We start from the raw sequence: 54,979 nt of genomic DNA on the forward strand, positions 1-54,979 counted from the left end.
CGCCACCGCCAGCAGGGCCGTCGCGCACAGCAGCGTCAGGGCGGAGGCGCCCCTGCGCCGCCCCTTCGGCTCCTCGGTTCCCATGGTCCCCCCAGGCACCCGGGTCGGATCCGGTGCCGCACGGCGCACCCACGGCGCCCGCGGCGCACGGCATGCGCCGCACCCCACCGAATCTGACTATTCATCAGTAACTTGTGTTGCCCTTCGGGATGGTGCCACGACCCGGAGGATTCCAACACCCTCGCGGACCCCTCCCGGATCTTGTCCGCCCCCGCCGGTCGTGCGCACCACCGCCCGTGCCCGCTCAACGGGCCGCCCCGACCCCCGGTTCCCCACCGCGCGACGTTCACCCCAACGGGCGCAGCGCCTCCCAGCGCACCGTCAACTCCCCCTGCCGCCAACGCTTCGGACCGTCCGTCAGGGGCCAGCCCCCGGCCAGCGCCCGCGCCGTCCGGATCCACCGCTGCCGCGCCCCGTACGAGGCGTACGGCGCAGCCGCCGCCCACGCCCGGTCGAAGTCCCGCAGGAAGGCGTGCACCGGCTCGCCCGGCACGTTGCGGTGGATCAGCGCCTTCGGCAGCCGCTCCGCCAGGTCCGAGGGCCGCTCCAGCGACCCCAGCCGCGCCGCGAACGTCACCGTCCGCGGCCCCTCCGGCCCCAGCGCCACCCACACGTGCCGGCGCCCGATCTCGTCGCAGGTGCCCTCCACCAGCAGCCCGTCCGGGCCCAGCCGGCCGCACAGCCGCTCCCAGACCTCCGCGACCTGCTCCTCGCCGTACTGCCGCAGCACGTTCGCCGCCCGGATCAGCGCCGGCCGGGCCCCGCCCTCCAGGGGCACCTCGAAGCCGCCGTGCCGGAAGCGGAGCCCCTCCCGCTCGTACGGGCGCGCCGCCGCGACCCGCGCCGGCTCGATCTCGATGCCGACCACCCGCACCGCGGGCGCCGCCCGCCGCAGCCGCTCCAGCAGCTCCACCGCCGTCCACGGCGCCGCCCCGTAACCGAGGTCCACGGCCACCGGCGCCTCCGCGCGCCGCAGCGCCGGGCCGTGCACCTCGGCGATCCAGCGGTCCATGCGGCGCAGCCGGTTCGGGTTCGTCGTCCCCCGCGTCACCGTCCCCACCGGGCGCGCCGCCTGCGCACCCCGGCCGCCCCCGCGGGCCCGGGACCCGGCGCTGCCGGGGCCGGCGGCGGAGGGGCTGGTGGGCTGGGAGGCGTGCCGGGACATGCGCCGAGCGTAAGCGGAGGCCGCCCTCGGCGGGAAAAGCAGCCCGGCGCCCGGCGCCCCGCCGAGGAAGGGCCGGCGCCCCGCCGAGGAAAATCGGCCGCCCCGGAATGCGGGAGACGGCCATTCGGGTTGCACTCCTTGCGGGCGCCGGGCGCGCTCCGTCCGGCATGCCCGCCCGCCGGCGCGAGCAGCCCCGACGCCCCCGCCCGCATGTCGTCATGTCGCCCGAGCGAGAGGAACTGCTCCCTTGAGCCAGTACGTGTCCCGCATCGGCGGCACCATCGGCGGCCGCCTCGCCGCCGTCCGCGGCACCCGCCACGACCCGCCCCGGCTGCGCATCCCCTCCGTCGGCCACCACCGCAAGCCGCGCCGCGTCGCCATGCTCAGCGTCCACACCTCCCCGCTGCACCAGCCCGGCACCGGCGACGCCGGCGGCATGAACGTCTACATCGTGGAGCTCGCCCGGCGGCTCGCCGCCATCAACATCGAGGTCGAGATCTTCACCCGGGCCACCGAGGGCGGCCTCCCGCCCGCCGTCGAGCTCGCCCCCGGCGTCCTCGTCCGGCACGTCGACGCCGGCCCCTACGAGGGCCTCGCCAAGGAGGAGCTGCCCGCCCAGCTGTGCGCCTTCACCCACGGCGTCATGCAGGCCTGGGCCGGCCACCGCCCCGGCCACTACGACCTCGTCCACTCCCACTACTGGCTGTCCGGGCACGTCGGCTGGCTCGCCGCCGAGCGGTGGGGCGTCCCGCTCGTCCACGCCATGCACACCATGGCCAAGGTCAAGAACGCCTCCCTCGCCGAGGGCGACACCCCCGAGCCGGCCGGCCGCGTCATCGGCGAGACCCAGATCGTCTCCGCCGCCGACCGGCTCGTCGCCAACACCAGCGACGAGGCGGAGGAGCTCGTACGGCACTACGGCGCCGACCCCGGCAAGGTCGCCGTCGTCCACCCCGGCGTGAACCTCGACCGCTTCACCGTCGCCGACGGCCGGGCCGCCGCCCGCGCCCGCCTCGGCCTGCCGCAGGACGCCGTCATCCCGCTGTTCGCCGGGCGGATCCAGCCGCTGAAGGCCCCGGACGTGCTGCTGCGCGCCGTCGCCGTCCTCGTCGGGCATGACCCGGCGCTGCGCCGCAGGCTGTTCGTGCCCGTCGTCGGCGGGCCCAGCGGCAGCGGCCTCGCCAAGCCGGAGGGGCTCCAGAAGCTCGCCGCGCAGCTCGGCATCGCCGACCTCGTCCACTTCCACCCGCCGGTCGCCCAGGACCGGCTCGCCGACTGGTTCCGGGCGGCGTCCGTGCTGGTCATGCCCTCGTACAGCGAGTCCTTCGGGCTCGTCGCGATCGAGGCGCAGGCCACCGGGACGCCCGTCCTCGCCGCGGAGGTCGGCGGGCTGCCCGTCGCCGTCAACGACGGCGTCACCGGCATCCTCGTCCCCGGCCACGACCCGGCCGACTACGCCCGCGAGCTGCGGCGCTTCGTCGACAACCCCGGCCTCGCGGACCGCATGGGCGGCGAGGCCGCCCGGCACGCGCAGTTCTTCGGCTGGGACACCGCCGCGAGCGCCACGGCGGACGTGTACACCGCGGCCATGCACGACCACCGCCGTCGCGTACGCTCCCACCATGGCTGACACCGCGTCGATCATCGAGAACGCGCTGAACGGCGCCGAGCTGAGCTGGGAGAACCCCGCTCCCGGCACGTACGTCGTCCAGCTCCCCGGCACCCGCAAGCTCTCCACGACCTGCTCGCTCAAGGCCAGCCGGCACTCGCTGTCGGTCAACGCGTTCGTGATCCGCCACCCCGACGAGAACGAGGCCGGCGTCCACCGCTGGCTCCTGGAGCGCAACCTCAAGCTGTACGGGATGGCCTACGCGGTGGACCGCCTCGGCGACGTCTACCTCACGGCCCGGCTCCCGCTGTCGGTGGTCACCGCCGACGAGCTGGACCGGCTGCTCGGGACCGTCCTGGAGGCGGCGGACGGCGCGTTCAACACCCTCCTGGAGCTGGGCTTCGCCACGGCGATCAAGAAGGAGTACGAGTGGCGGGTCGCCCGGGGCGAGTCGACCCGCAACCTCGACGCCTTCCGCCACCTGACCCGCCCGGCGGACTGACCCCGGCCCACCGGGCCCGGGCCGCCTACGCGTCGGCGGCGGCCGCGGCCGGGGCGGGAGCCGCCTTCACCGGTGCGGCGGCGGACTCCGCCGCCGTGCCGCGGGCCGGAAGCCGCCGCATCAGCAGCCAGTAGCCGCCCGCCGCGACCGTGCCCAGCACGCCGGCCGACGCCCACAGCCACGCCGCGCCGAACCCGTCGACGACGTACCCCGCCATCAGCGGCGCGACCAGCGCGGCCACCGACCACGACATCGTGTACATGCCCTGGTAGCGGCCCCGGCCGTGCACCGGCGACAGCCGTACGACGAGCTCCATCTGCGTCGGCGAGTTCACGATCTCCGCCAGCGTCCACACCGCGACCGTCAGCGCGTACGCCCACAGCGGCCCGGCGAACGCCGTCAGCGCGAACCCCCAGCCCGCCAGCAGCGCGGAGAGCACCAGCAGCCGCCGCGGGTCGCGGTGCTCGATGAACCGCGTCACCGGGATCTGCAGCAGCACGATCATCAGCCCGTTCACGCAGATGACCAGGCCGTACTCGCCCGGCGAGAAGCCGGCGGACCCCATCGCCACCGGCAGGCCGACCGAGCCCTGCATGAACACCATCGACACCAGGAACGACAGCCCGACCACGCCCATGAACCGACCGTCCCGCAGCACCGTCCCCAGCGACACCTCCGGCCCGGCCGCCCCGGCGCCCGCCGCGCCGCCGCCCTCGCCGGCCCCGGCCTCCGCAGCGGGCCGCGACTCGGGCAGCTTCACGTACACGAGCACCGCGCACACCAGGGTCAGCGCCGCCTCCCCGAGGAAGCCCGCCAGGTAGCTGTACTCGGCGACGAACCCCGCGGCGACCGAGCTGATCGCGAAGCCCAGATTGATGGCCCAGTAGTTCAGGGCGAAGGCCCGCACCCGGTCCTCGGGCGGGACGATGTCCGCCATCATCGCCGACACCGCCGGCCGGGAGGCGTTCGAGGCCATGCCCACCAGCAGCGCCACCGCGGCGATCGCCGCCGGGTGCTCCATGAACCCGAGCAGGGCCACCGAGGCGGCCGTGGCCAGGTTCGCCGCGAGCATCGTGGGCCGCCGCCCCAGCCGGTCCGTCATCACCCCCGCCGCCAGCGACGACACCACGCCGCCCAGCCCGTGCAGCGCCGCCACGAGCCCCGCGAACGACGCCGAGTAGCCGCGCTCCAGCGTCAGGTACAGCGCCATGAACGTGGCGACGAACCCGCCCAGCCGGTTGACGAGCGTGCTCGCCCACAGCCACCAGAACGCCCGTGGCAGCCCGGACACGCTCTCGCGTGCGGCACGCATGAGACTTCCCGCGGACATGACCGCATCCCCCCGAACATGTAAGTGGCTCATCAGCAGTCCGCACCCTACGGTTCACGGACTTCCGGAAGCCACCGGATTGACGCGCACCGTCAATCCGCGAGGGCCCCGGCACCGCGTGCCGCCCGCCGGAGGCGTCCATTAGGCTCCTGTGCATGGCCGACGCACCGTACAAGCTGATCCTGCTCCGCCACGGCGAGAGCGAGTGGAACGCGAAGAACCTGTTCACCGGCTGGGTGGACGTCAACCTCAACGAGAAGGGCGAGAAGGAGGCGGTCCGCGGCGGTGAGCTGCTCAAGGACGCCGGCCTGCTCCCCGACGTCGTGCACACCTCCCTCCAGAAGCGCGCCATCCGCACCGCGCAGCTGGCCCTGGAGGCCGCCGACCGCCACTGGATCCCGGTCCACCGCTCCTGGCGCCTGAACGAGCGCCACTACGGCGCCCTCCAGGGCAAGGACAAGGCGCAGACCCTCGCCGAGTTCGGCGAGGAGCAGTTCATGCTGTGGCGCCGCTCCTACGACACCCCGCCGCCGCCGCTCGAGGACGGCACCGAGTTCTCCCAGTCGGACGACGCGCGCTACGCGACGATCCCGCCGGAGCTGCGCCCGCGCACGGAGTGCCTCAAGGACGTCGTCGGCCGCATGCTGCCGTACTGGTACGACGGCATCGTCCCGGACCTGCTGGCCGGCCGCACCGTCCTGGTCGCCGCGCACGGCAACTCCCTGCGCGCCCTGGTCAAGCACCTCGACGGCATCTCCGACGCCGACATCGCGGGCCTGAACATCCCGACCGGCATCCCGCTCGCGTACGAGCTCGACGCCGACTTCAAGCCCCTCAACCCGGGCGGCACCTACCTCGACCCGGAGGCCGCCGCGGCCGCCATCGAGGCCGTCAAGAACCAGGGCAAGAAGAAGTAAGAGGCCCCGAAGGAGCCCCCTGGCCGCGGCATGTGCGGGCCGGGGGGCTCCCGGGTGTTCGGTGGGGCCGGGGTGGGCGGTGTCAGCCGCCGCACTGGCAGGGGGCTCCGGACTGGCAGCCGCAGCCGCAGCCCGAGCCGCAGCCGCAGGCCGCGAGCAGCGGGAGCCGCAGGGGCTCCGGAGCCGGCTCCCGCTCGGACTCCGGAGTGACGGGGACGGGGGAATCGGGCATGGTTCCTCCTCGCAGGCGGTGTACGCGTGGGCCTACTGCCTTCCGCCTCATTCATGCCCAGCCGCACGGGCGCGTCAACGGCGCACAGGGGCTCGAAGGCGCCCGTACCGGGACCGACCCCGGCCGCCCGGCTGCCCGGTCAGACCTCCTCCGGCGGGACCGGCGCCTGCAGCTCGTCCGCGTGCTCGCCCGTCACCAGGTACACGACGCGCTTGGCCACCGACACCGCGTGGTCCGCGAACCGCTCGTAGTAGCGGCCCAGCAGCGTCACGTCCACCGCCGTCTCGATGCCGTGCTTCCAGCGGTCGTCCATCAGGTGCTGGAACAGCGTGCGGTGCAGCTGGTCCATCTCGTCGTCGTCCGTCTCCAGCTGGAGCGCGAGGTCCACGTCCTTCGTGATGATCACCTCGGCGGCCTTCGCCATCAGCCGCTGCGCCAGCTGGCCCATCTCCAGGATCGTCGCGTGCAGGTCCCGCGGGACCGCCGCGTCGGGGAACCGCAGCCGGGCCAGCTTGGCCACGTGCTGAGCGAGGTCGCCGGAGCGCTCCAGGTCGGCGCTCATGCGCAGCGAGGTCACCACGATCCGCAGGTCCGTCGCGACCGGCTGCTGCCGGGCGAGCAGCGCGATCGCCCGGGCCTCCAGGTCGTGCTGGAGGTCGTCGATCTTCTGGTCGGCCGCGATGACGCTCTCGGCGAGCTTCAGGTCGGCGTCGAGCATGGACGTCGTGGCCCGCCCGATGGCGGAGCCGACCAGCCGGGCCATCTCGACGAGGCTCTCGCCGATCGAGTCCAGTTCCTCGTGGTACGCGTCACGCATGGTGTCCCTCTCTTGGCCTACTGCGCGGTGCCCGGGGCCCGGGCCGGGTGCGGGCTCGAGCCCCACGGTGCCACGCTGGACGGCGAACGCGTCCGACTTCGGCACCGGAAGTGAATCGGCTCCGTCGCCGCGGTGAACTCTGGGCGACGACTGTTCGAGGCGGCCCCCGAACGGCTGGGGAACTGCCGTCGTGCCTGCTTAACCTGGACACATGGACGTGAACGCGGCGGTCGCCGCAGCTGCAGCGGTGGCCGGTGCATGCACCGGTGTCGTCGCCATGCTGGCGTTCCGCTGGAGTGAGCGCGACCAGGCCCGCCCCACCCGGAGCTCCATGCGCCCCGACATCAACGCGGTGCTCCCGCCCGGGGTCGACACCGTGCTGTCGGTGCTCCGCTCCTCCGCCGTCGTCCTCGACGAGAGCGACGCGGTGGTCAAGGCCAGCTCCGCCGCGTACGCCCTCGGGCTCGTCCGCGGCGGGCGGCTCGCCGTGGAGCCGATGCTGCACATGGCCCGGGACACGCGCCGCGACGGGGAGATACGCCAGGTCGAGCTGGACCTGCCGCGCCGCGGCACCGGCCGGGGGGAGGCCCTCGCGGTCTCGGCGCGGGTGGCGCCGCTGGGCTCCCGGCTGGTGCTGCTGCTGGTCGAGGACCTGACCGAGGCCCGCCGTATCGAGGCCGTGCGCCGCGACTTCGTCGCGAACGTCTCGCACGAGCTGAAGACGCCGGTGGGCGCGATCTCCCTGCTGTCCGAGGCCGTGATGGACGCCGCCGACGACCCCGAGGCGGTCAGCCGCTTCGCGGGCCGCATGCAGATCGAGGCGACCCGCCTGATCAACCTCGTCCAGGAGCTGATCGACCTGTCCCGGGTGCAGAACGACGACCCGCTGGACGACGCCGAGCCCGTCCGCGTGGACACGCTCGTGGAGGAGGCGGTCGACCGCTGCCGCCACACCGCGTCGGCGAAGCACATCACCATGGCGTCGGGCGGCACCGCCGACCTGCGTGTCTGGGGGCACCGCGGCCAGCTCGCGGCGGCCCTGGGCAACCTGGTGGAGAACGCCGTCAACTACAGCCCCGCCCGGACGCGCGTCGGGATCGCCGCCCGCCGCGTCACCGCGCCCGGCGGGGACCTGATCGAGATCTCCGTCACCGACCAGGGCATCGGCATCCCCGAGAAGGACCGCGAACGGATCTTCGAACGCTTCTACCGCGTCGACCCGGCCCGCTCCCGCGCCACCGGCGGAACGGGCCTCGGCCTCGCGATCGTCAAGCACGTGGCGGCCTCCCACGGCGGGGAGGTCTCCGTGTGGAGCTCGGAGGGCCAGGGCTCCACGTTCACGCTGCGGCTGCCCGAGGCGGCCGCGTCCACGGGCCCCTCCCGGGCCCCCGCGGGGGAGGCGGACCAGTCGCCCACCCCCGGCCACCCGACCCCCGCCTGATGCACAGAACGCCAGAACTGCCCAATCCTGCCCCGGAGGTCCTTCCGTGACCCGTGTGCTCGTCGTCGAGGACGAGGAATCCTTCAGCGACGCCCTCTCCTACATGCTCCGCAAGGAGGGATTCGAGGTCGCGGTCGCCGCGACCGGGCCCGACGGCCTCGACGAGTTCGAGCGCAACGGCGCCGACCTCGTCCTCCTCGACCTGATGCTCCCCGGCCTGCCCGGCACGGAGGTCTGCCGGCAGCTGCGCGGCCGCTCCAACGTCCCCGTGATCATGGTTACCGCGAAGGACAGCGAGATCGACAAGGTCGTGGGGCTGGAGATAGGGGCCGACGACTACGTCACCAAGCCGTTCTCCTCGCGCGAGCTGGTCGCCCGCATCCGCGCGGTGCTGCGCCGCCGCGGCGAGCCGGAGGAGGTCGCCCCGGCCGCCCTGGAGGCCGGCCCCGTCCGCATGGACGTCGACCGGCACGTGGTGACCGTCGGCGGGGCCAAGGTGGACCTGCCGCTGAAGGAGTTCGACCTGCTGGAGATGCTGCTGCGCAACGCCGGCCGGGTGCTGACGCGCATGCAGCTGATCGACCGGGTGTGGGGCGCGGACTACGTCGGCGACACCAAGACCCTCGACGTGCACGTCAAGCGCCTGCGCGCCAAGATCGAGCCGGACCCGGGGGCGCCGCGCTACCTCGTCACCGTCCGCGGCCTCGGCTACAAGTTCGAGCCGTAGGCCGCCGCCCGCGCCACCTGCGGGAAGGGCCCCGTCCGCGCGCTGCGGACGGGGCCCTTCCGTTGGCTCGGCGGGGACTGCCGGTGACTCAGTGGCCGGCGGCGTGCGAGGCGGAGCCCGAGGGCGACGCGGCGGGGGAGCCCGACGCCGCACCCGAGGGGGAGGCGGCCGGGGAGCCCGAGGGGCCGGCGGACGGCGAGGCGGCCGGGCTGCCGGAGGCGGAGGCGGAGGGGCTGCCGGAGGCGGACGGGCCGGCGGCGGGGGCCCCGGTCGGGCCGAAGCCCGCGTACATGCCGGTGTTCGGGAAGACGAACGCCTCCAGCTGGATGTCGCCGGTGGTGCTCAGCTTGAAGACGACGTTCTGGGCGTCGCCGTCCTTCACGGCCTCGCTGCCGCCCTCGATCACCGCGGAGGGGTTGCCCTTGCCGCCCAGGACGACGGAGCCCCCGGCCGGCACGGTGACCTTGCCGGCGGCGCCCTCGGCGCCCTTCAGGACGACCTTGCCCTGCGAGCCCGGCAGGGTGATCGCGTCGATCGTCTCCGGCTTGTCGCCCTCGTTGAAGAGCGTCGCGGAGACGACGGCCGAGCCCTTGCGGTCCTTGCCGGTGATCACCAGCGCGTTCTGGATCATGATGTCGCCCTTGGAGGCGGCGGCGTTGTCCGGCTTGATCTGCAGGGTCTGCGCGTCGTTGCCCGCACCGCAGGCGGCCAGCGAGGCGATCGAGAACACGACGGCGGTGGCGGCGAGGGCGCCGCGTCGAAGGCTGCGGCTCACGGCGGCGGCAACTCCTTGGACGTACGGAACGGAAGGTGGTCGGTCCCGCGGACGGCCGAGGTAAAGCCGCCCTAAGGGTGTGTCAGCGCGCTTAGGTTACCGAGCCGCCGCCCTGCCCCCGCACCCGACCCTCCGCAGCGGGCGGGCTCCGCTGCCCCGGCCCCGCGATCACGCATTCCGCGGGCCGGGGGCACCCGTTCCGCCGGCGAAGAGCGCCGGCACTTCCTGGTCCGTTCACGTGCCGGCCGCATATAGCGCTCCGGCGGCCCGGTGATCAATTCCGGGATTCCCTCGAACACCTCTCCGTGATCAATTCCGGGATTGGGCCGGAACCACTCCGTTCGGGTGGCCGGTAGTCGAACGGAGTAGTTCGGTTTCCCGACGCGGAACCCGGCAAAACGGGACGTACATCACACTGGAGGGGTCCCCCGGGAGGTGTAACGTGGCCGTTTCGCCCGGTCCGCACAGCGCCTCCGACCTGCGAATACCCCCCTTCCGGAGCCCTCCGCAGCACGTTCCCGCCGGAGTTGTCAAGCCCCGAGATGTGCCCTGACCTGCGAAAACGCCATTCATAACAGTCAGTTCTCGTGTTACCCTGGATAGCCACGGAAGGGGTACCTGTCACATGACGTTCAAGGTTGGCGACACCGTGGTCTATCCCCATCACGGGGCCGCGCTGATCGAGGCCATCGAAACTCGCCAGATCAAAGGCGTGGACAAGACCTACTTGGTGCTCAAGGTCGCCCAGGGCGACCTGACGGTTCGTGTGCCTGCCGACAATGCGGAGTTCGTCGGCGTTCGCGACGTAGTCGGCCAGGACGGGCTGGACCGGGTCTTCGAGGTGCTGCGGGCACCGCTCAACGAGGAGCCGACGAACTGGTCCCGTCGCTACAAGGCAAATCTGGAGAAGCTCGCCTCCGGCGACGTCATCAAGGTCGCCGAAGTGGTGCGCGACCTGTGGCGCCGCGAGCGCGAGCGCGGGCTGTCCGCCGGTGAGAAGCGGATGCTCGCCAAGGCGCGCCAGATCCTGGTCAGCGAGCTGGCGCTCGCGGAGAACACCAACGAGGACAAGGCCGAGGCCCTCCTCGACGAGGTCCTCGCGTCCTGACGACGCGCAGACCCGTACGCAGCCGTGCCGCGGTGCCCGACGATCGGCCTCCCCAACGGGGGGCCGTTGCCGGGCGCTGCGGCATGTCTGCACCCGCCCGCCGCACCTCGCCGCACGCCCGTACGCGTACACAAGCGCACCGCACCGTACGCGCGCGGCGCGATACGCACCTGATCCCGCGCAGCCCCCGGCGGCGCGCTCCCGCGCAGCCCGATCCCGCGCCGTCCTGAGCCGTACCCGGCGCACCCGCGCCCACGGCACCCGGCACGACGCGCGACCCGATCCGACCCGGTTCGATCCGACCCGACCTGCGTACCGGGTCCGGGCAGCCGGCTCGACCGGTCGTCACGGAAGGGGCGAGGGCGTCGCACCCGGCACTCCCCAGGGCCATACCCATGTCGGCCGAAGTCACAAACCTTGGCTCGGAGCTACTTCAATGTCTGACGAAACGCGCCCCCAGCGCACCGCCGCGGTGATCCCCGCCGCCGGCCGCGGGGTACGCCTCGGCCCGGGCGCCCCCAAGGCCCTGCGGGCCCTCGGCGGCACCCCGATGCTCATCCACGCCGTCCGCGCCATGGCCCGCTCGCGGGCCGTCCGCCTGGTCGTCGTCGTCGCACCGCCCGACGGCGCCGCCGAGGTGCGCCGGCTCCTCGACGAGCACCCGCTGCCCGACCGCACCGACCTGCTGGTCGTCCCCGGCGGCGACACCCGCCAGGAGTCCGTCGCCGCGGGCCTCGCCGCCCTCCCCGACGACATCACCTGCGTCCTCGTCCACGACGCCGCGCGCCCGCTCGTCCCTGTGGACACCGTCGACGCCGTCGTCGAGGCGGTCCGCGACGGCGCCCCCGCCGTCGTCCCCGCCCTGCCCCTCGCCGACACCGTCAAGGAGGTCGAGCCCGGCAGGCCGGGCGAGCCCGAGCCGGTCGTCGCCACCCCTGAGCGGGCGCGGCTGCGCGCCGTCCAGACCCCGCAGGGCTTCGACCTCGCCACCCTGCGCCGCGCCCACGAGGCCGTCGCCGTGTCCGGAGAGGGCGCCACCGACGACGCCGGCATGGTGGAGCGCCTCGGCACCACCGTCGTGGTGGTCCCCGGCCACGAAGAGGCCTTCAAGGTCACCCGTCCGCTCGACCTGGTCCTCGCCGAGGCCGTACTCGCCCGCAGGAGGGCCACCGATGCCTACTAGCCCCGCCCCCGCCCCGCTCCTCCCGCTCGTCGGGATCGGCACGGACGTCCACGCCTTCGAGGCGGGCCGTGAACTGTGGTGCGCCGGCCTGCTGTGGGAGGGCGAGGACGGCCTCGCCGGGCACTCCGACGGCGACGTCGCCGCCCACGCCGCCTGCGACGCCCTCTTCTCCGCCGCCGGCGCCGGCGACCTCGGCGCCCACTTCGGCACCTCCCGCCCGGAGTGGTCCGGCGCCTCCGGCACCACGCTCCTCGCGGAGGCCGCCCGCATCGTCCGCGCCGAGGGCTTCGAGATCGGCAACATCGCCGTCCAGGTGATCGGCGTACGCCCCAAGATCGGCAAGCGGCGCGAAGAGGCGCAGAAGGCGCTCTCCGCCGCCGCGGGCGCCCCCGTCTCCGTCTCCGGCACCACCACCGACGGACTCGGCCTCACCGGGCGCGCCGAGGGCCTCGCCGCCATCGCCACCGCACTGGTGTACCGGACGAACCAGGCCTGATCCGCGCAGGCCGCCCATACCGGGCGCCGCTCCCGGCGGCGCCCGGCTCACGGCGGCTCCCCGCCGCGGCGGCAAAGCGCCGCCGCGCCCCCGACGGGGCCCGGGGCACTGCCCGCGGCGCACTACCCTGGTGCCGTGACTATTCGCCTGTACGACACCAGCGCCCGGCAGATCCGCGACTTCACCCCGCTCGCCGAGGGCTGCGTCTCGATCTACCTCTGCGGTGCCACCGTGCAGGCGGCCCCGCACATCGGGCACATCCGCTCCGGCCTCAACTTCGACATCATGCGCCGCTGGTTCGAGTACCGCGGCTACGACGTCACCTTCATCCGGAACGTCACCGACATCGACGACAAGATCATCAAGAAGGGCGGCGAGCAGAACCGCCCCTGGTGGTCCATCGGCTACGAGAACGAGCGCGCCTTCAACAGCGGCTACGAGGCCCTCGGCTGCCTCCCGCCCACGTACGAGCCCCGCGCCACCGGCCACGTCCCCGAGATGATCGAGATGATGCGCGGCCTCATCGAGCGCGGCCACGCCTACGAGGCCGACGGCAGCGTCTACTTCGACGTCCGCTCCTACCCCGGCTACCTCGCGCTCTCCAACCAGGAGCTCGACAACCTCCAGCAGCCGACGGAGGAGGGCATCACCGGCAAGCGCGACCCCCGCGACTTCGCCATGTGGAAGGCCACCAAGCCCGGCGAGCCCGACTGGGAGACCCCCTGGGGCCGCGGCCGCCCCGGCTGGCACCTGGAGTGCTCCGCGATGGCGCACAAGTACCTCGGCAGCGCCTTCGACATCCACGGCGGCGGCCTCGACCTGGTCTTCCCGCACCACGAGAACGAGATCGCCCAGGCCAAGGCGTTCGGCGACGACTTCGCCTCCTACTGGGTGCACAACGCCTGGGTCACCATGTCCGGCGAGAAGATGTCGAAGTCTCTCGGCAACTCCGTCCTCGTCTCCGAGATGGTCAAGAACTGGCGCCCGATCGTGCTGCGCTACTACCTCGGCACCCCGCACTACCGATCCATGATCGAGTACAGCGAGGAGTCGCTGCGCGAGGCCGAGGCCGCCTTCGCGCGCATCGAGGGCTTCGTCCAGCGCGTCGTGGAGAAGGCCGGCGGCCCCGTCGAACCCGCCTCCGAGGTCCCGCCCGCCTTCGCCGAGGCCATGGACGACGACCTCGGCGTCCCGCAGGCGCTCGCCATCGTCCACACCACCGTCCGCCAGGGCAACAGCGCGCTCGCCGCCGACGACAAGGACGCCGCCATCGCCCGCCTCGCCGAGGTGCGCGCCATGCTCGGCGTCCTCGGCCTCGACCCCCTCGACCCGCACTGGTCGCAGGAGGCCGACCGCGGCGACGACCTCCACGGAGCCGTCGACACCCTCGTCCGCCTCGTCCTCGACCAGCGCGAGTCCGCCCGCGCCCGCAAGGACTGGGCCACCGCCGACGCCATCCGCGACCAGCTCCAGCAGTCCGGACTCGTCATCGAGGACAGCCCGTCCGGCCCGCGCTGGACCCTCGGACCCCGCTGACCGGACCCGCCCGGACCAGCTCTGTTGTGCCGCCCGGCCCCCCGGGCGGCACACTCTTCATACGTACGTACCGCAGCACCAACGAAAACAGGTAGAGGTCATGGCCGGGAACAGCCAGCGCAGGGGACGCCGCACGTCCAACAAGAAGGGCGCCACGATCGGAAGCGGCGGCCAGCGGCGCAAGGGCCTGGAGGGCAAGGGCCCCACGCCCAAGGCCGAGGACCGCAAGGGCCACAAGAAGTTCCGCCTCGCCAACGCCGCGGCCAAGCACGCCGCCAAGCGCCGCCCCGCGCCCCGGCGCGGCGGCCCCAAGGGCCAGAGCGAGATGGTCGTCGGCCGCAACCCCGTCTTCGAGGCCCTGCGCGACGGCGTGCCCGCCACCACCCTGTACGTGCAGCAGTTCATCGACAACGACGAGCGCGTCCGCGAGGCCCTCCAGCTCGCCGGCGAGCGCGGCAACGTCAACCTGATGGAGGCCCCGCGCCCCGAGCTCGACCGGATGACCGGCGGCCTCAACCACCAGGGCCTCGTCCTCCAGGTCCCGCCGTACGAGTACGCCCACCCCGAGGAGCTCACCGAAGCCGCGTACGACAACGGCGAGGAACCCCTCATCGTCGCCCTCGACGGCGTCACCGACCCCCGCAACCTCGGCGCGATCGTCCGCTCGGTTTCGGCCTTCGGCGGCCACGGCGTCGTCATCCCCGAGCGGCGCGCCGCCGGGATGACCGCCGGCGCCTGGAAGACCTCCGCCGGCACCGCGGCCCGCACGCCCGTCTCCCGGGTCACCAACCTCACCCGCGCCCTCCAGGACTACAAGAAGGCCGGCCTGACCGTCGTCGGCCTCGCCGCCGAGGGCGAGCACTCCGTCGCCGACCTCGACGCCCTCGCCGGGCCCGTCGTCATCGTCGTCGGCTCCGAGGGCAAGGGCCTCGGCCGCCTCGTCGGCGAGAACTGCGACTACCTCGTCCGCATCCCCATGCCGGGCGGGGCCGAGTCCCTCAACGCCGGTGTCGCCGCGGGCGTCGTCCTCTACGAGGCCGCCCGCCGCCGCTCCTGAACCCCGGGCCGGCTTCGGCCGGTCGGCGCACGTCCGATGACCCGTGAGCGTGCCGCCCCGCCCCTTCCGGGCGGGGTGGCTTGATCTTGACGGGTCTCGGACACAACAACCCCGTCAAGGCAGTGTCCTAAACACTGATCACTCGGTTAGATGAGTGTGGACACAAGAACGTCAGGGTTCGACGACCAGCCCGCGCTGAGCATGGTCAAGGTGCCGTGCGACCCCGCACAGGTCATCGTGAACCACGCCAGCTTCCGCGTGCGGCTCGCACCGAGCCCGAGCGCGCGTTCCAAGCCCGCGAACACCCCCGGCCGGGTACCCGTCCTCGGCGCCGCCGCCGCGGCGGCCGCCGGAGCCGCCGCCGGCCGCCGCCGGGCCCCCGTCGTCTGGAGCGGCAAATCCGCCCAGGGCGACACCGCCGCCATGGGCGGCCTCCTCCAGGCCGTACGCGAACACGGCCGCGGCCACCACGAACACGACAGGGGCGCCACCCAGGTCATCCCCCGGATCGACGTCGCCCGCGACCTCACCGGCGACACCGTTCCCACGCCGACCGTCATCGGCCAGCGCACCCACGGCGCCCCCGACGAGACCCGCCCCCTGGCCGCCGTACGGGACCTCCGCGGCCCCTACGCCGGCGCGCCGGGCGGGCCGTACGCCGGTGGGTCGGGCGGGCCGTACGCCGGTGGGCCGGGCGGGCCGGCCGGGCCGGGCATCCCGTACACAGGCGGGCCGGGCGGGGCGGGCATCCCGTATGCCGGCGGGCCGGGCAGCCCGGGCGGCCACCCGGCCGACGCCCTCCGCCGCGCTCCCGGCGACAGCCGCGCGCAGGCCTCGTACTACCCCGGACGCCGCATGAACCTCGGCGTCGTACTCCTCCCCCTGCGCGTCTTCCTCGGCTTCATCTCCATCTACGCCGGCATGGGCAAGCTGTGCGACCCCGTCTACTTCGACGGCGGCGAACGCGGCTCCATGGTCACCTGGCTCCGCACCCTCCACCCCTGGGCGCTGGCCGAGCCGCTCCGCGACTTCGCCCTCGCCCACCCGGTAGGGGCCGGGCTCAGCGTCGCCTTCCTCCAGGTCATCGTCGGCGTCCTGACCGTCCTCGGACTCTGGCAGCGCCTCGCCGCCTGCATCGGGGCGCTGCTCTCCGCCGCCCTCCTGATGACCGTCAGCTGGAAGACCGTCCCCGCCTACGACGCCCCCGACATCATCTATCTGGCCGCCTGGAGCCCGCTGATCATCGCCGGCGCCCCCGTCTACTCCCTCGACGGGCGCCTCGCCGGCGAAGCCTGGCGGACCCTCGGCCCCCGCTCCGAACTGTGGACCCTGCGCCGCCGCGTCCTGCGCCGCGGAACCATCATGGCCACCGTCGTCTGCGGGCTCACCCTCCTCATCGGCTCCCTCCTCGGCGGAGCCGTCCGCTCCAGCACCGTCGTCACCGTCCCCGGACCCGGCCAGGCACCCAGCAACTACCTCCCGGGCTCCCCGCTCCCGAAGCCCGCCGCCACGTCCCGGCAGCCCCAGCAGCAGTCCCCGACCCAGCAGCCCTCCAAGTCCCCCGAGCCCACCGCCACCCCGTCCCCCTCCGCGAAGACGGGCCGCACCACCTCGGGCACCACCTCGCGGCAGACCGCGGGCACCGGCTCCCAGCCCACCGCCTCGACCCGCACCGGCAGCAGCTCCACCACCGGCACGGCCCCGAAGCAGTCCACCCCCAAGCCCCCGTCGAGCGGCACGGGAACCCGCAGCGAAACCTCCGGCGGCGACACCCCCGCCACCAAGCCGGGCCTCGTGGGCGGCCTCCTCGGCTGACCCACCGGCACGAGCACACAGGCGGGGCCCGGCGCGCGGACAAGCGCACCGGGCCCCGCTTCTGTCACCCGCTCAGGAGCCGCCCTGCGCCGCGGCCAGTTCGCGGGCGGCCTCCGACAGGTCCTTCGCCGTGTCGATCGCGCGCCAGTACGCGCCCTGGGGGAGCGGGTAGCCGGCCAGGCGGCGGGCGCGGGCCAGGCGGGGGAACGTCGTCCGCTCGTGGTCGCCGACGTCCGGGAGCAGCGCCGCGAAGTCCGGCGCGAACACGTACACCCCCGCGTTCACCTGGTACGGCGACGGCGGCGCCTCGATGAAGTCGAGGACCTGCCCGAACTCGTTCGTCTCCACCACCCCCCACGGGATCCGCGGCCGCGCCAGCGCCAGGGTCGCCACCGCGCCGCGCTCCGCGTGGAACGCGGCCATCTCGCGCAGCGAGAAGCGCGTCCAGACGTCGCCGTTCGTCGCGTACCACGGCGCGTCCGGGGACGGCAGGTGGCGGGCCGCGTACTTGAGGCCGCCGCCCCGGCCCAGCGGCTCCTCCTCCACCACCGTCGTCACCCGCAGCGGCAGGTCCGCCCCGGCCAGCCACTCCTGGAGGACGCCCGCGAGGTGCCCGCAGGACACCACCGCGTCCGTCACCCCCTCCGCCGCCAGCCATGCCAACTGGTGGCCGATGATGGGCACTCCGGTGCCGGGGATTTCCACCATCGGCTTCGGCCGGTCGTCCGTATACGGCCGCAGCCGCGACCCCTGACCCCCCGCCAAGACCACCGCCTGGGCGGGGGCCTGCGCGAGCGGAGCCGGGATCGCGGCCGCGGAACGGGTGGAGCGGGTGGAGCGGGGTGCGGGGGGCGGTGGCGCGTCGGTCATGGCCGCCAGCGTAGGGGCCCGCCCGGGGTGGCCGGACCGGGCGCCACTGACCCGGACGCCGGAAATCCGGCGCCTGGCGTCAGGCCGGCGTCAGCCCATCGACGCCACGCCCGACGCGTACGCGGTGTCGCAGACGGGGCGCGCGTACGACTGCGCCTTCGTCGGGCCGTACGCCTCCACGGCGGCCCGGCCCAGCGCCCGCGCGATGCCCGCGCAGTGGCCGGCCAGCGACGGCCGCCGGTCCACCTCCTGCTGCAGGTGCGTCAGGACGTCACCCGGCTGCTCACCCGCCCGGAGCTCCCCGAGGAGCTTGTCGCGCAGCACGTCCTGCGGGGCGCGCGGCTTCGCGGGCACGGAGACGTCCTCCGCGGACGCGGTCAGGATCCGGGACGAGCTGTTGTCCGCCCACGGGACCATCGTGACCGCGAGGGTCCCGGACAGGACCATGACGACGGGCAGGACCAGGGCGAGGGATCGGCCGATTCGGCGGGCAGTGTGGGTCACGAGGGGAGAGTAGCGCTCGGTGCGTAACCGGCGACAATTAGTCACCCGGTCGAGGGATGGTTCGACGTGGTTTTTCGATTCCCGTGTTGACGGGGCGGGTGTGGAGGGCCGGGGAATGGGGAATGGGGTGCCCCCCGGCGGGGGCACCCCTTCCCACGTGACCGGTGTCCGGCCGGTGCGCCGTCAGTCGGACAGGCGGGCGCCGGTCGACGTGGAGAACACGTGCATCTCGCCGGCCCGCGGGACCACGTGCAGGCTGGAGCCCTTCTCGGGGATGCTGCGGCCGCCGACGCGGACCACGATGTCCTGGCCGCCGCCGTCCGCCTTGTCGGTGCGGCCGTACACGTAGCCGTCGGCGCCGAGCTCCTCGACGACGTTGACGGTGATCGTCAGGCCGCCCTCGGTGCCGATGTCGAAGTGCTCGGGGCGCACGCCGACCGTGACGGTCCGGTCGCCGGCGTCCGCGGCGGCGGAGATCGCCTCGCGCGACACCGGGACGACGGTCTCGCCGAACTTCACGCCGCCGTCGGCGATCGGGACCTCGACCAGGTTCATGGCCGGGGAGCCGATGAAGCCGGCCACGAAGAGGTTCGCCGGGCGGTCGTACATGTTCCGCGGCGTGTCCACCTGCTGGAGCAGGCCGTCCTTGAGCACGGCGACGCGGTCGCCCATCGTCATGGCCTCGACCTGGTCGTGCGTCACGTACACGGTGGTGATGCCCAGGTCGCGCTGGAGCGCGGCGATCTGCGTACGCGTCGAGACGCGCAGCTTGGCGTCGAGGTTCGACAGCGGCTCGTCCATCAGGAACACCTGCGGCTTGCGGACGATCGCGCGGCCCATGGCGACGCGCTGGCGCTGGCCGCCGGAGAGCGCCTTCGGCTTGCGGTCCAGGTACTGGGTCAGGTCGAGCATCTTCGCCGCGTCCTCGACCTTGCGGCGGATGGTCGCCTTGTCCTCGCCGGCGATCTTCAGGGCGAAGCCCATGTTGTCGGCGACGGTCATGTGCGGGTACAGCGCGTAGTTCTGGAACACCATCGCGATGTCCCGGTCCTTGGGCGGCAGGTGGGTGACGTCGCGGTCGCCGATGCGGATGGCGCCGCCGTTGACGTCCTCCAGGCCGGCGAGCATGCGCAGCGACGTGGACTTGCCGCAGCCGGAGGGGCCGACGAGGACGAGGAACTCGCCGTCCTCGATCTCGAGGTCGAGGGCGTCGACGGCGGGCTTGTCGCCGCCGGGGTAGAGCCTGGTCGCCTTGTCGAAGGTGACAGAAGCCATGGGGGTGCATCCCTTCTACCGGCAGGAACGTGCCGGACGATCCGAGTGGAAGGAAGTGAGTGGTCTGGTCCGCAGAGCGGACTTCCGCCCGACGCTACCCCGCGAACCGCCTCCTGTCAGCACCCGCCCCCACGTGACGTCCGCCTCGGCGGCGGCCGGGTGGACCCTGGACGCGAGGGGAACGGGTGGTCGATCGGCTGCACGGAGGCGGAAAAGTGCTTCGCGGCTCGGGTGGGCGGCTGTGTAAAGTGAGGGGGATTCTGTGCACTGCGCAGTGTCACGCGCCTCCTTAGCTCAGCTGGCCAGAGCACCGCTCTTGTAAAGCGTAGGTCGTCGGTTCGAATCCGACAGGGGGCTCCATTCCAGGTCAGAGCCGTTCTGGCCGAGGGAATTCGTACAGGAGTGGAAGACCCCGGACCCTTGGTGGTCCGGGGTCTTCTTCGTCCGGTGCGTCAGTGGCGGCCCGCGATGCGGTCGGCCAGGCGGGCCAGGGGGGTTGTCGTCGGGGTGTGGGTGGCGGTCTCGCGGCGGTCGGCCTCGCGGTAGGCGGCGTACAGGGCGTGGACGCCGAGCCAGCGGAAGGGCTCGGGCTCCCAGCGGCGTACGCGGTGGTTCACCCAGGGGAGGGCGGTCAGCTCGGTGGTCTCTCCGAGGACCAGGTCGCGCAGGGTGCGGCCGGCCAGGTTCGAGGTGGCGACGCCCGAGCCGACGTAGCCGCCCGCCCAGCCCAGGCCGGTCGTGCGGTCGAGGCTTACGGTGGCGCACCAGTCGCGGGGGACGCCGAGGACGCCCGACCAGGCGTGGGTGATCTCCACCCCGGCGAGGGCGGGGAAGAACGCCGTCAGGAGGCGGGTGAGGGATGTGATCGTCGCGGGGCTGGTGCTGCCGTCGTTGTCGGTGCGGGAGCCGAAGCGGTACGGGACGCCCCGGCCCCCGAGGGCGATGCGGCCGTCGGCGGTGCGCTGGGCGTACATGTAGGCGTGGGCCATGTCGCCGAGGGTCTCCGCGCCGTCCCAGCCGATGCGCTGCCAGGTGGCTTCGGGGAGCGGGGCGGTGGCGATCATCGAGGAGTTCATGGGGAGCCAGGAGCGCTTCTGGCCCTTGAGGGAGGCGGTGAAGCCCTCGGTGCAGCGCAGGACGTAGGGGGCGCGGACGGTGCCGTAGGGGGTGGTGGCGCGGCGGGGGGCGAGGCCGGTGACGGGGGTGGACTCGTGGATGGCCACGCCGAGGCGTTCGCAGGCGGCGGCGAGGCCGCGGAGGAGCTTGAGGGGGTGGACGCGGGCGCCGTGGGGGGTCCAGGTGGCGCCGACGGCGTCGGCGACGTCGATGCGGGCGCGGGTCTCGGCGGCGCCGAGGAGGAGGCGGTCGGTCTCGCCGAAGGCTGCTTCGGCCTGGTGGAAGGCCTTGAGGCGGGCGAGTTGGGCGGGGGTGCGGGCGACTTCCAGGACGCCGCCGCGGTGGATGTCGGCGTCGATGCCCTCCTGCGCGGCGGTCTCGATGACCTCGGTGACGGTGGCGTTCATCGCCTGCTGGAGGCGGCGGGCCGCGGGGAGGCCGTGGAGGCGGGCGTAGCGGTCGCGGCCGGCGATGCCGTTGTAGAGCCAGCCGCCGTTGCGGCCGGAGGCGCCGTAGCCGCAGGTCTTCTGCTCCAGGACGGTGACGCGGAGGCCGGGTGCGGCGGTCTTGAGGTGGTAGGCGGTCCACAGGCCGGTGTAGCCGCCGCCGACGATGACGACGTCGGCCGTGGTGTCGCCGGTGAGGGGTGCGCGGGCGGGCGGGGTGGCGCCGGAGTCCGCGGCGTGCCAGAAGGAGATGCCGCCGTTGATCGTCATGGGGGAGTTGGTACACCGGGGGCAGGGGGGTGTCCAGGGGGCGGGGTGTCGCGTTTCGGGGCCGCGGAGCAGGCCGTCTGCCCGTTGTGCCCTCCCCCGTACGCCCCCTCTGGCGGCGGGTCAGGCGGCTCAGGCGGGGACGCGCGGGAAGCGGGACTGGAGGGTCCAGATGGCCGGGTTGTCGGCGAGGTCCTCGTGCATGTCGACGAGGTCGGCGATGAGGTCGTGGAGGAAGTCGCGGGCCTCGCGGCGCAGGAGGCGGTGGCTGAAGGTCAGCGGGGGTTCCTCGGGGGCCATCCAGTCGGCTTCGATGTCGACCCAGCCGAAGCGGCGTTCGAAGAGGATGCGGTCGGTGGACTCGGTGAAGTCGAGTTCGGCGTGGCGGCGGTCGGAGGAGCGGCTGCCGCGGGGGTCGCGGTCGAGTTCCTCGACGATGTCGCACAGGGCCCACGCGAAGTCGAGTACGGGGACCCATCCCCAGGCCGTGGACACTTCCCGGTCGGTTTCGGTGTCGGCGAGGTAGACGTCGCCGCAGAAGAGGTCGTGGCGCAGGAGGCGGACGTCCGCGGTGCGGTAGTCGGTCTGCGGGGGGTCGGGGAAGCGTCGGGAGAGGGAGTAGCCGATGTCGAGCACGTAGCCGATGGTGTCACGGGGCACGCGCGGGCACCGCGCGCGGGGCGGCGTAGGGGCCGGCGCTGCCCGCCGCCCCAGCCGTGAAGGCCGCCGCGTCGTCCCGCGCGGGTCCACCTGCCGGGGCCGCGCCCTTCCGGGTGCGGCCCCGGCGGCGGTGCCCCCCTCGCCGCACTGCGGTCTGCCGTGCGTCCCGTTCACGGCCCGGCAGCCTTGCCCCGGCTGCCGACTGCTGCCGGCCGCGCCCGGCCCGCGCCCGGCTTGCGTCCCCGGGCGTGGTCCCACCCCCCCCCGCGGGCCCCGGTCAGGGGAGGAGGCGTTGCTCCTTGGCCACCGAGACGGCGCCTGCGCGGGTGTCGACGCCGAGTTTGTCGTAGATGCGGCCGAGGTGGGTTTTCACGGTGGCTTCGCTGATGAACAGGGCGCGGGCGATGTCGCGGTTGCCGAGGCCGCGGGCGAGTTGGCCGAGGATGTCGAGTTCGCGGTCGGTGAGGGTGGGGCGGGTGCCGCGCATGGCGGCCATGACGCGGCTGGCGACGGGGGCGGAGAGGGTGGTGCGTCCCTGGGCGGCGGCGTGGATGGCGGCGAAGAGCTCCTCGGGGCGTTCGGCTTTGAGGAGGTAGCCGGTGGCTCCGGCGCCGATGGCGCGGGTGATGTCGGCGTCGGTGTCGTAGGTGGTGAGGACGAGGACGTGGGGCGGGTTCGGGGCGGCGGTGATGCGACGGGTGGCTTCGACGCCGTCGATGCCGTCGCCGAGCTGGAGGTCCATGAGGACGACGTCGGGGCGGAGGCGGGCGGCGAGGGCGACGGCTTCCTCTCCGCTGCCGGCCTCGCCGAGGACGTCGATGTCGGGGGCGCTGGCGAGGAGGGCGAGGAGGCCGGCCCGGACGACGGCGTGGTCGTCGCAGAGGAGGAGGGTCGTCATGGGTGGTGCTCCAGGGGGATGGCGGCGGAGAGGACGGTGCCTTCGCCCGGGGTGGATTCGACGGTGAGGGTGCCGCCGAGCTGGCCGAGGCGGGCGCGCATGGCGGGGAGGCCGTGTCCGCGTCCGGTGGCCTGGTCGGGGGCCGTGCCGGGGCGGGCGGTGCCGGTGGCGGGGAAGCCGCGGCCGTCGTCGGCGACGTCGAGGACGACCTGGTCGCCGAGGTAGGTGAGGGTGAGGGCGGCGGTGCGGGCGCCGGCGTGTTCGCGGATGTTGGCGAGGGCGCCCTGGGCGACGCGCAGGAGGGCGGACTGCACGCGGTCGGGCAGGGGGACGGGCGTCCCCTCGAGGTGGAAGCGGACGGCGACCCCGGGGCCGGCGTCGAGGGTGTGGAGGGCTTCGGGCAGGTCGGCGCCGCCGGCCAGTTCGGTGGGGGCGAGGTCGTGGACGAGGCGGCGGGCCTCGGCGAGGCCGCGGGCGGCGATCCCGTTGGCGGTGCGGACGTGGGCGCGGGCGGTGGCTGGGTCGGCGTCCCAGACGCGGTCGGCGGCCTGGAGGAGCATCTGCTGGCTGGAGAGGTGCTGGGCGAGGGTGTCGTGGATCTCCATGGAGAGGCGCTGGCGTTCGGCGAGGGTGCCTTCGCGGCGTTCGGTGGCGGCGAGTTCGCGGCGGGTGCGCAGGAGGTCGTCGATGAGGGTCCGCTGGGCTTCGGCCTGGCGTTCCATGTGGACGAAGACGGCGGTGGCGAGCGCGGCGATCGCGGGAGGGGCGACGAGGAGGTTGGGGTCGAACTCGTCGGCGAGCCGGAGCTGCGCGGCCACGACGAAGGCGGTGAGGGTGGCGACGAGGGCGATGGCGGCGCGCGGGGGGAGGGTGCGCAGGGCGGTGAAGAAGAGGGGGACGGCGCACCAGGCGAAGCTGGGGGCGAGGTCGACGAGGACGACCCAGGTGGCGGTGACGAGGCCGAGCCAGACGAGGCGGCGCAGGGTGGGGGCGGCGCCGAGGGCGGGGCCGAGGACGTAGAGGAGGGCGAGCGCGGTGGCGAGGGCGATGATCCACGGGGTGTCGGGGGAGCCGGGGTGGCGCAGGAGGTAGCGGGCGACGGAAGCGGTGAGGAGGAGGAAGAAGGCGGTGTGCATGACCGCCGCGAGCATCCGGGTGCCGCCCTCGCGTGCGGGGGCGGGGTGGGGGTGGGTGGTCACGTCGGGCTCCCGGTGGGGCGTGGCTGCTCGGCTCCATCGTGCCCGGTGGCGGGCGGTGGCGCCTCCAGCCAAGCGGGGCGGCGGGCGGGTGCGCATCAGCCGATCGGACGACCCGGGGGTCGTCCGGTCCGGGCGGGGAGGCGAGCCGGTACGGGGACGTGGGGGAGGGGAGTGCGGGCGGAGGCTGGAGGTGTCCCGACGGGCCGGACGCACGGCGTCCGGCAGCGGCGGCCGGCGCATCGGCGCGGCCGTCGACGATCCCAGGAGCAGCAGAGATGAAGACCCGCACCCGTGTTCTGACCGGTACCGCCCTCGTCGTCGCGCTGGGCGCCGGCACGTTCGGCGCGGTGAGCGCCAATGCGGCGCAGCCGGCGGCGGCGCCGGCCGCGGCCGCGGCGAAGAAGGACGGTGCGGTGGACGGCAAGGCGTTCACGACGTCGACGCACCTGACGGTCGACGCGGCGGCGCGGGCCGCGCAGGCGGCGCTGGAGGCGGCGCGCGCGGAGAACCAGCGGGTGACGGTCGCGGTGGTGGACCGCAACGGCAACACGATCGTCACGCTGCGCGGTGACGGCGCGGGCCCGCAGTCGTACGAGTCGGCCCAGCGCAAGGCGTTCACGGCGGTCGCGTGGAACGCGCCGACGTCGGTGCTGGCGGGCCGGCTGGCGCAGGCCCCGAACCTGAAGGACATCCCGGGGACGCTGTTCCTCGGCGGCGGTGTGCCGGTGCAGGCGTCGGGTGCGCCGGTGGCGGGCATCGGCGTGGCCGGTGCGCCGAGCGGTGAGCTGGACGAGAAGTTCGCGAAGGCGGGCGTGGACGCGCTGGCGAAGTAGCCGTCCGGCGGGTGCGGCCGCGGTGCCGGGCGGGAGCCCGGGCCGCGGCCGAATCGGGCCGTTGCGCACATACAACCCCATAAGATCGTGGAGTGGATACCCGTACGCTCTCCCGTCTCGCCGGTCTGGCCTCCGCCGTGCTCCTCGTCGCGGGGACGGGGTGTACGGCCGAGCCGGTGCAGGGCCGGCCGGGGGCGTCGGGGCTGCGGGACCCGTACTTCCCGAAGGCGGGCAACGGCGGGTACCAGGTGGAGCACTACGGGCTGGACCTGGGCTACGACCCGGCGGACGGGGTGCTGCGCGGCCGCGCGGTGATCACGGCGCGGGCGGAGCAGGGGCTGAGTTCGTTCAACCTGGACTTCAGCGGGCTGAAGGTGGAGCGCGTCGCGGTGCAGGGCGCCGCGGCCCGGTTCAACCGGACGGGTACCGAGCTGACGGTGCGGCCGGCCGACGACGTGGCGGCGGGCGAGGTGTTCCGCACGGAGGTCGTCTACAGCGGCAGGCCGAAGCCGCACGAGGACCCGGACGGTTCCACGGAGGGCTGGATCCGCCTGGACGGCGGGGCGGTCGCGGTGGGGGAGCCGGTCGGGTCGATGACGTGGTTCCCGGGGAACCACCACCCCAGCGACAAGGCCGCATACGACGTGGTGCTGACCGTGCCGCGGGGGTACGAGGCCGTCTCGAACGGCCGGCTGCGCACGCGTACGGACACCGGCGACGGGCGGACGGCGTTCGCGTGGCACAGCCCGGAGCCGGTGGCGAGCTACCTGGTCACGGCGGCGGTGGGGAAGTTCCGGGTGACGGAGGGGCGGACGCCCTCCGGGGTGCCGCTGTACACGGCGGTCGACCCGGGCGAGGAGGCGGGGAGCGCGCCGGCGCTGGGGCGGCTGGCGGAGATGACGGAGTGGGCGGCGGCGCGGTTCGGGCCGTACCCGTTCTCGGCGGGCGGTGCGATCGTGCTGCCGTCGGGGAGCCTGGAGTACGCGCTGGAGACGCAGACGCGGCCGGTGTTCCCGGGCGCGCCGACGGAGGACCTGCTGCTGCACGAGGTGGCGCACCAGTGGTTCGGGAACTCGGTGTCGCCGGCGTCGTGGAAGGACATGTGGCTGAACGAGGGGTTCGCCACGTACGCGGAGTGGCTGTGGGCGGAGGAGCACGGCGGGCCGACCGCCGAGCAGCGCTTCGACGCGTTCCTGGCCGGGGACACCGCGGTGGATCCGGCGGCGGACTCCGACTGGGACGCGTTCCCGCCGGCGTCGCCGCCCGGGCCGGAGGACATCTCGGGGAACCCGGTCTACCACCGGGGGGCGATGGTGCTGCACCGGATCCGGCAGGAGGCGGGTGACGCGGCGTTCTCGGCGCTGCTGCGCGGCTGGGCGGCCGAGCGGCGGCACGGGAACGCGAGCACCGCGGACTTCACCGCGTACGCCGAGCGGCAGACGGGCCGGGACCTGCGGCGGGTGTGGGACGTGTGGCTGTACGGCGAGGACAGTCCCCGCTGACCGCCGCGCCCGCGCCCGGGCCCGGCCGCGCCGGGGCTGCCCCCGGCCGGAGGCGTGCGGCCGCCCCGCCGCACCCGGACCCCTCCCCGGACGGCCGGGAGGGGGCCGGGGGGTCACCGCGGCCACTGCGGCCGCCGGGGCGGATCCGGGGATCCGCGGACCCGCCCCGCGCCGCGCCCTGGTGGGGACTCAGACGTTGACGCCGAAGTCCTGCGCGATGCCGGCGAGGCCGGAGGCGTAGCCCTGGCCGACGGCGCGGAACTTCCACTCGGCGCCGTTGCGGTAGAGCTCGCCGAAGACCATGGCGGTCTCGGTGGCCGCGTCCTCGGAGAGGTCGTAGCGGGCGATCTCGGCGCCGCCGGCCTGGTTCACGACGCGGATGTACGCGTTGCGGACCTGGCCGAAGTTCTGGCTGCGGGAGTCGGCGTCGTAGATCGAGACCGGGAAGACGATCTTGTCGACGTCGGCCGGGAGGGCGGCCAGGTTGACCTTGATCGCCTCGTCGTCGCCGGCGCCCTCGCCCGTGCGGTTGTCACCGGTGTGGACGATGCTCTGGTCCGGGGTGGACTTGTTGTTGAAGAAGACGAAGTGGCCGTCCGAGACGACCTTGCCCATCGCGTTGACCGCGATGGCCGAGGCGTCGAGGTCGAAGTCGACACCGGTCGTCGTCCGGACGTCCCAGCCGAGGCCGACCGTGACGGCGCTGAGGCCGGGGGCCTCCTTCGTGAGCGAGACGTTGCCGCCCTTGGACAGGCTTACTGCCATTGTGACTGGTGTCCCTTCCTCGTCGCTGACCGCGAGATGTGCGGTCAAGGTACCGCTGACCTTCATAACGCGCCGAGGTGCCCCGCAGGTTCCAGGGCGGCCTTCCGGGTTCCGGCGCGTCGCCGTCCCGGGCCCGGCGCGGGCAGGCCGCGGGAGCCGAGGGGGGCCGGAAATGCGGGTGACGCGGGCCGGGCGGGGGCGGGATCATGGGGACATGCCTGGTCCCCATGTCATCCGCGGCTCCGTCGTGCTCCCCGAGGCGGAGCTCTCGTGGCGGTTCTCGCGTTCCTCCGGGCCGGGCGGCCAGCACGTGAACACCTCGGACTCGCGCGTCGAACTGCTCTTCGACCTCGCGGCGACGAAGGCGCTGCCGGAGGTGTGGAAGGAGCGGGCCCTGGAGCGGCTCGCGTCCCGCCTGGTCGACGGCGTCCTGTCCGTACGGGCCTCCGAGCACCGCTCGCAGCTGCGCAACCGGGAGATGGCCCTGGTCCGGATGGCGTCCCTGCTCGCCGAGGCTACCGCGCCCCCGCCGAAGCCGCGCCGCCCGACGAGGATCCCGAAGGGGATCAACGAGCGGCGGCTGCGGGAGAAGAAGGCCCGCGCCGAGACCAAGCGGGGCCGCTCGGGCCGGGACTGGTAGCCGCCCGCCCGCACTGCGCCCCCGCAGCCGCCGTCAGGGCGCCAGGTGCCGGTACCGTCCGCGGAAGTACGCGAGCGGCGCCGCTTCCGGCGCGGGGCACCGGGCCGCGAGGACGCGGCCCACCACGAGGGTGTGGTCGCCGGCCGGGACGCGCTCCTCGGTGCGGCACTCCAGCGTGGCCAGGGCGTCCGTCAGCAGCGGCGACCCCGACAGCTCGCCGCGCTCCCACGGCAGGTCGGCGAAGAGCAGCCGGTCGCTGATGCGGCCCTTCATCGAGAAGCGGCTCGCGACCTGGACCTGGTGGTCGGCGAGGACGGAGACGGCCCACAGCGGCTGCTCGGCCAGCAGGTCGTCCATGCGCGAGCCCTCGCGGACGCTGACCAGCACCAGCGGCGGGTCCAGCGAGACCGACACGAAGGCGGTGGCGGTCATGCCGACGTCCTCGCCGGGCGGGCCGTCCGGGGCGAGCGGCGGCTCGTGGGAGGTGATCAGGCAGACGCCCGCGGCCAGTCGGCCCATCGCGGCGCGGAACTCGTCGTGGCTCACCCCCTCAGGATGCGGGGCGGGGGCGGGCGGCGCGGGCGGGGGAGTCGTCTTCAGCACGTCCGGAACGCTAGTCTCGCCCTCCCACGGCGCACATCGGGCCCCGGGCCGAACCGGTCCCGGACCCTTGGCCTAGGCCCGGCCGGGCCCGGATGGGCCGAGCGCCGCCGGAAGGAGAGGGGGAGCGCCGCGCCGCCTGCGGAGCCGTAATCGGACGCCTGCGGTCATCTCATGTGACTTGAGTCACAGACGGCAAGATTTGTTGACCCTGTGTACCTGCCGCACAGCTCACTGTGATTCAGTGGTCGGGACACCGCAACGAAACGCCGATGACAAAACTGGAGTTGCTGTCGAGGTCTCGGGGAGAGCGAGCGATGGAGACCGAGTCAGAGCCGTACGTCCGTCTTGCGACCCTGCGGCAGCTGCACCGGGTGGTGGCCGAGCTCAACACGGCCAGGAGCCTGGCCGACACCCTGCAGACCGTCGTCGACGGCATCGTCACCGGCCTCGGCTACCAGCTCGCCTGCGTCAACCTCGTACGCCCTGACGGCGACCTCGTCGTCGCCGCGTTCGCCGGCGACCCCGCGGCGGAAGCGCTGATCACCGGCCGTGTCGGCTCCCGCAGCTCCTGGGAGCGCCGCCTGACGATGGGTGAGGACTGGGACGGCCTGCGCTTCATCCCGCACACCGAGGGCTGGATCCTGCTGGAGGACGACGTCCCCCAGTGGCACACCGACGGCCCGGACCCCCGGTTCGAGGACGAGTGGCACCCCGAGGACCGGCTCTACGCGCCGATGTACGCCTCCGGAGGCGAACTCCTCGGCGTGATCTCCGTCGACCGGCCGCGCAACGGCCGGCGCCCCGGTGCGTGGGGCCGGGAGGCCCTCCAGATGTACGCCTTCCAGGCCGCCATCGCGATCAGCAACGCCCGGCTCCGCGCCAACATGCAGCGCGCCCTCGTCCGCCTGGAGCGCGAGCAGCAGGCGCTCCGCGCCAGCGAGGAGTCGTTCCGGCAGGCCTTCGAGTACGCGCCCAGCGGCATGGCCATCGCCGAGATGGGCGGCGACCAGCACGGCCGGCTGCTGCGCACCAACGACGCCCTGTGCCGGCTGCTCGGCCGCCCCGCCTCCGTCCTGCGCCGGTACTCCTTCTCCGACCTCGTCCACCCCGAGGACATCGGCACCCTGCTGCGCACCTCCGCCGAGGGCGGCCGGGCCGAGCTGCGGCTCGGGCGGCGCGACGGCACGTACGTGTGGGTGTCCCTGCGCAACTCGGTCGTGGCGGACGCCGCGGACGGGCCGCGCTTCCTGCTGACCCACGTCGAGGACATCGAGGAGCGGAAGAGGCACGAGCTGCAGCTCGCCCACCGGGCCAGCCACGACTCGCTGACCGGGCTGCCCAACAGCGCGGAGCTGCGCGCGCGCCTCTCGTCGCGGCTGTGCCGCATGCCGCAGGCGGTCCACGCCGGCGCGGTGGAGGCCCTGGACGCCGCGTACGAGGGCGGCGCGGCCTTCGCCGACGCGTCGCTCGGGCCCGGCGGCGGGTCCGCGTACCGGCACGAGGGCTACCCGGAGCCGTTCGAGCTCGGCCCGCCCGGCCCGGCGACGGGCCCGTACGACCACCACGTGCACGCGGTGGCGCCGGCGTCCGAGGTGGACGACGGGACGAAGGGGCTCGCGGTCCTCTTCTGCGACCTCGACGGCTTCAAGTCGATCAACGACCGGTTCGGGCACCACACCGGCGACGCCGTCCTGATCGAGGTGGCCCGCCGCCTCACGACGGGCGTCCGGGACGGCGACACCGTCGCCCGGCTCGGCGGTGACGAGTTCGTGGTCCTCGCCGACGGCCTCGGCGCCGCCGACGCCGCCGACCTCGCCGTCCGTTTGCGGAACGCGATCATCCCCCCGATCCGGGTGGACGGCCGCGCCGTGCGCGTCGGGGCGAGTTTCGGCATCGGCTGGGCCAGCTGCGGAATGTCCGCCGACGAGGTCCTGCGCTCCGCCGACCAGCGCATGTACATCGAGAAGAGGTCCCGCTCCAAGGCGCACCGCCGGGCCGGCTGACCCCGTCGGCCGCCCGTGGGTGCACGTGTTCGGGGTAGGCTCCCGGGGGTCGAAAGGAGTGACCTGCGATGACGACGCCCGCGAACAACGGCCCGAACGGCGGGGCGAACAAGCCCGAGGACGACGACCCGTTCGGCTACCTCTACGCGGACGGCCAGGCTGCCGGAGCATCCCCGCCCCCGCCGGGCGGCGGCTACAGCTACCCCGGCCCGACGGTCGGCGGCAAGCCCGGCGTCCCCCGCACCTCCTACAACCAGGTGCGCACGGTCGGCGAGCGGACCTACGGCGGCCAGCGGGCCGTCCCCCAGCAGCAGCCGCCCGGCTACCAGGCCCAGTACCAGTCCCCGGAAGCCCTCCAGGCGGGCGGCTACGGCGTACCGCCGCAGCAGCCGACGGCCGCGATGCCGGCGGCGGGCGGCGGTTCGGGCGCCCGCTCCGCACGCGGCGGCGGCCGTGGCGGCAGCAGCTCCAGCCGGCGCGGCATGCTCATCGCGGCGGTCGCCGTGGTCGCGGCGGTCGCGATCGGCATCGGCGCCGCCCTCGCCTTCGGCGGCCAGGGCGACAAGAAGACCGCCGACAAGGGCGGCACGCAGACCCAGCCGCAGCCGCCGCAGCCGCAGAACTCCGGCGGGTCGGAGGGCCCGAGCCCCTCGGCCTCCCCGGACGTGCAGCTGCCGAAGGGGGACGCCGCGGGCGCGGGCATGGCCCTGACGGGCGGCGCCCTGCTGCAGAACGCGGTGCCCGGCGGCAAGGGGGCCGGCGGCCAGTACGTCGGCAACTTCAACCAGACCGGTGCGGCGCTGACGTGGACCGCGGACATCCCGAACGGCGGGGACTACACGCTGTTCGTGAACTACGCGGTGCCGGGCAAGGACGCGAAGGTCACCCTGACGGTCAACGGCCAGAACCCGACGCAGTCCCTGAACCTGGCCAACTTCGCCAAGGCCGACGCCGGCGCCTGGGACAAGGGCTGGACGCGCACGTACGCGTTCATCAAGCTCAACAAGGGCACCAACACGATGAAGATCTCGTGCGAGGCCGGCAACCAGTGCGAGGCCATCTTCGACCAGCTCTCGCTGGGCCAGGGCTGGGGCAAGCGCTGACCCGCCACCGGGACCGGCCCGCCGCCTCCGCGGAAGGGCCGGGCCCCGGCACACGCACTGACCGCCCTCCCCAGTGGACCGGCCGCTGACCGTGCGTCACCTTGACTGCGCTGACGCCGCCGTGCGCTGACCGGGCCCTCAACACCCGGTGACGCGGACCTTCTTCCGCAGTTCCTCGTAGGTGCAGGGGTCGAACTCGCCCGCCGACGGGGCGAGGACCGTCGCCGCCGACAGGGCGACCGCGCGGGTCAGGCGGGCCGGCCAGTCCAGGCCTTCGACCAGGGCCGACAGGAGGCCCGCCACCGCCGAGTCGCCCGCGCCCGTCGGGTTTCCCGACAGGGGGCGGGGCGGGGCCGCCTGCCAGGTGCCCTCCGGGGTGGCGGCCAGGAGGCCCTGCGGGCCGAGCGAGGTGACCACGGCGTGGGCGCCGCGGCGGCGGGCGTCGCGGCTGGCCTGGACCGGTTCGCGGGAGCCGGTGAGTTCGGCGACCTCGGCGGCGTTCGGCTTGACCATCTCGGGGCGGGCCGCGATCCCGCGGCGCAGTGCCTCGCCGCTGGTGTCCAGCAGGACGGGGACGCCGGCGGCGCGGGCCGCCCGTACGAGGACGGCGTACGCCCCGACCGGCACGCCCGGCGGCAGGCTGCCGCACAGGGCCACCGCCTCGGCGCCGGCGAGCAGGGCCGCGTACCGCTCCGTGAACTCCGCCCACTCCCCGGGACCGATCACCGGCCCCGGTTCGTTGAACTGCGTGGTGTCGCCCGACGATTCGTCGACGACGGCCAGGGTGCGGCGCGTGGGGCCCGCGCAGGGGACCAGGGCGTCCGTCACGCCGGGGCAGCCGGCGAGGAGTTCGCGGACGGCCGCGCCGGTGCGGCCGCCCGCGAAGCCGGTGGCGGTGACCGGCCGGCCCAGGGCGGCCAGTACGCGGGCGACGTTGAGGCCCTTGCCGCCGGGCCGTTCGGTGACGGCGGTGGCGCGGTGGACGGTGTGCGGGGTCAGCCGCGGCACGCGGTGGGTGACGTCGAGGGCGGTGTTCAGCGTCACGGTCAGGATCATGGTTCTTCGGGTCCCGGTCTCGGTGTGTGCCGGGATCATGTCAAAGACCGGGCGGGCGGCCCAGTCCCGCGGGCCGTCCGCCGTCCGCCGATGCCGCCGAACCCCCCGATCGGCGGCTCAGCCGTGCAGGGCCGGAGGCCTGACGACCCATTCGCCGCGCCGCATGACGCCCTTCAGGTCGAACGCGGCGTCCAGGACGACCAGGTCGGCGTACTTGCCGGGCTCCAGGGAGCCCACCTGGTCGTACAGGCCGAGGAGTTTGGCCGGGTTGGCGGAGATCGCCTGGACGACGGACTCGACGGGCAGCCGGTCCAGGGTGACCGACCGCTTGAAGGCGGTGTCCAGGGTGAGGGTGGAGCCGGCGATGGAGCCGCCCTCGACGAGGCGGGCCACGCCGTCCTTCACCTCGACCTCCAGCGGCCCCAGGTGGTAGGTGCCGTCGCCGAACCCGGCCGCGTCCATCGCGTCGGTGATCAGGGCGACGCGGTGCGCGCCCGCGTGGTGGAAGGCCAGTTCCAGCATGGCCGGGTGGAGGTGGGTGCCGTCGTTGATCAGCTCGACGGTGACCCGCTCGTCCTCCAGCAGGGCGGCGATCGGGCCGGGCGCGCGGTGCTCCATGCCGGGCATGGCGTTGTACAGGTGGGTGGCGACGGTCGCGCCGGCGTCGATGGCCTGGCGGGTCTGGTCGTAGGTGGAGTCGGTGTGCCCGATCGCGGCGATCACCCCGTGCTCGGCGAGGAGGCGTACGGAGTCCAGGCCGCCCGGCAGCTCTGTCGCGAGGGTGAACATGCGGGCCGCGCCGTGCGCGGCGTCGACGAGCTTGCGGACCTCGGCCGGGTCGGGGTCGCGCAGCAGCTCCGCCTTGTGGGCGCCCTTGCGGCAGGGGTTGATGAACGGGCCCTCGAAGTGGATGCCGGCGATCTCGCCCTGCTGGGTGAGCTCGGCGAGGAGCCCGGCGCGGCGGGCCAGGTCGTCGAGGCCGCCGGTGACGGTGGACGCCACCAGGGTGGTCGTGCCGTGCTCGCGGTGGGTGCGCACCCCCCGGAGGACCTCCTCGGCGGTGCCGGAGGTGAAGGAGGCGCCGCCCCCGCCGTGGTTGTGCATGTCGACGAAGCCGGGGACGAGCCAGTGCCCCGACAGGTCGACGGCGGTGGCGTCCTCGCGGGCGCTGCCGGCGATGCGGTCGCCCTCGACGATGACGCGTCCGCCCGCCACGATCCCGGTGGGCAGCACCACCCGCGCGCCGGAGAGAACGGTGCTGTGTGCGCTTCCGGACATCAGGCAGGTACCTCCGTGGCGAGTAGGTCCCAGGCGAGCAGCCCTGCGCCCAGGCATCCGGCGGTGTCCCCGAGGGCCGCCGGCACGATGTGGGGCAGCCGCTGGAACGTCACGCGCTCCTCGACGGCCGCGCGGAGCGGTGCGAACAGGACTTCCCCGGCTTCGGCGAGCCCGCCGCCGATGATCAGGGTGCGGGGGTCCAGCAGGGTGATCGCGGTGACGAGGCCGTCGGCGAGGGCGTCGACGGCGTCCTGCCAGATGCGGCGGGCCGCGGCGTCGCCGGCGGCGACGGAGCGGGCGCAGTCGGCGGCGTCGGCGTCCGGGTCGCCGCTGGCGGCGGCCCAGGCGCGGCTGACGGCGGAGGCGGAGGCGAGGGTCTCCAGGCAGCCGCGCTGCCCGCAGCCGCAGGCGGGGCCGCCGGGGCGGACCACGATGTGGCCGATCTCGCCCGCGTAGCCGTGGGCGCCGGCCTCGATGCGGCCGGCGATGCCGATGGCTCCGGCGATGCCGGTGCCGAGGGGCACGAACAGGAAGCGGTCGGCGCCGCGGCCGGCGCCGATGCGGCCCTCGGCGAGGCCGCCCGTGCGCACGTCGTGGCCCAGGGCCACCGGGAGGGGGCCCAGCCGGGCGGCGAGCAGCGTGCGCAGCGGTACGTCGCGCCAGCCGAGGTTCGCGGCGTACACGGCGGTCCCGGTGTCGGCGTCCACGATGCCGGGGACGGCGACGCCGGCCGCGACGGCGGGCGCCCCGAAGCGGTCGCCGCCCAGCGCGTGCAGTTCGGCGGCGAAGTCCAGGATCGTCCCGACGACGGCCTCCGGGCCGCGGTCGCGGCCGGTGGCACGGCGCGACTGGTGCAGCAGGGTGCCGTCCTCGGCGATGAGGGCGGCCTTCATCCCGGTGCCGCCCACATCGAGGGCGATGACGTGTTTCACGGGTTTCACGGGTGACAGTCTCGCTCGCTTCGACGGGAAAGGTCTAGTCCATTGGGGGGGATTGTTGAGCTGCCATACAAATTCCGGCCGTCCGCGGTGCCCGAATGTGGACCAGCGGCCAAAGTGGTGTAGACCTTACGTGGATCGTACGTACAACCTGGGATGTGTCGAGAACTGTGAAGGGCCGTTACCTGAGCCTGGCCGCAACCGGAACCGCACTGAGCCTGGCGGTGACACTGACCGGCTGCGGAAGCCTCACCGGGGACAACGAGGTGACCCTCCGGGTCGTGGCGGCCGACTACGGGGACAATCCGCAGAACTCCTCGGCCGCCCACTGGAAGGACCTCGCCGCCGCCTTCGAGAAGGCCCACCCCCACATCAAGGTCGAGGTCAGCGTCCACTCCTGGTCCGAGGTCGACGCCAAGGTCGCGGCCATGGTCAAGGAGGGCAAGGCCCCCGACATCGCGCAGATCGGCGCCTACGCCGACTACGCGGCCGCCGGCAAGCTCCACACCGCCGACGAGCTCCTGTCCGTCCAGACCGAAGCCGACTTCCTCGCACCCCTCGCCGAGGCCGGCAAGGTCCGCCGCACCCAGTACGGCATGCCCTTCGTCGCCAGCACCCGCCTGCTCTTCTACAACGAGAAGCTCCTCGCCGACGCCGGCGTCATCCCCAAGGACGGCAGGACGCCGTGGCAGCCCAAGAGCTGGGCCGACCTGGAGGCCGCCGCCAAGAAGCTGAAGGCCGCCGGGGTCCCCACGCCGTTCGCGCTGCCGCTCGGCCGCGAGGAGGCGCAGGCCGAGACGATGATGTGGATGCTGTCGGGCGGCGGCGGCTACACCGACAACGAAGAGGCGTACGCGATCGACTCCGCGGACAACGTCAGGACCTTCGAGTTCCTGCGCGACAAGATGGTCGGCCAGGGACTGACCGGCGCCGCCGAACCCGGCAAGACCGACCGGCAGGCCGCCTTCGACGCGTTCACGCGCGGCGAGGTCGGCATGCTCAACGGCCACCCCACCCTGATCAAGCAGGCGACCGAGAAGGGCGTCAAGTTCGGCATGGTGCCGATGCCGACCGCCGACGGCACCGCCCAGCCGACCATGGGCGTCGCCGACTGGATCATGGCGTTCAAGAACGGCCACCGCACCGAGTCCGGGAAGTTCCTCGACTGGGTGTACGACTCGAAGAACGTGACCGCCTTCACCCGCAAGTACGACCTGCTGCCCCCCACCACGAGCGGATTCCGCGCGATGGAAGCCGCGAACGGCGGCTCCACCCCCCAGCTGAAGACCTTCCTCCAGGCCCTGCCGAACTCCCGGCTCTACCCCGTCGGCAAGAAGTCCTGGGCCGGCGTCAGCGAGAGCGTGAAGCAGAACATCGGCAGGGCGGTCCAGCCGGGCGCGCAGCCGGCGAAGGTGCTGGAGGAGATCGCGGTGAAGGCCCGCGCGGACGACAAGCGGTGAACCGCGCCCCGTCTCCGCCCCCGGCACCCACCCCGAGCTTGGCGGCCCCGGTGGGTGTCGGAGGGCGGCGTTAATCTGGCCGTATGACGGACGAAGAGCAGCTCACGGCCACCGAAGCCGCGGTGCTCGCCTTCGAGGGGCGGGCCTGGCCCGGGCCGGGCGCGAAGGAGCGCGCGATACGCGAGGGGCTGGGGATGACGCCGGTCCGCTACTACCAGCTGCTCAACACACTGGTGGACGACCCGCGCGCCCTCGCCCACGCCCCCGGCACCGTCAACCGCCTCCGCCGCATCCGCGACGCCCGCCGCGCCCGCCGCTGACGAACGGTCGCCCCCCTGCCGCCGCGCCTGCGCCGGCCGCGCCCCGGGGGGCGCCGTAGCCGTGGCTCCGCCCGGCCGTTAGGGTCGTCCGTATGGGGAGCCATCCGCACGACCTGCCGATGCCCGTCACCGCCGCCGGCCGCGAGGGACTCGCGGCCCTGCTCGGCGACCCGCGCCGCAGCGTGGTCGCCCTCGACTTCGACGGCACCCTCGCCGACATCGTCCCCGACCCCGACCAGGCCCGCGCCCACCCCGACGCCGTTCCGGCGCTCGCCGCCCTCGCCCCGCGTGTCGGCTCCGTCGCCGTCGTCACCGGCCGGCCGGCGGGCGTCGCGGTACGCCTCGGGGGCTTCGCCGGCGTCGCCGGACTGGAGCACCTCGTGGTGCTCGGGCACTACGGGGCCGAACGGTGGGACGCCGTCAGCGGCAACGTCCACGCCCCGGCCGAACACCCCGGCGTCGCCGCCGTACGGGCCGAGCTGCCCGGGTTCCTGCACTCCATCGGGGCCTGGCACGGCACATGGATCGAGGAGAAGGGCCGCGCCCTGGCCGTCCACACCCGGCGCGCCGAGGACCCGGCCGCGGCGTTCGCGGCCCTGCGCGAGCCGCTCGCCGAGCTGGCCGCCCGGCACGGGCTGATCGTCGAGCCCGGGCGGGCCGTACTGGAGCTGCGGCCGCCCGGCATGGACAAGGGCGTCGCCCTGACGGAGTACCTCGCGGAGACGGGCGCGGAGACGGTCCTGTACGCCGGGGACGACCTCGGCGACCTCGCCGCGTACGCCGCCGTCGAGAAGAGGCGGGCAGAGGGGCTGCCGGGGCTGCTGGTGTGCAGCGGCTCGGAGGAGGTGCCGGAGCTCGCGGCGCGCGCCGACCTGGTCCTCCCCGGCCCGGCCGCGGTCGCGGCCTTCCTGGCCACCCTGGCCGCCGCCCTCTGACCTCCCTCCCCCCGCCGACCCGCCTCCCGGGACTCCGCCCCGGGCCCCGCGCCTCAATCGCCGGCGGGGCTGGTTTTGGCTGCGCGTGTGCGGAGGGTGCGGGTTGGTGGTGGGTTTCGGGGCTCTGCCCCCGGGCCCCGCGCCTCAATCGCCGGCGGGGCTGGTTTTGGCTGCGCGTGTGCGGAGGGTGCGGGTTGGTGGTGGGTTTCGGGGCTCTGCCCCGGGCCCGCGCCTCAATCGCCGGCGGGGCTGGATGGGCCGGGGGTGCAAGCGGGGCTGGATTGTGCAAGCGCGGGCTGGATGGGCCCGTGGGGCCGGATGGCGGCGCTGCGGGGTGTGGGATCAGCCTCGCCGGCGTTTGAGGCGCGGGGGTGTGGGGGCGGAGCCCCCACAAGGGGTCCGGGCGCAGCCCGGTTTCGGGAAGGGGCGGGGAGGGGACTGCTCCGCGCAGCGGCCCACCGCCCCCGAGGTGTCGGGCCGCTCCCGAAGTGTCGGGCCGCCCCCGAGGTGTCGGGCCGCTCCCGAGGTGTCGGGCCGCTCCCGCGGTGTCGGGCCGCCCCCGCGGTGTCGGGCCGCCCCCGCAGCGGCCCACCGCTCCCGAGGCGTCGGGCCGCCCCCGAGGTGTCGGGCCGCCCCCGCGGCGTCGGGCCGCTCCCGGCCGGAGCCGGGATCCGGTGCCCCGGCCCGGGCTTCGCCCCCTACTTCGGCATGCCGCGGAGCGTTGTCAGCTGGGTGGTGAACCAGGCCGTCGGGGGGAGCGCCGTGGCCGCCGTGGCCAGGCGCTTCGTGCGGGCCGCCCGGTCCTCCGCGGGCATGGACAGCGCGGCGTGGAGCGCCTCCGCCGTCGCCGACACGTCGTACGGGTTGACGGTCAGCGCGTCGGCGCGGAGTTCTCCGTAGGCGCCGGCCCCGGTCGACAGCACCAGCGCGCAGCCGGCCTCCGACAGCACCGGGATCTCCTTGGCGACGAGGTTCATGCCGTCCCGGACGGGGTTGACCAGGGCGACGTCCGCCATGCGGTAGACCGCGAGCGAGCGAGCGAAGTCGTCCTGGACGGAGAGGAGGACCGGCTCCCAGCCGGCCGTGCCGTACTCCGCGTTGATCTCCGCGGCCAGGTCGCGGACCGCCTGCGTGTACGCCCGGTACTCGGGGAGGTCCTGCCGGGACGGGTACGCGGAGGCGAGGTGGACGACCCGGCCGTGCCATTCCGGTCGGGTCGCCAGGAGTTCCCGGTAGGCCAGGAGGCCGCGGACGATGTTCTTCGACAGTTCGGTGCGGTCCACGCGCACGATCGTCTTGCGGTCGCCGATCGCGGCCCGCAGCTCCGCGAGCCGTTCGTCGACCTCGGGCCGGCCGGCGAGCCGCCGCAGTTCGTCGGCGTCGACGCCGAGCGGGAAGACCGCCACGTCGGTGCGCCGGTGCGGCACGGGGCCGCGGGGCTGCTTGGCGACGTACCGCCCGCCGCCGCCCGGGCCCGACGGCCCCACCGGCTCGGCGGAGCCCCGCGCGTCGTCGAGTCGGGCGGAGTCGAGGAAGGAGTCCGCCCACGCCCCGGTGTGGAAGCCGAGCAGGTCGGCGCCGAGCATGCCCCACAGCAGGTCGGCGCGGATGTCGTCGGGGAGCATCCGCAGGTATTCGTGCGATGCCCACGGGGTGTGCGTGAAGTGTGCGATGCGCAGGTCGGGGCGGAGTTCGCGGAGCATGCCGGGGACGAGGGCGAGGTGGTAGTCCTGGACGAGCACGCAGGCGCCGTGCTCGGCCTCTTCGGCGAGGGCCTCGGCGAAGGCCCGGTTGTAGGCGGTGTACGCCTCCCACTCGCGGCGGAAGGCGGCGTCGAAGACGGGGGTGCGGGGGACGTCGTACAGGTGGTGGTGGGTGAACCAGAGGACGGAGTTGGCGATGCCGTTGTACGCGGCGTCGTAGGTGTCCGGATCGATGTCCAGCATCCGGACGCCGGGCTCGGCGACGCCGCGGCGGACGGCCTCGCGGTCGCCCGGTGAGAGGGCGGCGCAGATCCACAGCGCGCCCGGCTGCTCGGCGAGGGCGGCCGACAGCCCGGAGACGAGGCCGCCTCCGCCGCGGCGGGCACCGAGGGTGCCGTCGGAGTCGAGGTCGTAGGAAAGCGGACCGCGGTTCGCGGCGACGAGTACCTGGGAAGCCATGCGGCGAACCTAGCCCGGCCCGCGCCCGCTCAAACGTCCGGTTTCACCCGTGTTCGGCCGCCGTCGAGCCGCCGTCACGCCACGCGTCGGACCGCGTACTCCGCGATGTCGGCCATCGGCGGCCGCTCCTCGGTGTCCACGGGGTGGGTGCGCGGCTCGAAGCCGTGCGGTCCGCGCTCGAACTGGGTCAGCGCCGGCCGCACCTGGGGGTACCCCCGGCGGTGGCCGGGGGAGTGCCCGCGGGAGAGCCGCAGCTGGGCGGTGCGGTAGATCGCGGCGGCCATCCGGCCGAGCGCCTGCCCGTCCTGGTGGCGGTGGAGGCGTACGCCGACGTCCACCTGCGCGAGCGCGTCGAGACCGACGGTGTGCAGGGCGTCGACGAGCAGGCCCAGTTCGACGCCGTAGCCGACGGGGAACGGCAGCCGCTCCAGCAGGCCGCGGCGGACGGCGTACTCGCCGCCGAGGGGCTGGACGAAGCCGGCGAGCCGCGGCCAGTGCAGGTTGAGCAGCGGCCGGGCGACGAGTTCGGTGACGCGGCCGCCCTGGCCGGGGGCGTCGCCGAGGGGGCGGTCGTACATGGCCTTGACGAAGTGGACGTCCGGCTCGGTCAGCAGCGGGCCGACGATCCCGGTGACGAACGCGGCGGAGAAGTCGCGCAGGTCGGCGTCGACGAAGCAGACGACGTCCCCGGTGGTGGCCAGCAGCGACCGCCACAGCACCTCGCCCTTGCCGGGGACGGCGGGGATGCGGGGCAGGATGTCGTCGCGGTGGACGACGGTCGCACCGGCCTTCGCGGCGACCTCGGCGGTGCGGTCCGTGGACCCGGAGTCGACGACGACGAGTTCGTCGACGAGCGGGTACGGCAGTCCGTCGACGAGATCGCGCCGGATGACCTCGACGATGTCGCCGACGGTCGCCTCCTCGTCGAGGGCGGGCAGGACGACGCTGACCGTGGTGCCGGCCGCGCGTTTGGCGGCCAGCAGCTGGTCGAGCGGCCGGTCGGCCACGGACCAGGAGCGGTCCGCGAGCCAGCGCTCCACCTCTTCCAGCACGTTCGGCTCTCCCTGCTTCCCTCGGCCGGTTCGGCCGAAAAGTGATCCATCTCGCGCTTCGGACGGCTGTCTCAACCGCCCGGGGCTTCGGTTACAGTCTTGAACAACGCGAAGGACCGCCGCATGCCGGGGGTCCTTCGGACAAATGCCGGGGTGCGCCGTCGAGCGCGCGGCCCCGCGCCATACCGCTCATCCAGAGGGGCAGAGGGACACGGCCCGTTGAAGCCCCGGCAACCCTCCAGTCGGTTTCCCGCGACTGCGTGCAGCAGCAGCGAGGTCCCCGGCTAGGGAAGGTGCCAATTCCGTCTCATGGCGAAGTGCGCCATGGGGAAGATGAGGAGAAAGGGCCTCGCCGATCATGGCTGCACAGACCGTTGCCGTACCTTCCGCCGGAACCACCGCTTCTGCGCCCTCCGTGGACCTCGGCCCCGCGGCCGGGCTCTCCTGTCGCGAGTGCGGCACCCGCTTCGCACTCGGTCCCATTTTCGCCTGCGCCGAGTGCTTCGGTCCCCTCGAAGTCGCGTACGAGCTGCCGACGGGCGGCCCGGAGGCGCTGCGCGCGGCGATCGAGGCCGGCCCGAACAACATCTGGCGCTACGCCCCGCTGCTGCCCGTCCCGGCGGACGTGGCCTCCAAGCCCAGCCTGAACCCGGGCTTCACCAAGCTCGTCGACGCCGAGAACCTGGCCAAGGAGCTGGGCGTCACCGGCAAGCTGTACGTCAAGGACGACTCCGGCAACCCGACGCACTCCTTCAAGGACCGCGTCGTCGCGATCGCCGTCGAGGCCGCCCGGGCCTTCGGCTTCACCACCCTGTCCTGCTCCTCCACGGGCAACCTGGCGGGCGCGGTCGGCGCCGCCGCGGCGCGCGCCGGGTTCCGCTCCTGCGTGTTCATCCCGCACGACCTGGAGCAGGGCAAGGTCGTCATGGCCGGCGTGTACGGCGGCGACCTCGTCGGCATCGAGGGCAACTACGACGACGTGAACCGCTTCTGCTCCGAGCTGATCGGCGACCCGCTGGGCGAGGGCTGGGGCTTCGTCAACGTCAACCTCCGCCCCTACTACGGCGAGGGCTCCAAGACGCTCGCGTACGAGATCTGCGAGCAGCTCGGCTGGCGGCTCCCCGACCAGATCGTGGTGCCGATCGCCTCGGGCTCGCAGCTCACGAAGATCGACAAGGGTCTGCAGGAGCTCGTGAAGCTGGGCCTGGTCGAGGACCGCCCGTACAAGGTCTTCGGTGCGCAGGCCGAGGGCTGCTCTCCGGTCTCCACCGCGTTCAAGGCCGGCCACGACGTGGTCCGCCCGCAGAAGCCGAACACGATCGCCAAGTCCCTCGCGATCGGCAACCCGGCGGACGGCCCGTACGTGCTGGACATCGCGCGCCGCACCGGCGGCTACGTCGAGGACGTCACCGACGAGCAGGTCGTCGAGGCCATCAAGGTCCTGGCCCGGACCGAGGGCATCTTCGCGGAGACCGCGGGCGGTGTGACCGTCGGCGTGACGAAGAAGCTGATCGAGAACGGGCAGCTCGACCCCTCGCTGACCACCGTCGTCCTCAACACCGGCGACGGCCTGAAGACCCTGGAGGCGGTGGCCGCCGACAGCGGGCAGACCGCCACCATCCGCCCGAGCCTGGACGCGTTCCGCGCCGCCGGCCTGGCCTGACCCTCCCCTGCACCCCGCGCCCGGAAAGGCACAAGCGCCATGAGCGTCAACGTCCGCATCCCCACCATCCTGCGCACCTACACCGGCGGCCGGGCCGAGGTGCCCGCCGAGGGCGCCACCCTCGCCGAGGTCATCGCGTCGCTGGAGGCGAACCACCCCGGGATCGCCGCGCGCGTCCTGGACGACCAGGGCAGGCTGCGCCGCTTCGTGAACGTGTACGTCAACGACGACGACGTCCGCTTCGAGGGCGGGCTGGAGACGGCGACGCCGGACGGCGCGGGCGTGTCCATCATTCCGGCCGTCGCCGGCGGCTGCTGACCCGTACGCACGCAGCCGTACGCACGCGGCCGTACGCACGCGGCCGTACGCACGCGCACGACCCCGATTACCCCCTCCGGCAATAAGCGGAGGGGGTAATTCTGCTTGGTTGGGCGCGGTAGAGTTGGGGAAGTCCCCTCCGCTGTTCTTGCCCGCCGCATATGAACGGGTCGCGTGATGGGTGACATTGAGTCAATGTGCGGGTGCGTTATGGGGCTTTGGCGCGATATGTCGGGTCCGAGTTGCCCGGGAATATGACAAATTTTCGGCCTATTTTCCGCTTTCGGCGTGACCGGATTTCTCGTCGGATTGACCTGTTGCAGACAGCACCGGTGCAGATACATTCAGCCGCGGTCGAGGCGTTCCGGCGCAAGTTCTGACCCGGGACCGCGAAGTGCGGTCCTGCGCAAGGGCCAGTAATAGGGGAGTTAGGCATGGCTCAGGGCACCGTCAAGTGGTTCAACGCGGAGAAGGGCTACGGCTTCATCGCGGTCGACGGTGGTGCGGATGTGTTCGTCCACTACAGCGCCATCCAGATGGACGGGTACCGCACCCTTGAAGAGGGTCAGCGGGTCGAGTTCGAGATCTCGCAGGGCCAGAAGGGTCCGCAGGCGGACATGGTCAAGCTCGCCGTCTAGCCCCGGCGCGATCGACCACCGACGCATACACGAGGGTCCGCATCCTGAGGAGGGGTGCGGGCCCTCCGTGTGTTCCGGGGCGGGTCGCCCCGCCGGCGGGTGTGTCGCCCGCGGTGGCCGGGGATGGCGGGAAGCCGCTTGCACTCGCGGGGGTCGAGTGCTAATCATTGCGTTAGCACTCTACGAGTGAGAGTGCTACCACACAGGACCGGGTCGGTGAGGCCCGCAGGCCCGGCGGGAAGGAACCGCCGGTCACGCAGGCCGTCCGTCGCGGGCGCGGACGCGGTCCGGAGCAATCCACCCCTCCCCGCGCGCCTGGCGGCGCAGGGGGAAACCCCAGTCCTGGAGGACCACTTCAGATGGCCAAGATCATTGCGTTCGACGAGGAGGCCCGGCGCGGCCTCGAGCGCGGCATGAACCAGCTCGCCGACGCCGTCAAGGTCACCCTTGGCCCCAAGGGTCGCAACGTCGTCCTTGAGAAGAAGTGGGGCGCCCCCACGATCACCAACGACGGTGTCTCCATCGCCAAGGAGATCGAGCTCGAGGACCCGTACGAGAAGATCGGCGCCGAGCTGGTCAAGGAAGTCGCCAAGAAGACGGACGACGTCGCCGGCGACGGTACGACCACCGCGACCGTCCTCGCCCAGGCGCTCGTCCGCGAGGGCCTGCGCAACGTGGCGGCCGGCGCCAACCCGATGGCCCTCAAGCGCGGTATCGAGAAGGCCGTCGAGGCCGTCTCCGGCGCCCTGCTGGAGCAGGCGAAGGATGTCGAGACCAAGGAGCAGATCGCTTCCACGGCCTCCATCTCCGCCGCCGACACCCAGATCGGCGAGCTCATCGCCGAGGCCATGGACAAGGTCGGCAAGGAAGGCGTCATCACCGTCGAGGAGTCCCAGACCTTCGGTCTGGAGCTGGAGCTCACCGAGGGCATGCGCTTCGACAAGGGCTACATCTCGGCGTACTTCGCCACCGACATGGAGCGTATGGAGGCGTCCCTCGACGACCCGTACATCCTGATCGCCAACTCCAAGATCAGCAACGTCAAGGACCTGCTGCCGCTCCTGGAGAAGGTCATGCAGTCGGGCAAGCCGCTGCTGATCATCGCCGAGGACGTCGAGGGCGAGGCCCTGTCGACCCTGGTCGTCAACAAGATCCGCGGCACCTTCAAGTCCGTCGCCGTCAAGGCCCCGGGCTTCGGCGACCGCCGCAAGGCCATGCTCGGCGACATCGCCATCCTCACGGGCGGCACGGTCATCTCCGAGGAGGTCGGCCTCAAGCTGGAGAACGCCGGCCTGGACCTGCTGGGCCGCGCCCGCAAGGTCGTCATCACCAAGGACGAGACCACCATCGTCGACGGTGCCGGTGACAGCGACCAGGTTGCCGGTCGCGTGAACCAGATCCGCGCCGAGATCGAGAACTCCGACTCGGACTACGACCGCGAGAAGCTCCAGGAGCGCCTCGCGAAGCTGGCCGGCGGCGTGGCCGTCATCAAGGCCGGCGCCGCGACCGAGGTGGAGCTCAAGGAGCGCAAGCACCGCATCGAGGACGCCGTCCGCAACGCGAAGGCCGCCGTCGAGGAGGGCATCGTCGCCGGTGGCGGCGTGGCCCTGCTGCAGGCCTCCTCCGTCTTCGAGAAGCTGGAGCTGGAGGGCGACGAGGCCACCGGTGCCGCCGCCGTCAAGCTGGCGCTCGAGGCCCCGCTGAAGCAGATCTCCGTCAACGCCGGCCTCGAGGGCGGCGTCGTGGTGGAGAAGGTGCGCAACCTGACCCCGGGCCACGGCCTGAACGCCGCGACCGGCGAGTACGTCGACATGATCGCCGAGGGCATCATCGACCCGGCGAAGGTCACGCGCTCCGCCCTGCAGAACGCCGCGTCGATCGCCGCGCTGTTCCTGACCACCGAGGCCGTCATCGCCGACAAGCCGGAGAAGGCCGCCGCCGCTCCGGGCGGCATGCCGGGCGGTGACATGGACTTCTGATCGGCCCCGCGCTGATCGGCTGTTCCCGACCGAGGGCGGCACCCCTTCCACCCGGAGGGGGTGCCGCCCTCGGCGCGTGTCAGGAAGTGGACTGGAATCCGGCCGTGTCGAACTCGAAGCCGAACGGCTCCGCGACGGTCAGGGGCTTCCCGAAGGGCACCGTCTGCCGGGAGCGGTAGCCGTGCGGCGAGGGGTCGGAGAAGCAGGTGATCTCCGACTCCTGCATATCGACGACCAGGTAGACGGGCACCAGGCGGCCGTACACCTCCAGCTTCTCCACCCAGTCCGCATCCCTGGTCGAGACGGAGGTGAACTCCGCGACCAGGGACAGGGCGGCGGCGTCGGCGTGGCGGCCGTCCTCCTCGAAGGCGGCCTCGTCGGCCACGAAGAGATCGGGTCCGTACGCCCGTGCCGCTTCCGGGAACCGGAATAGGAAGGGCGCGATGTCCGCCACGTGCCCGTCCGGGGCATGGGCCCCGAGCTGCTCACGCAGTGCCCGCATGGGGCGGTAGTAACGCAGCTTGGACCACGGTGACACGACGATCTTCCCCCGGATGAGCTCGGCCTTGAAGCCGTCTGGCGTGTGCATTTCCTCGACGGTTCGCAGAAGGCGCTCGAACGTCGGCGGCGATGCGGTCTCTATCGTGGTGTCACGCTGGATCATGATCGTCACCGTCGTCCTCCCTGCATCGGGGTAGCCGTGCCCTGAGGCGGGCACGTTCCAGGCTAGGGGCGGAACGGCTGCCATGCCCGGATACGGGCGGAGCGCCACCCCTGGGGGCGGTGCTCCGGGCGGTGCGGGGTCGGCTCAGGAGGCAGGGAGGGGCTTCAGGAAGTAGACGTCCTCGTGGCCGCCGGGGAAGCCGGGGACGCGGGCGGTCTCCTCGTAGCCGTGGCGGGCGTAGAAGGCCGGCGCCTGGAAGGTGAACGAGGACACCGTGATCGAGCGGCAGCCGCGGGCCGCGGCCTGCGCCTCCGCCGCGGCGAGGAGCCTGCCGCCCCAGCCGTCGCGGCGGCTGTCCTCCCGCACCCACACCATCGCGATGCCCGCCCGGTCGCCCCAGGTCCAGCCGCTGAGGCCCGCGACGAGGCTCCCCTCGGCGTCGTCCACGCGCACGCTGAACTCCTCGGGGGTGCTGCCGGAGGCCTCCTTGTTGAAGGCGTCGAGCTCCTTGCCGAGCCGTTCGTCGAGGCCGGAGTCGGCGCCGCCGGTGGTGAGGGTGTGCGTCGCGTCGGTCATGCGTCCAGTCTTCAAGACCGTCCGGGCCGGGTCACCCGAATTTGTTTCACTGGGTGCATGAGCGACCTCTTCGTGAAGATCTGCGGTCTGAAGACCGCCCGCGACGTCGACGCGGCCGTGGCCGCGGGAGCCGACGCCGTCGGGTTCGTCTTCGCCCCGGGCAGCCCCCGCACCATCGGCGCCGCGGAGGCGCGGGAACTCGCCGCGCGGGTGCCCGCCGGGGTCCTCACCGTGGGCGTCTTCCGGGGGCAGCCCGTCGAGGAGGTCCGGCGCCTTGCGGAGGAGAGCGGCGTACGGGGAGTGCAGCTGCACGGCGACGAGGGCCCCGAGTTCTACGGCGCGCTGCGCGCGGAGGGCCGCACCCTGCTGCGGGCCACGGCCCTGCGGGTGGAGCGGTGCGGGGAGTACGGGGAGGACCTGCTGCTGATCGACGCGCCCGACCCGGGCTCCGGCAAGCCGTGGAACTGGGCCGCGCGGGAGTTCACGGCCCCGCGCGGGCAGTGGCTGCTGGCCGGCGGCCTGGATCCGGCGAACGTGCGGGAGGCCGTGGAGACGACCGGCGCCTGGGGTGTGGACGTCTCCAGCGGTGTCGAGAGCGAGCGGGGCGTGAAGTCCCCGGACCTGATCCGGGCGTTCGTCGCGGCCGCCCGAGGCTGAGGCCGGTCCGCCGGCCGGCCGGCCCGGCCGGTCAGCGGGCGACGCGGGCGGCGATGGCCCGGGCGCAGTCCAGAGCCTCGGTGTGCGTGGTGTCGACCTCCAGGTCGTAGACCATGCCCCGGTGGACGGCCTCGGCCTGGAGGGCGGCCATGCCGGGGGCGCGGTCGCCGCGGGCGGTCTCGCGGCCCGCGGCCGTCTCGGCGGCGCAGCGCACGCCGACCCACAGGACGTCCAGCCCGCCGAGGACCGCCTCCCACCGCGTGCGGGACTCGGCGCCGCCGAGGAAGACGTCGTCGACGATGATCCGGGCGCCGGCCCGGGCCATCTCGGCGACGCCGGCCCGCCAGGCCGCCTCCAGCGCGGCGAACGCCGGCCCGGTGCTGACGGCGCCGTCGGCACCGATGTCGAGCCCGGCGTCCGAGGACTGCATCGCCTCCGGCATGGTCTCGATCAGCGTGTCGACGCCGATGGCGAGCCAGGGCTCCGGCAGCACGGCCTGGAGGCAGCGGGCGATCCCGGACTTGCCGGAGCTGGAGCCGCCGTTGAGGACGATCATCTGTGTGGGCACGGCGCCACGGTAGGCGCGCACACCCGCACCCCGGCAAGCGACTTTTCCCCGCGGGGCGGCTGTACGGGCCCCCGATCGTGGGACGCTGGATGAAAGCGGTTCCGGCCGCTGCACCGTCGACTTGCGCTCGCTGGCATATGCCACAGGAGAGGGGGCCCGCGATGACCGAAGCCGTGGTCGAACCCGGCCGTGACGCGGACGGCGGCACGTGGGAGTACCTGCTGCAGAGCTGGCGTGGCCTGGACGTGCCGGAAGGCTGGCGCGCCGAGATCGACGGAGGACTGATCAGGTTGGTGCCACCGCCCCACCGCCACCCCAACGTGATCGTGGACAAGGTCCAACGCGCCCTGTACGCAGTCCTGTCCCCCGACCAGGGCATCTACCAGACGCTGGGCGTCCGCATCACCCCGCTGGACAAGTTGTACGTGCCTGACCTGGTGGTTGTACCGTCCGAGCTGGTGGAGGACGTGGACGGAGACGTCTCCGACCCGGTCGACGCGGCCGAGGCGCTGCTCGTCGTGGAGATCACGTCCCGGAGCAATGCCGACGACGACCGGAAGAAGAAGCTGTGGGCGTACGCTCACGCCCCAGTCGCGATGTACCTGCTCATCGACCGGTTCGACGGGCACGGGCCGACGGTCACCCTGTTCACCGAGCCCCGCGGCGGCGCCTATGGCCGCGCCGCCCGGTTCGCGTTCGGGGAGCCGGTGGCGCTGCCCGCGCCGTTCTCGCTGACGTTGGAGACCGCCGGCTTCCCCCGGTGAAGGTCAGGCGGTCGCGCCGGCGCCGGAGGCCGTCCCGTCCTGTTCGACGGACTCCACCAGCGGTGTCTCCTGGAGGACGGCGACCTGGTCGGGGGAGAGCGGTGCGGCGAAGCCGTTCAGGGCGTGCCGGTACACGTGTACCGGGGTGATGCCGTAGGAGCGGGCGACGGTGCCGGGGTCGAGGCCGCGGCGGACGGTGATCAGGTACGTCGGCCAGTCGGCCGGCGCCCCGGCCGGGGCGGCCTCGGCGGCGGGGCCGCCGCCGGAGGGCTCGCCGGCGGGCTGGGCGTGGGCGTGGGCGGGCAGGGCGGCTGCGGCGGTGGCGGCGAGCGCGGCGGCGGCGACGGCCGCGGGCAGGGTCCACCTCGGGTGGTTGCGCATGCGGTGAGGGCATCACGCGGGCCGGTGCCGGTCAACGACAAACGGTGCGTGGCGCGGCCCCCGCGGGAGCACCGCCGGTGTGCGCCGGTGCGCCCCGCCGCCCGGCCGGAGGCCCGTACGGGTGAATTCCGGTGCCGCGGCCGGCTCACGGGAGGGTGACCGTTTCTCCCCGCGGTGCGCCGGCAGGCAGCGCCCGGCCCGTACCGGACGCGGCCGTGCGGCCGCTTCTGGGCCATCCGGGCAGTGGTGCTCAAGCCGCCGCGCGCCGCGGCCCGATGAAGGGGGAGGCCGCACCTCGGAGGCGTTCCCGGCGCCGAAGGGGCGCGGCTCCGTCATGCCGCCCCGCCCCCTCATGGAGCCCCCATGCGCCTGCTCACCGGTCTGGCGACCGCCCTCGTCCTCACCCTGGCCCCCGCCGCCGTCGCCGGCCCGGCGGCCGCGAGCACCCCGGAGCCGACGCCGGTCCCGCTGCTGACCGCGGAGAACGCGATCCCGGGCAGGTACATCGTCACCCTCGACAGCGGCGTCGACGGGGCGAAGCTGGCCGAGCAGCTCAAGCTGAAGCCGTCCTTCGTGTACAGCAAGGCGGTGAACGGCTTCGCGGTGGCGATGACGACGAGCCAGCTGGCAGCGGTGCGTCTGGCGCAGGGCGTGACGTCGGTGGAGGAGGACGCGGAGGTGTCGGCGCCGCTGCAGCCGGCGGCCGGTCCGGCGCTGCGCGCGCCGGCCCCGGCGTGGGGGCTGGACCGGATCGACCAGCGGAGCCTGCCGCTCGACGGGACGTACACCCCGACCGGCAGCGGCGCCGGGGTGACGGCGTACATCATCGACTCGGGCATCGACTACCAGCACACCGAGTTCGGCGGGCGCGCCGTGTTCGGGTTCGACGCGATGGCCGACGGCCGGCAGGGCCTGGACTGCAACGGGCACGGCACGCACGTCGCGGGAACGGTCGCCGGGAAGACGTACGGGGTGGCGACGAAGGCGAACCTGGTGTCGGTGCGCGTGCTGGGCTGCGACGGACGGGGCGCCTGGTCGGGGATCATCGCCGGCTTCGACTGGGTCGCGAAGAACGCCCGCCAGCCGGCCGTGGCGAACGCCTCCCTCGGCGGTGACCGCTCGACCACCGTCAACGCCGCCGCGACGGCCCTGTCGGACGCGGGCGTCCTGCCGGTCGTCGCGGCCGGGAACGACGCGCGCGACGCGTGCGACGTCTCGCCGGCGTCAGCGGCCCGCGTCCTGACGGTCGGCGCGTCGAACGCGTACGACCAGGAGACGGACTTCTCGAACTACGGGCCGTGCGTGCACCTCTACGCGCCGGGCCAGGACATCGTGTCGGCGCGCCTGGGCGGCGGCACGGTCGCCCTGAACGGCACGTCGATGGCGTCGCCGCACGCCGCGGGGATCGCCGCCCTGTACCGGCAGGCCCACCCGACGGAGACGCCGGCGCAGGTCCACACGTACCTGAAGCAGAACTCCACGAAGGGCGTCCTGACCCGCGTCAGCACGGGCAGCCCGAACGAACTCCTCTTCACGGCCGGCCTCTGACGCACCGGGCCGGCCGCCCCACTCGGCGGCGGGCCGCCGCCGCTCAGCGCACGAAGTCCTTCAGCGCCTCGGTGTTCAGCGTGATGCCGACCGGCGCGGGCAGCCGGACGATGTCTCCGTACGGGTACGCGTCGCTCCGGCGGTACGAGCCGCCTTCGGGAGCGGTGTGGACGGTCGCCGTGCAGGTGTCCCGGTCGATCAGGAGGTAGACGGGGATGCCGGCGGCCGCGTAGCCGTCGCGCTTCTCGTTCCGGTCCCGCCGGTCGGTGTCCTTGTCGTGCGAGGTCACCTCCAGCACCATGAGCACGTGCGCCGTATCAGCCCACTCCCCGGCCCCGGCAAAGGCTCCGACGGGTGCCAGCGCCCCGTCCACCCGAGCCCGTCCGGCACGGTACTTCTCGACCTGCAGCCCGCGCTCCGGATAGAGCGCGAGTTCCGGCCGTTGCTGCATGCACTGCCGGAGCACCCACATGATGATTTCGTCATGGTCGCCGTCGGGCACGGGCTTGACCTCGAGCTTTCCCTGAATGAACTCAAGGGTCACCGTCTCGGGTGCCGCACGAGCGATCTGCTCGAACTCCTCGACCGACATCTGCGGGTGCTCGGCAAAGCTGGGGGTCATGGCGTTGCCTCCTCGGCACCATGGTGCCCCGTGAGTCCACCGGCGGATCGACTGAAGCGTCATGCGCGGCTCCGTTCGGGTGCGGATGCTGAATACGCTGTTGGCGCATGACGGCACGCCGTGGGGAACAGCGCTTCATTCGCCCGAGCTGGTGAATGCGATCTGAGGGAGCCGACTCCGGTCCGGCTTCACCGGTTCACGCCGGCCCGCGATCCGGTGGGCCGGGTGCTTCGCGCCGCGGGTGGCTGCTCGGCGCGGTGGCGGGGTGGGTGGGGCGGTGCACGGTGCGGGATTGGCCGGTTTCTGCCGGTCGGTCGGCCGGTCCGGCCGTACGGGCGGTCGTCGGGGCCGGGCCGTTCGGGCAGTCGGCGCGGTGCGTTCGTACCGCCCGCTCCGGTCGGCCGGGCGCGGCCCCTCCTCCCGGTCCCTCCATGCGGCCGCCGCTGTCGCCCGCGGCCGGACGGGTGCCCGTACGGGCCGTCAGGCGGCGTCGCGGAAGTGGGCGAGCAGCGCGTCGGCCTCGGCGGTGTTGCCGGAGACGGTGTCGAAGGCGAACTCCGCGGGCACGGCCGGGCCCCACAGCCAGCGGTGGTGGCAGCTGAAGCAGAAGACCAGCTCGAAGAGGGGGCCGCCGTCGGCGCCGAAGGCGCGCAGGCCCCAGCCGGTGGCGAAGCACAGGCGGGCGTCCCCGGGCGGCATGGACGAGATCAGGTCGAGGGATTCGGCGGCCTGACGGCCGGTCCACCGGCTGACGACGGGACCGGTCATGGGGCGGCCGTAGCGTTCGGGGCGGGCGGGGAGGCGGACGACCTCGACGACGGCGGCGGCTGCGACGGCTTCGGGGGGGAGCTGCATGCGGGCAGTCTCTCCGCCGGAGCCACATTTACGCCATGGCGGGCGTGTTGGCCGGCGGGGCGGTGGCCGGATCCTTGTCCCCGTCGGTGTTCAGGTCCGCCAGCATGGGGCCGGTGAAGCCGAAGAACCAGGTGGCGGCGAAGCCCACGAGGTAGCCGACGGCGAGCCCGCCCGCGTAGACGGCGGCGGTCGTGCCCATCCCGGAAGGGCCGTCCAGCAGCGGGAACAGCGCCCACCCGGACGGGCCGATGGCGGTGGATCCGAAGCCGCTGCCCAACTGGTTGAACAGGCCGACGAACGCGCCGCCCGCGGCGCCGCCCGCGCAGGCGGTGACGAAGGGCCGGCCGAGCGGCAGCGACACCCCGTAGATGAGGGGCTCGCCCACGCCGAGGAAGCCGGCCGGCAGCGCCGACTTGATCACGGTGCGCAGGGAGCGGTTGCGGGGCAGCCGGCAGTAGACGGCGAGTGCGGCGCCCACCTGGCCCGCGCCGGCCATGGCGAGGATCGGCAGCAGGACCGTGTGGCCGTTCTGCTCGATGAGGGTGGTGTGGATGGGGATGAGGGCCTGGTGCAGGCCGAGCATGACGAGCGGCAGGAAGAGGCCGCCGAGGACGAGTCCGGCGAAGGCGCCGCCGGTGTGCAGGAGCCAGGTCGCGAAGCCGCCGATGGCGGAGGAGACCTCGCCGGCGAGGTACATCAGGCCGAAGAGGGTGGCGAGGCCCGCGGTCAGGACGGTGACGGTCGGCGTGACGAGGTTGTCGAGGGCTTCGGGGACCCAGGTGCGGCACCACTTCTCCACGCAGACGGCGAGCAGCGCGGCGGCCAGGGCGCCGAGGACGCCGCCCTGGCCGGGGGAGAGGTGCTGGCCGAAGGCGTCGATCTTCGCTACGCCTGGGAAGACGATGATCGCGGCGACGGCGCCGCCGAGGGCGGGGGTGCCGCCGAACTCCTTGGCGGTGTTGTGGCCGACGAACACGGCGATGAGGGAGAGGAAGCCGGAGGAGATCGCGGCGAGCGCGGGGACGACGGTGGGCAGCAGGCCCGCGTTGGCGAGCAGGCCGTTCAGGCCGGCGATGATGCCGCAGCCGATGAGGGCGGGGATGAGTGGGACGAAGATGTTCGCGATGCGGCGCAGCGCCTGCTTGACGGGGGTGGCGTTGCGGGCCTTGCGGTCCGCGCGCAGGGCGGCGCCGCGGGCGGCCAGCTCGTCGGCGGTGACGGGGGCGGCGGGGGCCTCGGCCGTCGGGGCGGGGCGGTCCTGGCGGGCGGCGGCGACGAGGGCCTCGAACGCGGTTGTGACGCGTGCGACGGCGCCGGGCCCGAGGACGATCTGGTACGTGTCGTCCTCGACGACGCCCAGAACGCCTGGCAGCGCCCGGAGCGCGGCGTCGTCGACGAGCGAGCGGTCGCGCAGCCCGATGCGCAGCCGCGTCATGCAGTGCGCGATCGAGGTGACGTTGTCCGGGCCGCCGACCAGCGGGAGGATCGCGGCGGCCGTGTCGCGGTGCTTGTCTGAGGGCATGGGGTGATCGCCTTGCGTCGGGGGCGGGGTGGAAGGGGGAGGGCCGGTCAGGGGGTGTGGGCGCCGGCCGCCGGGTCGGGGCCGTCCGGTGCCGCCGCGTGGGCGAGGGCCGCGCGGAGGTGGCCGTGCGAGGCGGTGAGCAGGGCGGAGGCCGTCGGGCCGTCGACGCCGGCGAGGAGGACGAGGATCGCGGCTTTCACCTCGCCGCCCGCGGCGGCCAGCGCGCCGTCCACCTCGTCGTCGCCGGCGCCGGTGGCGAGGGCGACGATGCGGCGGGAGCGTGCGCGCAGCTTCTCGTTGGAGGCCCGCAGGTCGACCATCAGGTTCCCGTACGTCTTGCCGAGCCGGACCATCGTGATCGTCGAGATGAGATTGAGGACGAGCTTCTGTGCTGTGCCGGCCTTCAGGCGGGTCGATCCGGTGAGGAGTTCCGGGCCGACGACGACCTCGAGGCCGTGCTCTGCGGCCGCGGCGAGCGCGGAGCCGGCGTTGCAGGACAGGCCTACGGTGAGGGCGCCGCGTGCGCGGGCGTACGCGACGGCGCCGAGGGCGTACGGGGTGCGGCCGGAGGCGGAGATCCCGACGACGCTGTCCTCGGCGGTGAGCTTCAGCGCGGCGAGGTCGGCGGCGGCCAGCTCGGGGGAGTCCTCGGCGCCTTCGACGGCCTGCACCATGGCGGAGGGGCCGCCCGCGATCAGGCCGACGACCTGGCCGGGCCCGGTGCCGAAGGTGGGCGGGCACTCGCTGGCGTCGAGCACGCCCATCCGGCCGGCCGTGCCGGCGCCCGCGTAGACGAGGCGGCCGCCGCGCGCCATGCGGGCCGCGATCGCGTCGACGGCGGCGGCGAGGGCGGGCAGCTCGGCGGCGACGGCGGCGGGGACGCCGGCGTCCTCGGCGTTCATCAGGCGGGCGAGGGCGAGCGTGTCGAGCCGGTCGATCTCGGCGAGCTCGGGCCGGAAGGCCTCGGTGGTGAGGGTGTCGAGCTGGGCGCGCAGCGCGGCGTCGGCGGTCACGGGCGGGGCTCCTGACGGTGGGCGGCGGACGGGTGGACGGTCACGACGGCGGCCGGGGCGGCCGGGGCGGCCGTGGCGGCCGTGGCGGCCGGGGCGGCCGGGGCTGGGCAGGGCGGCCCAGGGCAGGCGACCGGCCCGCGGGACGGGGACGGTCCCGACCCGGAGAGGGGGCGACGGCGCGACGTGGGCCGGCGGCGAGGGACGTGCGGCCCTGGCTCCCCTGCGGGACGGGACGCCATACGGCGCGCGCGGGCCCCGTGCGGCGCACGGGCACGGTGCGACCCCCCGGGCTCCGCGCGCCGCGTAGGCCCTGCGCGGCTTCCGGGCCTCGGGCGGTGCGCAGGCTCCGTGCCCCGCGCAAACCCCGTACGGCGCGCAGGCCTCACACGGTGCGTGGTCGCGATGCGGCGCGCAGGCCCATACCGCGCGGGGGCGCCATGCGGCTCCAGGGTTCCGTGCGGCGCGCCGGGTGGCCCGGGAGGGCCGCTGCACGGTCGGGGCGCCGGATCGGGGGGCGCACGGTGCGGCGGTGTCGGGCCGCGGCCGCCGTCGGGGC

At 73.8% G+C, this 54,979-nt stretch carries 53 protein-coding genes, 1 tRNA gene, 1 pseudogene and 1 riboswitch (1 of these 56 cut by a window edge); of the genes and pseudogenes, 27 read left to right on the forward strand and 28 right to left on the reverse strand.

Annotation, left to right across the window (positions count from 1 at the left end; genetic code table 11):
• Positions 1-84 carry the start of a C40 family peptidase gene (locus tag ACZ462_RS16270; RefSeq protein ID WP_467807818.1) on the reverse strand. 981 nt of this gene lie to the left of the window's left edge, so only the first 84 of its 1,065 coding nucleotides appear in the window; it begins with the start codon at positions 82-84; its stop codon lies beyond the left edge, outside the window.
• Positions 85-346: 262 nt separating this feature from the next.
• On the reverse strand, positions 347-1,072 hold the full coding sequence (locus tag ACZ462_RS16275) for a class I SAM-dependent methyltransferase (protein ID WP_467807893.1): 726 nt from the start codon (positions 1,070-1,072) through the stop codon (positions 347-349).
• Between the two features lie 400 nt (positions 1,073-1,472).
• Between ACZ462_RS16275 and mshA the strand changes: the two genes are divergently transcribed.
• Both mshA and ACZ462_RS16285 read left to right on the forward strand, forming a co-directional pair.
• A complete protein-coding gene (gene mshA, locus ACZ462_RS16280; RefSeq protein WP_467807816.1) occupies positions 1,473-2,855 on the forward strand; it encodes a D-inositol-3-phosphate glycosyltransferase in 1,383 nt (460 codons plus the stop codon).
• The gene (locus tag ACZ462_RS16285; RefSeq protein WP_467807814.1) at positions 2,848-3,336 is read left to right on the forward strand and encodes a type III secretion system chaperone family protein; all 489 of its coding nucleotides are present in this window, start codon (positions 2,848-2,850) and stop codon (positions 3,334-3,336) included. The genes mshA and ACZ462_RS16285 overlap by 8 nt, the downstream gene beginning before the upstream one ends.
• A gap of 25 nt (positions 3,337-3,361) precedes the next feature.
• On the opposite strand, the gene ACZ462_RS16290 is transcribed toward ACZ462_RS16285, so the two are convergent.
• The gene (locus ACZ462_RS16290) at positions 3,362-4,666 is read right to left on the reverse strand and encodes an MDR family MFS transporter (RefSeq protein ID WP_467807812.1); all 1,305 of its coding nucleotides are present in this window, start codon (positions 4,664-4,666) and stop codon (positions 3,362-3,364) included.
• A gap of 155 nt (positions 4,667-4,821) precedes the next feature.
• On the opposite strand from ACZ462_RS16290, the gene ACZ462_RS16295 reads away from it, so the two are divergent.
• Complete coding sequence (locus ACZ462_RS16295) at positions 4,822-5,583, forward strand: phosphoglyceromutase (protein WP_125548005.1); 762 nt, start codon at positions 4,822-4,824, stop codon at positions 5,581-5,583.
• Between the two features lie 82 nt (positions 5,584-5,665).
• Here ACZ462_RS16295 and ACZ462_RS16300 read toward each other — a convergent pair whose 3' ends face one another.
• Positions 5,666-5,815 carry a hypothetical protein gene (locus ACZ462_RS16300; RefSeq protein ID WP_185902886.1) on the reverse strand — a complete coding sequence of 50 codons (150 nt, stop codon included), beginning with the start codon at positions 5,813-5,815 and terminating at the stop codon, positions 5,666-5,668.
• A 139-nt stretch (positions 5,816-5,954) separates the two neighbouring features.
• Positions 5,955-6,632 (reverse strand): phosphate signaling complex protein PhoU, encoded by a 678-nt coding sequence (phoU, locus tag ACZ462_RS16305; RefSeq protein WP_125548007.1) that lies wholly within the window; start codon positions 6,630-6,632, stop codon positions 5,955-5,957.
• A 211-nt stretch (positions 6,633-6,843) separates the two neighbouring features.
• Here phoU and phoR point away from each other — a divergent pair.
• Together phoR and phoP are read left to right on the forward strand one after the other, a co-directional pair.
• Positions 6,844-7,995 (forward strand): annotated as a pseudogene (gene phoR, locus ACZ462_RS16310) (two-component system sensor histidine kinase PhoR); the annotation flags it as partial.
• Positions 7,996-8,128: 133 nt separating this feature from the next.
• Positions 8,129-8,800 (forward strand): two-component system response regulator PhoP, encoded by a 672-nt coding sequence (gene phoP, locus ACZ462_RS16315; RefSeq protein WP_467807892.1) that lies wholly within the window; start codon positions 8,129-8,131, stop codon positions 8,798-8,800.
• A gap of 88 nt (positions 8,801-8,888) precedes the next feature.
• On the opposite strand, the gene ACZ462_RS16320 is transcribed toward phoP, so the two are convergent.
• A complete protein-coding gene (locus ACZ462_RS16320) occupies positions 8,889-9,575 on the reverse strand; it encodes a DUF461 domain-containing protein (protein ID WP_467807809.1) in 687 nt (228 codons plus the stop codon).
• A gap of 625 nt (positions 9,576-10,200) precedes the next feature.
• Between ACZ462_RS16320 and ACZ462_RS16325 the strand changes: the two genes are divergently transcribed.
• From ACZ462_RS16325 to ACZ462_RS16350, 6 genes are all read left to right on the forward strand, one after another.
• Positions 10,201-10,683, forward strand: coding sequence for a CarD family transcriptional regulator (locus ACZ462_RS16325; protein ID WP_114058094.1), 483 nt, complete (start codon positions 10,201-10,203; stop codon positions 10,681-10,683).
• A 436-nt stretch (positions 10,684-11,119) separates the two neighbouring features.
• Positions 11,120-11,866, forward strand: a complete 747-nt coding sequence (gene ispD, locus ACZ462_RS16330) for a 2-C-methyl-D-erythritol 4-phosphate cytidylyltransferase (protein ID WP_467807807.1) — start codon at positions 11,120-11,122, stop codon at positions 11,864-11,866.
• Positions 11,856-12,362, forward strand: coding sequence for a 2-C-methyl-D-erythritol 2,4-cyclodiphosphate synthase (ispF, locus tag ACZ462_RS16335; RefSeq protein WP_467807806.1), 507 nt, complete (start codon positions 11,856-11,858; stop codon positions 12,360-12,362). Before ispD ends, ispF begins: the two co-directional genes overlap by 11 nt.
• A 135-nt stretch (positions 12,363-12,497) precedes the next feature.
• A complete protein-coding gene (cysS, locus tag ACZ462_RS16340; protein ID WP_467807805.1) occupies positions 12,498-13,898 on the forward strand; it encodes a cysteine--tRNA ligase in 1,401 nt (466 codons plus the stop codon).
• Positions 13,899-13,998: 100 nt separating this feature from the next.
• Positions 13,999-14,955, forward strand: coding sequence for a 23S rRNA (guanosine(2251)-2'-O)-methyltransferase RlmB (rlmB, locus tag ACZ462_RS16345; protein ID WP_467807804.1), 957 nt, complete (start codon positions 13,999-14,001; stop codon positions 14,953-14,955).
• Between the two features lie 150 nt (positions 14,956-15,105).
• Positions 15,106-16,770, forward strand: a complete 1,665-nt coding sequence (locus ACZ462_RS16350; protein ID WP_467807803.1) for a DoxX family protein — start codon at positions 15,106-15,108, stop codon at positions 16,768-16,770.
• 72 nt (positions 16,771-16,842) lie between these two features.
• Here ACZ462_RS16350 and ACZ462_RS16355 read toward each other — a convergent pair whose 3' ends face one another.
• The 3 genes from ACZ462_RS16355 to ACZ462_RS16365 form a co-directional block, all read right to left on the reverse strand.
• Positions 16,843-17,640 carry a nucleotidyltransferase family protein gene (locus ACZ462_RS16355; RefSeq protein ID WP_467803600.1) on the reverse strand — a complete coding sequence of 266 codons (798 nt, stop codon included), beginning with the start codon at positions 17,638-17,640 and terminating at the stop codon, positions 16,843-16,845.
• 90 nt (positions 17,641-17,730) lie between these two features.
• Entirely contained in the window at positions 17,731-18,144 is a 414-nt protein-coding gene (locus tag ACZ462_RS16360; RefSeq protein WP_467803598.1) for a hypothetical protein, read from the reverse strand.
• Between the two features lie 183 nt (positions 18,145-18,327).
• Positions 18,328-19,419: an ABC transporter ATP-binding protein gene (locus ACZ462_RS16365; RefSeq protein ID WP_467803596.1), complete on the reverse strand. Its 1,092-nt coding sequence runs from the start codon at positions 19,417-19,419 to the stop codon at positions 18,328-18,330.
• Positions 19,420-19,702: 283 nt separating this feature from the next.
• Here ACZ462_RS16365 and ACZ462_RS16370 point away from each other — a divergent pair.
• A tRNA-Thr gene (locus ACZ462_RS16370) sits at positions 19,703-19,779 on the forward strand.
• A 92-nt stretch (positions 19,780-19,871) separates the two neighbouring features.
• Here the strand turns inward: ACZ462_RS16370 and ACZ462_RS16375 are convergent.
• From ACZ462_RS16375 to ACZ462_RS16390, 4 genes are all read right to left on the reverse strand, one after another.
• Positions 19,872-21,251, reverse strand: a complete 1,380-nt coding sequence (locus ACZ462_RS16375; protein ID WP_467803595.1) for an NAD(P)/FAD-dependent oxidoreductase — start codon at positions 21,249-21,251, stop codon at positions 19,872-19,874.
• 129 nt (positions 21,252-21,380) lie between these two features.
• Positions 21,381-21,884, reverse strand: coding sequence for a hypothetical protein (locus ACZ462_RS16380; protein WP_467803624.1), 504 nt, complete (start codon positions 21,882-21,884; stop codon positions 21,381-21,383).
• A 301-nt stretch (positions 21,885-22,185) separates the two neighbouring features.
• Positions 22,186-22,806, reverse strand: a complete 621-nt coding sequence (locus tag ACZ462_RS16385; protein WP_467803593.1) for a response regulator — start codon at positions 22,804-22,806, stop codon at positions 22,186-22,188.
• A complete protein-coding gene (locus tag ACZ462_RS16390) occupies positions 22,803-23,957 on the reverse strand; it encodes a sensor histidine kinase (RefSeq protein ID WP_467803622.1) in 1,155 nt (384 codons plus the stop codon). Before ACZ462_RS16390 ends, ACZ462_RS16385 begins: the two co-directional genes overlap by 4 nt.
• 323 nt (positions 23,958-24,280) lie before the next feature.
• Here ACZ462_RS16390 and ACZ462_RS16395 point away from each other — a divergent pair, with 323 nt between their 5' ends.
• Both ACZ462_RS16395 and ACZ462_RS16400 read left to right on the forward strand, forming a co-directional pair.
• On the forward strand, positions 24,281-24,838 hold the full coding sequence (locus ACZ462_RS16395) for a GlcG/HbpS family heme-binding protein (RefSeq protein WP_467803592.1): 558 nt from the start codon (positions 24,281-24,283) through the stop codon (positions 24,836-24,838).
• 92 nt (positions 24,839-24,930) lie between these two features.
• The gene (locus ACZ462_RS16400; protein ID WP_467803590.1) at positions 24,931-26,340 is read left to right on the forward strand and encodes a M1 family metallopeptidase; all 1,410 of its coding nucleotides are present in this window, start codon (positions 24,931-24,933) and stop codon (positions 26,338-26,340) included.
• A gap of 189 nt (positions 26,341-26,529) precedes the next feature.
• Here ACZ462_RS16400 and ACZ462_RS16405 read toward each other — a convergent pair whose 3' ends face one another.
• The gene (locus tag ACZ462_RS16405) at positions 26,530-27,105 is read right to left on the reverse strand and encodes a TerD family protein (RefSeq protein WP_467803588.1); all 576 of its coding nucleotides are present in this window, start codon (positions 27,103-27,105) and stop codon (positions 26,530-26,532) included.
• Between the two features lie 214 nt (positions 27,106-27,319).
• On the opposite strand from ACZ462_RS16405, the gene arfB reads away from it, so the two are divergent.
• Positions 27,320-27,745: an alternative ribosome rescue aminoacyl-tRNA hydrolase ArfB gene (gene arfB, locus ACZ462_RS16410; RefSeq protein ID WP_467803587.1), complete on the forward strand. Its 426-nt coding sequence runs from the start codon at positions 27,320-27,322 to the stop codon at positions 27,743-27,745.
• A gap of 33 nt (positions 27,746-27,778) precedes the next feature.
• Here arfB and ACZ462_RS16415 read toward each other — a convergent pair whose 3' ends face one another.
• Entirely contained in the window at positions 27,779-28,348 is a 570-nt protein-coding gene (locus tag ACZ462_RS16415) for a flavin reductase family protein (RefSeq protein WP_467803586.1), read from the reverse strand.
• 314 nt (positions 28,349-28,662) lie between these two features.
• Between ACZ462_RS16415 and cdgB the strand changes: the two genes are divergently transcribed.
• Positions 28,663-30,351, forward strand: coding sequence for a diguanylate cyclase CdgB (cdgB, locus tag ACZ462_RS16420; RefSeq protein ID WP_467803585.1), 1,689 nt, complete (start codon positions 28,663-28,665; stop codon positions 30,349-30,351).
• Between the two features lie 68 nt (positions 30,352-30,419).
• On the forward strand, positions 30,420-31,454 hold the full coding sequence (locus ACZ462_RS16425; protein WP_467803583.1) for a CBM35 domain-containing protein: 1,035 nt from the start codon (positions 30,420-30,422) through the stop codon (positions 31,452-31,454).
• A gap of 138 nt (positions 31,455-31,592) precedes the next feature.
• Here the strand turns inward: ACZ462_RS16425 and ACZ462_RS16430 are convergent, their stop codons facing one another.
• From ACZ462_RS16430 to ACZ462_RS16440, 3 genes are all read right to left on the reverse strand, one after another.
• A complete protein-coding gene (locus tag ACZ462_RS16430; protein WP_467803581.1) occupies positions 31,593-32,510 on the reverse strand; it encodes a 1-phosphofructokinase family hexose kinase in 918 nt (305 codons plus the stop codon).
• 117 nt (positions 32,511-32,627) lie between these two features.
• A complete protein-coding gene (gene nagA / locus ACZ462_RS16435) occupies positions 32,628-33,788 on the reverse strand; it encodes an N-acetylglucosamine-6-phosphate deacetylase (protein WP_467803580.1) in 1,161 nt (386 codons plus the stop codon).
• Positions 33,788-34,681 (reverse strand): ROK family protein, encoded by an 894-nt coding sequence (locus tag ACZ462_RS16440; RefSeq protein ID WP_467803621.1) that lies wholly within the window; start codon positions 34,679-34,681, stop codon positions 33,788-33,790. The genes nagA and ACZ462_RS16440 overlap by 1 nt, the downstream gene beginning before the upstream one ends.
• 203 nt (positions 34,682-34,884) lie before the next feature.
• Here ACZ462_RS16440 and ACZ462_RS16445 point away from each other — a divergent pair, with 203 nt between their 5' ends.
• The 3 genes from ACZ462_RS16445 (at position 34,885) to otsB (ending at position 37,441) form a co-directional block, all read left to right on the forward strand.
• Positions 34,885-36,186, forward strand: coding sequence for an extracellular solute-binding protein (locus ACZ462_RS16445; protein ID WP_467803578.1), 1,302 nt, complete (start codon positions 34,885-34,887; stop codon positions 36,184-36,186).
• An 83-nt stretch (positions 36,187-36,269) separates the two neighbouring features.
• A complete protein-coding gene (locus ACZ462_RS16450; protein ID WP_467803576.1) occupies positions 36,270-36,506 on the forward strand; it encodes a DUF3263 domain-containing protein in 237 nt (78 codons plus the stop codon).
• 92 nt (positions 36,507-36,598) lie between these two features.
• Positions 36,599-37,441, forward strand: coding sequence for a trehalose-phosphatase (gene otsB / locus ACZ462_RS16455; protein WP_467803574.1), 843 nt, complete (start codon positions 36,599-36,601; stop codon positions 37,439-37,441).
• 698 nt (positions 37,442-38,139) lie between these two features.
• Here otsB and ACZ462_RS16460 read toward each other — a convergent pair.
• Positions 38,140-39,603 (reverse strand): alpha,alpha-trehalose-phosphate synthase (UDP-forming), encoded by a 1,464-nt coding sequence (locus tag ACZ462_RS16460; RefSeq protein ID WP_467803573.1) that lies wholly within the window; start codon positions 39,601-39,603, stop codon positions 38,140-38,142.
• Between the two features lie 74 nt (positions 39,604-39,677).
• The gene (locus ACZ462_RS16465) at positions 39,678-40,655 is read right to left on the reverse strand and encodes a glucosyl-3-phosphoglycerate synthase (protein WP_467803571.1); all 978 of its coding nucleotides are present in this window, start codon (positions 40,653-40,655) and stop codon (positions 39,678-39,680) included.
• 186 nt (positions 40,656-40,841) lie between these two features.
• A riboswitch (SAM riboswitch) is annotated at positions 40,842-40,995 on the forward strand.
• Between the two features lie 18 nt (positions 40,996-41,013).
• On the opposite strand from ACZ462_RS16465, the gene thrC reads away from it, so the two are divergent.
• From thrC to groL, 4 genes are all read left to right on the forward strand, one after another.
• The gene (thrC, locus tag ACZ462_RS16470; RefSeq protein WP_467803569.1) at positions 41,014-42,318 is read left to right on the forward strand and encodes a threonine synthase; all 1,305 of its coding nucleotides are present in this window, start codon (positions 41,014-41,016) and stop codon (positions 42,316-42,318) included.
• A gap of 39 nt (positions 42,319-42,357) precedes the next feature.
• Positions 42,358-42,636, forward strand: coding sequence for a MoaD/ThiS family protein (locus tag ACZ462_RS16475; RefSeq protein WP_467803568.1), 279 nt, complete (start codon positions 42,358-42,360; stop codon positions 42,634-42,636).
• Between the two features lie 434 nt (positions 42,637-43,070).
• Entirely contained in the window at positions 43,071-43,274 is a 204-nt protein-coding gene (locus ACZ462_RS16480; RefSeq protein WP_005315736.1) for a cold-shock protein, read from the forward strand.
• A gap of 359 nt (positions 43,275-43,633) precedes the next feature.
• Positions 43,634-45,253, forward strand: coding sequence for a chaperonin GroEL (gene groL, locus ACZ462_RS16485; RefSeq protein ID WP_114058065.1), 1,620 nt, complete (start codon positions 43,634-43,636; stop codon positions 45,251-45,253).
• Positions 45,254-45,332: 79 nt separating this feature from the next.
• On the opposite strand, the gene ACZ462_RS16490 is transcribed toward groL, so the two are convergent.
• Both ACZ462_RS16490 and ACZ462_RS16495 read right to left on the reverse strand, forming a co-directional pair.
• Positions 45,333-45,842, reverse strand: a complete 510-nt coding sequence (locus ACZ462_RS16490) for a Uma2 family endonuclease (protein WP_467803565.1) — start codon at positions 45,840-45,842, stop codon at positions 45,333-45,335.
• A gap of 219 nt (positions 45,843-46,061) precedes the next feature.
• Positions 46,062-46,493: a GNAT family N-acetyltransferase gene (locus ACZ462_RS16495; RefSeq protein WP_467803563.1), complete on the reverse strand. Its 432-nt coding sequence runs from the start codon at positions 46,491-46,493 to the stop codon at positions 46,062-46,064.
• Between the two features lie 57 nt (positions 46,494-46,550).
• Between ACZ462_RS16495 and ACZ462_RS16500 the strand changes: the two genes are divergently transcribed.
• A complete protein-coding gene (locus ACZ462_RS16500; protein WP_467803561.1) occupies positions 46,551-47,150 on the forward strand; it encodes a phosphoribosylanthranilate isomerase in 600 nt (199 codons plus the stop codon).
• A 31-nt stretch (positions 47,151-47,181) separates the two neighbouring features.
• Here the strand turns inward: ACZ462_RS16500 and cpt are convergent, their stop codons facing one another.
• A complete protein-coding gene (cpt, locus tag ACZ462_RS16505) occupies positions 47,182-47,718 on the reverse strand; it encodes a chloramphenicol phosphotransferase CPT (protein WP_467803559.1) in 537 nt (178 codons plus the stop codon).
• A gap of 161 nt (positions 47,719-47,879) precedes the next feature.
• Here cpt and ACZ462_RS16510 point away from each other — a divergent pair, with 161 nt between their 5' ends.
• Positions 47,880-48,482, forward strand: coding sequence for a Uma2 family endonuclease (locus ACZ462_RS16510; RefSeq protein WP_467803558.1), 603 nt, complete (start codon positions 47,880-47,882; stop codon positions 48,480-48,482).
• A 3-nt stretch (positions 48,483-48,485) separates the two neighbouring features.
• Here ACZ462_RS16510 and ACZ462_RS16515 read toward each other — a convergent pair whose 3' ends face one another.
• Positions 48,486-48,863, reverse strand: coding sequence for a protease inhibitor I9 family protein (locus ACZ462_RS16515; RefSeq protein ID WP_467803557.1), 378 nt, complete (start codon positions 48,861-48,863; stop codon positions 48,486-48,488).
• Positions 48,864-49,226: 363 nt separating this feature from the next.
• On the opposite strand from ACZ462_RS16515, the gene ACZ462_RS16520 reads away from it, so the two are divergent.
• Entirely contained in the window at positions 49,227-50,411 is a 1,185-nt protein-coding gene (locus tag ACZ462_RS16520; protein ID WP_467803555.1) for a S8 family peptidase, read from the forward strand.
• Positions 50,412-50,454: 43 nt separating this feature from the next.
• On the opposite strand, the gene ACZ462_RS16525 is transcribed toward ACZ462_RS16520, so the two are convergent.
• From ACZ462_RS16525 to murQ, 4 genes are all read right to left on the reverse strand, one after another.
• Complete coding sequence (locus ACZ462_RS16525) at positions 50,455-51,033, reverse strand: Uma2 family endonuclease (protein WP_467803553.1); 579 nt, start codon at positions 51,031-51,033, stop codon at positions 50,455-50,457.
• A 480-nt stretch (positions 51,034-51,513) separates the two neighbouring features.
• Entirely contained in the window at positions 51,514-51,888 is a 375-nt protein-coding gene (locus ACZ462_RS16530; RefSeq protein WP_467803552.1) for a hypothetical protein, read from the reverse strand.
• Between the two features lie 28 nt (positions 51,889-51,916).
• Positions 51,917-53,410, reverse strand: a complete 1,494-nt coding sequence (locus ACZ462_RS16535; RefSeq protein ID WP_467803551.1) for a PTS transporter subunit EIIC — start codon at positions 53,408-53,410, stop codon at positions 51,917-51,919.
• 47 nt (positions 53,411-53,457) lie between these two features.
• A complete protein-coding gene (gene murQ, locus ACZ462_RS16540; RefSeq protein ID WP_467803550.1) occupies positions 53,458-54,423 on the reverse strand; it encodes an N-acetylmuramic acid 6-phosphate etherase in 966 nt (321 codons plus the stop codon).
• Positions 54,424-54,979: the final 556 nt, after the last annotated feature.

The sequence above is a fragment of the Streptomyces sp. NPDC031121 genome (genome assembly GCF_055570615.1).

Excerpts from the sequence above, each read along its gene's own strand:
- ACZ462_RS16490 (WP_467803565.1), bottom strand. The coding sequence starts at position 45,842 with ATGCACACGCCAGACGGCTTCAAGGCCGAGCTCATCCGGGGGAAGATC.
- arfB (WP_467803587.1), top strand. The coding sequence starts at position 27,320 with ATGCCTGGTCCCCATGTCATCCGCGGCTCCGTCGTGCTCCCCGAGGCG.
- thrC (WP_467803569.1), top strand. The coding sequence starts at position 41,014 with ATGGCTGCACAGACCGTTGCCGTACCTTCCGCCGGAACCACCGCTTCT.
- ACZ462_RS16365 (WP_467803596.1), bottom strand. The coding sequence starts at position 19,419 with ATGGCTTCTGTCACCTTCGACAAGGCGACCAGGCTCTACCCCGGCGGC.
- ACZ462_RS16430 (WP_467803581.1), bottom strand. The coding sequence starts at position 32,510 with ATGATCCTGACCGTGACGCTGAACACCGCCCTCGACGTCACCCACCGC.
- ACZ462_RS16475 (WP_467803568.1), top strand. The coding sequence starts at position 42,358 with ATGAGCGTCAACGTCCGCATCCCCACCATCCTGCGCACCTACACCGGC.
- nagA (WP_467803580.1), bottom strand. The coding sequence starts at position 33,788 with ATGTCCGGAAGCGCACACAGCACCGTTCTCTCCGGCGCGCGGGTGGTG.
- ACZ462_RS16495 (WP_467803563.1), bottom strand. The coding sequence starts at position 46,493 with ATGACCGACGCGACGCACACCCTCACCACCGGCGGCGCCGACTCCGGC.
- ACZ462_RS16530 (WP_467803552.1), bottom strand. The coding sequence starts at position 51,888 with ATGCAGCTCCCCCCCGAAGCCGTCGCAGCCGCCGCCGTCGTCGAGGTC.
- ACZ462_RS16390 (WP_467803622.1), bottom strand. The coding sequence starts at position 23,957 with ATGCTCGCGGCGGTCATGCACACCGCCTTCTTCCTCCTCCTCACCGCT.
- ispD (WP_467807807.1), top strand. The coding sequence starts at position 11,120 with ATGTCTGACGAAACGCGCCCCCAGCGCACCGCCGCGGTGATCCCCGCC.
- ACZ462_RS16285 (WP_467807814.1), top strand. The coding sequence starts at position 2,848 with ATGGCTGACACCGCGTCGATCATCGAGAACGCGCTGAACGGCGCCGAG.
- ACZ462_RS16525 (WP_467803553.1), bottom strand. The coding sequence starts at position 51,033 with ATGACCCCCAGCTTTGCCGAGCACCCGCAGATGTCGGTCGAGGAGTTC.
- ACZ462_RS16350 (WP_467807803.1), top strand. The coding sequence starts at position 15,106 with ATGAGTGTGGACACAAGAACGTCAGGGTTCGACGACCAGCCCGCGCTG.
- ACZ462_RS16275 (WP_467807893.1), bottom strand. The coding sequence starts at position 1,072 with ATGGACCGCTGGATCGCCGAGGTGCACGGCCCGGCGCTGCGGCGCGCG.
- ACZ462_RS16500 (WP_467803561.1), top strand. The coding sequence starts at position 46,551 with ATGAGCGACCTCTTCGTGAAGATCTGCGGTCTGAAGACCGCCCGCGAC.
- groL (WP_114058065.1), top strand. The coding sequence starts at position 43,634 with ATGGCCAAGATCATTGCGTTCGACGAGGAGGCCCGGCGCGGCCTCGAG.
- ACZ462_RS16405 (WP_467803588.1), bottom strand. The coding sequence starts at position 27,105 with ATGGCAGTAAGCCTGTCCAAGGGCGGCAACGTCTCGCTCACGAAGGAG.
- ACZ462_RS16450 (WP_467803576.1), top strand. The coding sequence starts at position 36,270 with ATGACGGACGAAGAGCAGCTCACGGCCACCGAAGCCGCGGTGCTCGCC.
- ACZ462_RS16520 (WP_467803555.1), top strand. The coding sequence starts at position 49,227 with ATGCGCCTGCTCACCGGTCTGGCGACCGCCCTCGTCCTCACCCTGGCC.
- ACZ462_RS16425 (WP_467803583.1), top strand. The coding sequence starts at position 30,420 with ATGACGACGCCCGCGAACAACGGCCCGAACGGCGGGGCGAACAAGCCC.
- rlmB (WP_467807804.1), top strand. The coding sequence starts at position 13,999 with ATGGCCGGGAACAGCCAGCGCAGGGGACGCCGCACGTCCAACAAGAAG.
- ACZ462_RS16460 (WP_467803573.1), bottom strand. The coding sequence starts at position 39,603 with ATGGCTTCCCAGGTACTCGTCGCCGCGAACCGCGGTCCGCTTTCCTAC.
- ACZ462_RS16325 (WP_114058094.1), top strand. The coding sequence starts at position 10,201 with ATGACGTTCAAGGTTGGCGACACCGTGGTCTATCCCCATCACGGGGCC.
- ispF (WP_467807806.1), top strand. The coding sequence starts at position 11,856 with ATGCCTACTAGCCCCGCCCCCGCCCCGCTCCTCCCGCTCGTCGGGATC.
- ACZ462_RS16535 (WP_467803551.1), bottom strand. The coding sequence starts at position 53,410 with ATGCCCTCAGACAAGCACCGCGACACGGCCGCCGCGATCCTCCCGCTG.
- cdgB (WP_467803585.1), top strand. The coding sequence starts at position 28,663 with ATGGAGACCGAGTCAGAGCCGTACGTCCGTCTTGCGACCCTGCGGCAG.
- ACZ462_RS16300 (WP_185902886.1), bottom strand. The coding sequence starts at position 5,815 with ATGCCCGATTCCCCCGTCCCCGTCACTCCGGAGTCCGAGCGGGAGCCG.
- ACZ462_RS16290 (WP_467807812.1), bottom strand. The coding sequence starts at position 4,666 with ATGTCCGCGGGAAGTCTCATGCGTGCCGCACGCGAGAGCGTGTCCGGG.
- ACZ462_RS16480 (WP_005315736.1), top strand. The coding sequence starts at position 43,071 with ATGGCTCAGGGCACCGTCAAGTGGTTCAACGCGGAGAAGGGCTACGGC.
- ACZ462_RS16375 (WP_467803595.1), bottom strand. The coding sequence starts at position 21,251 with ATGACGATCAACGGCGGCATCTCCTTCTGGCACGCCGCGGACTCCGGC.
- ACZ462_RS16355 (WP_467803600.1), bottom strand. The coding sequence starts at position 17,640 with ATGACCGACGCGCCACCGCCCCCCGCACCCCGCTCCACCCGCTCCACC.
- ACZ462_RS16395 (WP_467803592.1), top strand. The coding sequence starts at position 24,281 with ATGAAGACCCGCACCCGTGTTCTGACCGGTACCGCCCTCGTCGTCGCG.
- ACZ462_RS16385 (WP_467803593.1), bottom strand. The coding sequence starts at position 22,806 with ATGACGACCCTCCTCCTCTGCGACGACCACGCCGTCGTCCGGGCCGGC.
- otsB (WP_467803574.1), top strand. The coding sequence starts at position 36,599 with ATGGGGAGCCATCCGCACGACCTGCCGATGCCCGTCACCGCCGCCGGC.
- ACZ462_RS16295 (WP_125548005.1), top strand. The coding sequence starts at position 4,822 with ATGGCCGACGCACCGTACAAGCTGATCCTGCTCCGCCACGGCGAGAGC.
- ACZ462_RS16510 (WP_467803558.1), top strand. The coding sequence starts at position 47,880 with ATGACCGAAGCCGTGGTCGAACCCGGCCGTGACGCGGACGGCGGCACG.
- ACZ462_RS16440 (WP_467803621.1), bottom strand. The coding sequence starts at position 34,681 with ATGAAGGCCGCCCTCATCGCCGAGGACGGCACCCTGCTGCACCAGTCG.
- ACZ462_RS16515 (WP_467803557.1), bottom strand. The coding sequence starts at position 48,863 with ATGCGCAACCACCCGAGGTGGACCCTGCCCGCGGCCGTCGCCGCCGCC.
- phoU (WP_125548007.1), bottom strand. The coding sequence starts at position 6,632 with ATGCGTGACGCGTACCACGAGGAACTGGACTCGATCGGCGAGAGCCTC.